Source organism: Virgibacillus oceani, assembly GCF_041521345.1.
GTDB lineage: Bacteria > Bacillota > Bacilli > Bacillales > Amphibacillaceae > Virgibacillus_N > Virgibacillus_N oceani_A.
In genome coordinates this window covers 1-57,671 of the sequence record NZ_JBGOHB010000016.1, presented here as the reverse complement: position 1 = coordinate 57,671, position 57,671 = coordinate 1, and the positions used below count along the sequence as shown (strand labels likewise).

Here is a 57,671-nt window from a genome sequence, read left to right as displayed (position 1 = left end):
CATCCACCCCATTTAATTTTTGTTTTTTTGAGTTTACCTTTTCCCCCTTACAAAAAGGTAAACTCAAAGGTATAAATTGCTTGGAAAAATGCGTTATAATTAGACATACAGAGTCTCCTTTTGTGTTATAAATTTTGTTTTATCCAAATAAGTTTTAACACATTTTGGGAGGATTATTTTCTTTTATTTACCATAAAAATAGCTAAAACAGGCATGGAAAAGTCATTTTTGGGCTCGAACTTTCCCATGCCTATTTTTTGTGGAAAGTCGATCTATCTTTTCGGGTAAACTTAAATTTTGTTTTATGTTGACTTTGAAACCAATCAGTGATATAATAATATTAGATATTTTTGTGCACTCATATACAATTGCGGTCACTTTAAAAGTATACCATTTTTTATGGTCTATAGCAATGTTCTGTATAAATACTATACTTCCCGTACTTTATAATAAAAATCCTTATTGTAAGCAGCCCAAAGACTGCATAACAATAAGGATTTTTTTGTTTATAAACCGCCAGGCCGCTTTCCGAACAATGGTTTGGAAACGGTGGCCTGCACCATTTCAATATCGATGCCTTCTTCTATTCTGCGGGCACTTTTCACCGCGAATAAATACGCAACACCAAAGGAAACGGCCAGCATTAAAATGAAACCTCCTACCATAACGAGGAACACACTTGCTTCTTTCCATTGCAGTACCGAATAAATAAAACCGCCCGCAGTTCCAATAAAACCATTCGTATTACTAACCTCCTGGACAAATGCCATTGCTTCCACAGGGATCAATAATATGGCAAATGGAATTAACGCCAGGAACAAATAAACAAATGAAGCCATCATCATTAATAAAGCCGGTGCAAACCGCAAACGGTTCTGCGGATTTTCCGGATTATACTTTGCCCCGATTGCCCCAAACCATATGCCGAGGCCACTCATGCCAACAGTGAGCACAGCTTTCATCACGATACCACCGATAAACTGAAGTGCTGTCCAGCCAAGGTAAAGACCAGCAACGACTTCAATCACCGTTAAAATGACAAAAGGAACAAGCCAGCTGATCCACAACTTCCCAAAAATAATCTCTTTTCCAGATAGCGGGAGAATCTCCAATATCCACGTTGACTTTGCCTCTCGCGCAATGGAAAAACTGGCAAATTGTGCATTCGTCATGCCATAAATAGATAATAATAGAATCTGCGCTAGTGGCCAGGTTAATTCAGGTATACCACGTAAATCATTTAAGTTTCCTTCTCCAGAGATAAAGCCTGAAAATAGGAATACGAACATAAAAATGAAAATTGGAATAAACGAAAGCCATTCTCTTACATCACGTTTTAAAGTAAACCATTCTTTTTTCCCGACAGCAATCACGGGACGATTAAGCTTTGACTCTTGTTTTTTCTTGGTGGCTTTTTTGCGTTTTTTTCCACTTCCTTCACTCAATTTTACCCATCCGGTTCGAAACCCCCTGTCAACAAGTGTAGATGTTACCAGGATAAAAATAATTGTCAGAACAAGCATCATAAGAAAAGGAATAAAAAAGTCAAATGAACCTGTACTTGCCTGTGTAATGGCGTTACTCGCCCATGTTACCGGAAACCATGCTGGAAATAAAGGCAATCCGGACAGAATAACTTCTGTGAGCGGTTCTTCGTTTGCTCTGCCGGGGAGGAAAAACAAAAGATAGACCAATAACCCTGCCAATACACTCATTACTGACATAAATTCATTAGCTCTCGATGCCGGTATGATCTGCACTAGAACTAGGTTAAACAAATAGGCAATCGATAAGCCAATCACAATGACAGAAAGCAATATAATGAGCACAACAGGGAAATACAGGAAATTGACCCCGGCATATAACCCATACACGTATAACGGCACAATTGCTAGAACAAAAAGAATTATTGGCGCCCCCACAAAACTCTGCATGTATTTAATCCAAAATATATACCTTGTCGGAATTGGCATCGTGAACAAGAGATTTAAATCAGTAGCAGAATACAAATGCTTAAATACCTGCGGGAGACTAAATAAAATAATAAATCCAATCACTATCAGAAACCCGTAGGACAGGAGGCCCGCCAAAATGGGCTCCGTAATTGCATCACCTATTACCCCTATCCCTAAGACTAACCAATATAACACGATAAAAAAAACGACAAATAATACAAGATAGCTTATGTAATTCACCTTGGGCTGCGTTCGAGCCATGTTCCAAAATATTTTCCATTGATTTTTCAAAAGAGCTTTCATCATTGGGAATCACCATTTTCGGCCATGCCCTTGATGACTTCTTGCTGGTCTTCTCCACCAGTAAGTTCCAGGAAAATATCCTCCAGACTTTTATCCGTATTCCCGCCTTGTGTTCTAAGGTCTTGCATCGTCCCAAGAGAAATAATGTCCCCATCAAAAATGATGCCAATCCGATCACACATCTGCTCAGCAATTTCTAAAATATGCGTGGACATAAAGACAGTCATCCCGTTATTACATTGCTCCCGAAGCAGATTCTTTAGACTGCGTGCACTTTTAGGGTCAAGCCCGACCGTCGGTTCATCCAAAAAAAACACGTCCGGCTCGGAAACGAGCGCCCCGCATATCGCAATTTTCTGCTTCATCCCGTGGGAATAGCTTTCAATTAAATCATGTGCATCATGTGTTAGACTGAACGTTTCAAGCAACTCCATTGCGTTGGTTTTAAACTGTTTCTTGGGAATCCGAAAAACAGAAGCGATAAACGCCAAATAATCCCAACCTGTCAGTTTGGGATATAGATTTGGCTGATCCGGCACGTAAGCAATCTTCTTTTTAGCTTCAAGCGGATCTTTCCAAATATCAATGCCGATAATTTCTGCAGTACCTTCCGTTGGCTCCAATAAACCAGTCATCATTTTAATCGTTGTTGTTTTTCCGGCCCCATTAGGACCAAGAAAACCAAACAATTCCCCTTTTTCCACTTCCAGTGTCACATCTTTTACAGCAGCATTTTTTCTGTATGATTTTGTTAGGTTTGATAATTTGATCGCCGTTTCTCCCATTGTCTCACCTTTCCGTTGCTTCTCTATTTATGAAGGGGTAATTCCTGTTGCATGTTTCAGCAAAACCTCTTCACACTTAAGCACAGCTTTTTCGAGGTCATCATTTACTACGATTTCATCGAATAAAGGTTTCTTGGACAGTTCATAGTCCACCCTTTTCAGCCTTCTGATAATATCATCCGAGTTATCCCCGCGGTTTAACAGGCGATGCTTTAATTCATCAATACTTGGAGGTTCGATATAGACCAGTACAGTATTATCTCCAAACTCCTGCTTCATGGCCACTGCGCCGTTCACGTCAATATCTTTCACCACTATTAGATTGTTTTCTATTGCTTCGTAGTACTTATCCTTTGGTGTGCCGTACCAGTTTTCATGTACTTCCTCATACTCAATAAAATAATTATTCGCAATCCTGCTTTTAAATTCATCTCTGTCTACAAAAAAATAAGGAGACCCTTCCGTTTCTCCTGCGCGCATTTCCCTGGTCGTCATGGACGGGATATATAAAACGTGAGGGTATTTACTTTTCAATTCATTAATAATCGTATTTTTTCCTACTCCGCTAAACCCGGAAAAAACAATTATTTTTCCATTCATACAATTCTCTCTCCTTCTAAAACAATCTACCAAAAGTATAGACACCATAGTGATTCAAGTCAATAAGTGGAGTTACCCATCGGAGAAGTTTCTTTAAGGGTTAAGGTTTATCAGGTATGAAGAAAGTTGGTTAATATGACCTTTCAGACATTTAAACTTAGTGACTTCGATAGATAAGCTTCCTCCCAGTTTCGACGGTCAAACCAATTACAGAAATATCCGCGCCACATTCCTTTCGTATAATTTGACACCTCCTCCTATATGTGATATTATAAAAAAATATAGTAACAACTAAGTAATTCTGGCATTCTACGCAATGTTTTTGCAGATGCTTATTCACACTGGCGCAACTAAAGGGTTGCAAGGACGCAAGAGCAGGTTTGGGCTTGCGTTGCTTAAGTTAGAGAACTTGAAGTGGAACATGTACCGCGGTAAAAAAGAAATAAAACAGATTTTATATAAACGATAATAAAAATCGAATAAATCTTATGTGTTACTTTAGAAATCAAAGGGGTACTCTTATACCAAGGGTATCCCTTTTCCATTCATAAAAGATAAAAGGAAGAAGGTAAGTAGAGCAGCCATCTAAGACGAAACCTTCCTCACAATTGCTCGAAAACGCTTTGAGATAACCACCATCCAAACGTTTTATAGCTACCCAAAAATAAAAAGAACCCACTTTGACAACCCGTTCAAAATGGATTCCTTACCTTTTTATTTAGATTAAGTCTTTTTCAAACATACTATTTAGCACCAGTTATTAGTATGTCAGGTTTGGCGATAAAGTGAAACTTCATTCAGTGGGTTTAGGCCTACAGGACGTAGGTCATGCAGACGTTGCCACAATTCTTTATGATGGGACGTCCCGTAGTCCCAGGACGTGGCGCTTTTGTCGGCCAACCAGTTACACTGCAATAAAACAGCAATCTTTTATTGAAAGTTCAAGAGAGTGTCCAATTAATTAACTACTCTCCTCTCTCAGCAAACCGCTTCACCCTCTCTTCAATCTCATCACGAACCCGCTGGAATACTTTCCACTTTTCTTCTTCTGTTCCTTCTGCTTTCGCCGGATCATCAAATCCCCAATGATCCCGTTTCACATGCGGTGGTGTCATTGGGCACTTATCAGCTGCATCTCCGCAAAGCGTTACTGCAAGCGTGGCATTATTTAATATATCCATATCAATGATTTCCGATTTTTGATCCGAAATATCGACACCGGCTTCATCCATTGCTTTAACGGCATTTGGATTTAATCCGTGTGCTTCGATGCCGGCACTTTTAACTACCCAGTCTTCGCCGAAGTACTTTTTTGCCCAGCCCTCCGCCATCTGGCTTCTGCAGGAATTTCCGGTACATAGGAAGTAGATGATTTTTTTCGACATATTCATTCTCCTTTAAAATAGAGTGAGCGTGAAATAGAGACCTAATAATGTGATAAACAGTATAGGGATGGTTAATACGATACCAGTTTTAAAGTAGGTTCCCCAGGATATTTTAACCCCTTTTTGGGATAACACATGTAGCCATAGCAGGGTAGCCAGTGACCCAATTGGTGTTATTTTCGGCCCTAAGTCAGAGCCGATCACATTGGCGTAAATTAACGCCTCTCTGATCACTCCAGTAGTGTCCGTTTCGGAGATGGCAATCGCATCAATCATCACTGTCGGCATATTATTCATAATAGAAGACAGGATGGCTGCAATGAATCCCATGGAAATGGTTGCGATAAATAATCCCTGCTCCGCACTTGCCTGGATCACGCTTGCCAATAAGTCCGTTAATCCTACATTTCTTAATCCGAATACAACGACATACATGCCGAGGGAAAAGAAAACAATATTCCACGGAGCGCCTTTTATCACAGCTTTCGTATCAACAACAGAACTATTTTTAGCCATAAAAATAAAGAAGATCGCTATCGTCCCTGCAACAATAGAGACAGGCAGATGAATAAACTCACTTATAAAATATCCAATAACTAGCAGTCCCAAAACATACCAGGAAAGGCGGAACATTTTTTTATCTTTAATGGCTTCTTCCGGTTTTTGTAGGTTCGAAATATCATACGTTCTTGGAATACTTTTTCGAAAGTAAATCAGTAAAACTGTAATGGTCGCTACAAGTGAAAAGAGATTCGGGATAAACATGCGAATCGCATACTCTAAAAAACCGATATTAAAGAAGTCTGCCGATACAATATTAACCAGATTACTGACCACAAACGGCAATGATGTTGTATCAGCAATGAATCCACTTGCCATAATAAAAGGAAATACCATCTTTTCCTTAAAATTAAGGGTTCGAACCATTGCAAGTACAATTGGCGTAAGGATCAATGCCGCTCCATCATTGGCAAAAAAGGCTGCAACAACTGCACCCAACAAACTGATGTAAACAAACATTTTTATCCCCTGGCCTTTTCCGACTCTGGCCATATGTAGTGCCGCCCATTCGAACAAACCTATTTCGTCAAGTATTAAAGAAATAAGAATGATAGCAACAAATGCCAGCGTCGCGTTCCATACAATATCCGCTACTTCGATGACATCCCCAAAGTCGACAACACCTACGAGGAGTGCTATTACCGCCCCTCCGCAGGCCGACCAGCCAATGGACAATCCTTTTGGCTGCCAAATAACGAAAATCAATGTTGCAATAAAAATTATGAGCGCTAATATAAGTGTTCCTGACAAAATAAAAACCTCCGGCGAATCAACAGCAAATAATACGTTTTCCCTGTTTTTCTAAATTTATAAGTTTATTTTCCTGGCTTGGCAGTTGATGAAGAATTTCACTAACAAAAGGGTAGTAAACATTGTTCTTATTGATGGAATAAAAAATCCACTGCCCTTTCTTCTTTTCCCGAACCAATCCCATATCTTTTAATTTTTTTAAGTGTTGACTTATTCCCGGCTGACTCATTTGAAAGATCTCGACAAATTCACATACACAGCATTCTCCCGTATCCAAAATTTTTATCATCGTAAGCCTTGTTTTATCACCCAATAGTTTAAGAATGACAGCAGCTTCTTCGATTTCAAGCGACGTTTTCAGCATTGTCTAACACCTCACTCCTAATATATAAGTAACAACTTATATATTAAATCACTTATATAAAGTTGGCAAGCAATAGTTTATAAAAAGAAAACCCCCTTCCAAAACGGAAGAGGCTGCGTCACTATGATCGTATATACAATTTCATTTCATAGTCTTCCACGTCAATCTTTTTCATACCTGGTCTACTTTCAAAAAAGATCTCATTCAATATTAAATTCCTATGAGTCAACGCTTTATATTTCTTCAAAACACATTGAAACCATGGTTCAGTCTGAATATATAGATCTACCCGTAAGTCAACAGGAAGCCCTAACTCTTTTCGATACGTTTGAACAGTACGGATAAACTCTCGAACCAAACCTTCTTCTTTTAGTTCCGTCGTTAAAGTCGTATCCAATAAAATCAGGTAATTACTTCCTTCCGATAACGCATACCCATCTTTCCCCTTTTTATCAATGAGAACTTCGTCAAGTGTGAGAATAACTGTTTCACCTGAACTTAATGATAATTGCATTTCTTTGTCTTCCATGAACTTTGTTTTTAATGCTTCGTCGAGTTTATCCACTTTGTTTTTCACTTCGCTTACAGATCTGCCAAATTTTGGCCCAGCAACAGAAAAGTTCAATTTAAAATCATATTTCAATAGATCTTGATCTTTTGTAAATGCCACTTCTTTTACATTCATTTCCTCCTTGATAATGGATGAATAAGTTTTCAGTCGAGGCATATGGATCCCTGCTGGCGTGATCACAACTAATTTTCCTAATGGCTGTTTTGTTTTAATAGCTGCTGCATTCCTGACAGATCTGGTTTGTTCTATGATTTCCAAAACTGCATTCATATCCTGTTCTAATTGTTCATTAATCAGGGAGTCATCCGATTTTGGGAAAGCTGATACGTGCACACTGTCATTCACTAAATTGGAGTAAATATCTTCTGTTACAAAAGGCGTATAAGGAGCCATAAGCTGTGTCAATTTCTTCAACACTTCATATAAGGTGCTGAAGGCCGCTCTTTTATCCTCTGTCATCCCACTGCTCCAAAATCGCTGTCTGGAACGTCTTACATACCAGTTACTGAGCTCTTCTATCAAAGCCGCAATGGTTCTTGCCCCTTTCGTTATCTCATACTCCTCTAAACTGTATGTTACATGCTTAATCACTGTATTTAATCTGGAAAGTATCCAATCATCGAGCACCGTTCGTGATCCGCCCAAGTCATTTTCCGGATTAAACTGATCGATCTCAGCATACATGCTATAAAATGAATAAACATTCATCAGCGTATCAATAACTTTGGACTTCGCTTGACTTACCGTTCTTTTAGAAAAACGTTTATTATTCCATGGAGAGCTATCAGCCAGTAATGCCCATCTGAGGGAATCCGCACCAAATTCCTCCATCAACTCTGCAGGATCCAGGGCATTCCCCTTGCTTTTTGACATCTTTTGGCCGTTTTCATCTAATATATGACCTAAAGAAAGAACTCTTTTATACGGTGACTGTCCTGTAAATAAAGTGGAAACTGCAAGCAGACTGTAAAACCATCCCCTTGTTTGATCAACACCTTCAATCACAACATCAGCTGGATATTGTTTGTTAAACAGATTCTTATTTTCAAATGGATAATGATATTGAGCAAATGGCATCGAACCGCTATCAAACCACACATCAATAACCTCGCTTGTTCTCCGCATCACCCCGCCGCAGGAGCATGATAACTGTATCTGATCTACATAGGGCTTATGCAAATCAAGTTCATCCGGCAGTTTCTCGGTCGAAAGCTCCCGTAATTCTTCAATAGAATGCGGCGCCTTTTCCTCCCCGCATTTTTCACATATCCAAACATTTAATGGCGTCCCCCAATACCTATTTCTCCCTATATTCCAGTCGACCATATTATCCAAAAAGTTTCCGAACCTGCCATCTTTCATATGGGAAGGGAACCATTCCACCGCTTGGTTATTGGCCAGCATTTTTTCTTTCACCGCCGTTGTCTTAATGAACCAGCCTTCCATGGCATAATAAAGAAGCGGACTGTCACATCGCCAGCAATGGGGATAGCTGTGATCATATTTTTCCTTATCAAATAAAAGGTCCCTATGCAACAGCATTTTTATAATTTCTACGTCACAATCTTTTACAAACCTCCCAGCAAGCGGTGTTACATAATCCTTATAGCGGCCTTTGACATCAACTGTGTTTACGTAATCAAAGCCATGAGCATGAATTGATTTATAATCATCTTCTCCATGGGCTGGGGCTATGTGCACAATCCCAGTACCGCTTGTATCCGTAACAAAATCTGCACCAAGTACTTCATGACCTTTGGTTACTGAAAAATAATCAAAAAGCGGTTCATAAGAGAGACCAATTAAGTCTTTTCCCTTTACGATTTCAAGCGTTTCATATTTCCCCTTGATCACAGATGGAACCAAAGATTCTGCAAGGATTAAAATATCCATCCCTTGCTTTAGTTTTACATAGTTCATTTCCGGATTCACCGCAACAGCAATATTGCCAGGCAGTGTCCAAGGTGTCGTCGTCCAGCCTAAAAGGTACTCGTTTTCCATTCCCTTTAAACGGAATTTCGCGGTAACGGATAAATCAGAAACATCCTTATAACCTTGCGCCACTTCATGGGAGCTGAGTGACGTTTCACAGTTCGGGCAATAAGGAACAACCCGGTGCCCTTTATTCAAATAGCCTTTTTTATGAATGTTGGATAAGATATTCCAGACTGACTCAATATATTCGTTTTTCAGGGTTACATAAGGGTCATCCATATCTACCCAATAACCAAGCGCTTCGGTAAACTGTTTCCATTCATTTTCATAGGCAAAGACACTTTCCTTGCACTTTTGAATGAATTTTTCAACCCCGAATTCTTCAATCTGATCCTTACCGCGAATATTCAGTTGTTTTTCCACTTCCAATTCCACAGGCAGTCCATGCGTATCCCAACCCGCTTTCCGTAATACCTGGTATCCTGACATTGTCTTGTACCTCGCCACAAAGTCCTTGATCGTTCTGCCAAGCGCGTGACCGGCATGCGGCAGCCCATTTGCCGTTGGCGGCCCTTCATAAAAAACATACGTCTCCTTTCCTTCGCGATTGTTGATAGAACGCTGGAACGTGGCATCTTTTTCCCACTGTTCCCGTATTCTTAATTCCCTTTCAGCGCTGGACTCCTTCAATATAATCACCTCTTATAAATTAAAAAACTCGACGCTGCAAACGCAGAGCCGAGTTTATGTATATAAATATATATAATCCTCTTTGTAACAAAATAAAAAAACCATAGTAGTGGTTTATTATCAGTTAATTACACTACGTACCATCATACGCGTCCTGGATATCGGTAGAATGCCGTCAAAGTTTAAAATTGCTCTCAACTTTGCTTCTCGGAGAGGATTTTCATTACGGTCTTAACGTTGACTCTCAGCATTCGTCAACTCTCTGGAGATAAGATAAACATAACTACTCTTTCTCGTCATAGAATTTTTTATTAAATTATGCTTAATCATAGCTGATTGTTCATTAGAAGTCAAATTCATTTTTATATCCAGTATTCATTGCCAAAATTACAAACTTCACAACCGCACAAGCTCCATTCCCATCATTTCAAAATGATAATCAAAAGCAAAAATCCTTTCAATTCCTTGTACTTTCATGATTGCCGCTCTTAATGCATCACAATGTCAACTACTCTACCTAAATCACAAGATTTAGATGGAACTTGTAACTACCCAATAGTGCTAACGCTCCAACGAGCTCCTATCTTTTATCACCTTAAAAGCAAGGCGTGGTGTTACATCGCCGGCAGAAAGGGGCAATGAAATATTATCGTTGCACTCCCATTAAAAATTCTGTTCAAATTGAAATTGAGTCCCATCTTCATAATCAATTTCCAGCTCAAACTCATCCAGTTCATCACGAGAAACATCTAGCATACTCAGAATGTCATCTATCATTTCATCATGGCTTCTGGAATCATCAATTACCATGTTCTGAAGTAGGACTTCTATTTCTTCAGCTGCTTCCTCCGTTCCTTCCCGACCACTGTCTTTTTCAATTTCCGCCTCAACAGCACCATTTACCTCATATTCATATTCCCATTTATCATTATTCTGGAAATCCAGTTCCAATTCGAAATTTTTTACTCCACGCTCATAGGCTGTTTCTCCATGCGATGTACCATTTTCTCCTTCACCATTCTGGGTTCCGTTTTCCTGATTATTTGCCTCGCTGTCATCAGATCCATCTTCACCCTGGTCCTGATCCTCTTCTGTTGTTACTTCATCCTGTTGGTCGATATCCGCCCCCTCATCCACTGTACCATTATCTTCCGTACCGCAGCCGGCTAATATGATTAATGCTGCAAGTAGTGCGATATACCATTTTTTCATTTCCAATCACTCCGTTTTGTCTATTTGAAAATCTATCAGACACAAGTATAGTACCCTTTTTTTCTACTATTTGTACTTTTATTGTCATCACAGAAGTCAAAATCTCAACGGCAAATTCATTCTCAAATGCGCCAGTTAATTGGTGCACGGCCGGCCTCTTCCAAAAATCTATTTGTCCGGGAAAATGGCTTGCTGCCAAAAAACCCTTTATTTGCGGAAAATGGACTTGGATGAGGTGATTTAATGACAAGGTGCTGCTTTGCTGTAATCAATTCCTCTTTTAATTGAGCATGTCTCCCCCAAAGTATGAAAACAACAGGATCTGATTTATCATTCACCTGTTTGATCACTTCATTGGTAAAAGGCTCCCACCCTTTTCCTTTATGGGAATTTGGCTGTTTCTCTCTTACCGTTAGGACGGTATTTAACAAAAGGACACCCTGCTTCGCCCAATTGATCAGAGAGCCATGATCGGGGATAGGCACCTCAAGGTCGTCCCGAAGCTCCTTATAAACATTTTTTAAGGAAGGCGGTATACTGACTTCAGGTTTCACAGAAAAGCTTAAGCCATGTGCCTGGTTTGGACCATGGTAAGGATCCTGTCCAAGAATCACCACCTTGGTATTTTCATAGCTTGTATAATGAAGTGCATTGAAAATATCATACATATCCGGATATATGGTATAAGCGCTGTATTCTGTTTTCAAAAAGTCACGCAGTTTTTTATAATAATCTTTTTGGAACTCTTCTTCCATAATTGGCGCCCAATCATTTTTTAAGGTAGCCATAATGTCAACTCCTAACTTACTAGAAATATTCTAGATTCATAAATAACTTTCCCGCAAAAGAGATGTACTAGTATTTTTATCTTATAATAAATCATTAGAAAAAGTCATCACTGGTGTTATTTTTTTCTATTTTTGTAGATTAAAAGAAATTCAGGAAAGAAACTGTTAGACATTCAAGGAGTAGGTCAGTGAGGTTCGATATGCAGATCAGGAAATTAAGGAAAAACTGATTGATTTGGGAGCTGATAGCGTTATGGCAAACTGGCAGGATTTCTGTTAGATGATTATAAAGTAATCATCAAGATTTTAATAAAACAGCATTCATTCAACTAAGCGGATTAAGAAACAGTAATGCAAACCCCATTTTCTGTCACTTGAGTTAAATTCATATTCCCAGACTCAGCCCGCCAGTATACGCTAAATAATTATTGATTTACAAACCGGATATTTAAGGTTTATTATACGTTACATATGTTCCAGCTATAAAATCATGAATCGTACGCTTGTCCTCTCGCAACGCTACCATAAATATAGATACAATCAATGCGATACCTAACGACAATCCATATATAAAACCTGTTATCGCATAACGAAGCAAGATCGTTCCTAGTGTAACATTGGACCCGTCCATTTTTACAATACGAATTCCCACCAGACGCTTACCTACAGTGTATCCGTACCAGAGTACAGGTACCAAAACAAAATACAACAAGCTGAATAAACTTTCTCCAGTTTGTACGGCTCGATCTGATGTATCTAAATCAAAAATAACAATAGCTATAGATATAGTAATGCCTATAAGTATTGCATCCATTAAGAGCGCTGCTAACCGTATCCAAAAGCCACCCACATTAGACAATTCTTTCACCTCTTCCTTCTTTATTTAATAGTATGTACCCTGATGAAAGTAATTCTCAAACTATTGGTCAAAACTTGAAATAATATAGACCTATTCAGGGTGACAAAATCCGTAAACCTTTTTATACACAAAATCAACCAAAATATCAGGTAACCCTTTGTGTAATCAAGCATATTCACAATCCATTGCTGGAGTTAACATTTTGCTTAGTCCAGTATTTTTGAGATTGTTATCACAGCTTTTGTTTCTAACCAGTCATGATAGGCTCTTTCTATCGATTTTTCCGGATTTCACAATCTATTCTTCCGTGATACATTCCCTCTCGGACGATTCTTACGGATTTCACATCCAAATCTTCCGTGATACATTCCCTCTCGGACAATTCTTCCGGATTTCACATCCAAATCTACCGTGATACATTCCCTCTCGGACAATTCTTCCGGATTTCACAGTCTATTCTTCCGTGATACATTCCCTCTCGGGCGATTTTTACGGATTCCCCAGTCAAATCTATCGTGATACATTCCCTCTCGGACAATTCTTCCGGATTTCACATCCAAATCTTCCGTGATACGTTCTCTCTCGAACGATTTTTACGGATTTCACAGTCTATTCTTCCGTGATACATTCTCTCTCGGACGATTTTTACGGATTCCTCAGTCTAATCTACCGTGATACAAGTCCTGTTGGTCAATTTTTCTTTTCCATAGCCTTTTCTACTTAGCGGTGTAATTTTGTCAAAGGATCGTAATCAATAGCACGTTTTACAGATCACTATTTTACAGGCGCGAAAGTCAGGTACCTTATTAAAACCCGCGGGAAACGGGAGTCGAATCTCATTCGTAATCCTTCTGTCGATCGGGGATTAGGATGAGATGGATACTCCGACTCAACATCAGCAACATAGTGTATGCGCTTGAGTCCATACGTACTTGTCGCGACTTCAATTAATCCTCCAGGTACCGGAAAAACTGCAGGCAACTACGAAGTGGCGTGATTTTTGCCATCATGATACTCCTCACTGAAATAATTGACGTTTACACCATATGTGTGAAAAGTACCATCATTTTCACGCAATCTTGCATAAAATAGTGATCGGGAAAATTATTACATCAACAAAACCTTCCTCTTTACCCTGCAACTACTAAATTATTTAAGCGCTTCCTGTATATATTGATAGATTCTGCTGTCCATGCCAAATTGTAATTCATTATTAGGATTTTCCGCATGGAATTTTTCAGCTTGTCTCCATATATCGGAATCATTTATGGTTATGGAACGCAGCATGCTGTTCCATTCTTCTGCCAACTGCCTTACTTTATCATTCGAAGACGGAGTACCCTTATCCATTTCAACACGGATTTCTTCTAATACCGTCTTAAACTTTCTCTCTGCATCTTTTAGTTCATCTTTATCAGCCTTATTATAAAAATCCTTTATGCTATCTAATTGTTCTTTTGTAAGATATTTATCCTGGTACAATTTCATTGCTCCCAACAGGTCTGTTATCTCCTTGATGGGCATCTTATTCTTACTTCGAATGATTTCTAAGGTGATCTCTAATTCATTTAATAAATTTTGTTGAATTTGTATATCCCTTTTTACACGCTCCATTTGCGTTTCAATGATGTTTGAAGCAGAATGTTCATCTTTACTTTTCATCATTTCCTTTATATCATCTAAAGACAATCCCATTTGCTTTAATGATAAAATTTGCTGCAGTGTCGTTAAATCGGATTTCGTATAAAGCCGGTGCCCTGACGCTGTAAACTCGGATGGAGAAAACAATTGAATTTGATCATAATATCTCAACGTTCTTATCGTCAAACCGGTCAATTCTGCAAGCTCCCCTACTTTCCAATACGCTTTCATCCTCACCAATCCCTTTTATAAAAATGAATTTTCCTTTATAGAAGTGCTTGAAGTTCACTTTGATTAAAGCTATATGTTCTTCCACAGATTTGACAACCTGTTTCAATTGATTCATTTTTATTAATTGCTTGTTTTATTTCGCTCTTATTTAATGCATGCAGCATTCCATAGAACATTTCTTTTGAGCATCCACAGAAAAACTGGACAGGACTAGATCCCATGAATTTTGCACCCTGAAATAACTCACTTAGCTTTTCTTCCATATTGTTCCCGTTATATTTCCCCAAATCGTTAAAAAAGTCTCTATTTCCACGAAAGTTAAGTTTTATTTCATCAATCATGTGAGGAGAAGCATCTGGAAGCAATTGGGCAAATATGGCATTACTAAATAATAGATCACCCTCATCATCTAACCCTAAATTGGTCCCTATAAAGGTTTGCGTTTGTTCGCTCTGTGTAAAATAATGTGAAATATCATCAACAATATTTTGGTAAGGCATGTCTGTTATACCAGTAAATTGATTCATGGCAGAACCTTTTATAACTCGAATACTTCCTTTGTCACCAATAAGCTGTCCGAGCGATCCACTAAAATCCGAAGAAGCATTTTGCAATCCTTTATTAAGATAGCCCCTTACATTTCCTCGAGCATCTGTATCAGCAAAAACCTTATATTTTGGGTCGCTCATCGTAATCTGAAGACTTACTCGCTGTTCTTCTTTTAAGGTTCCAGACATCAAGCTCACCGCAGACACTGTTTTACCTAATAAGAGCTTTAACGTTTTATTCGCTTCCTGATTCAGGTTATAAATAGTATTGATTAATTTGGTATTATCAACAAAAAACAAACGAACTTGATTGTCGTATATGAGTGTCTTAACAATAAAATTTTGCATGGGTATATTTCCTTTCAATCATTATTACTTGTTAAGTCCACTATAAAACATTACCTTACGTAAGGTTCAAGTATAAATTCAACAGCTCCATCGAACCGTGTGCACTAATTTCAGTAAGCATAGGTGTGGATTTGAAAAAAAGTTTGATAATTTATAATAAGATTGACCACAACTATAGCTGCGTTTCAGTCTGTCTTATCACCAGCCGAATTAAATGTATTGCTTTCCATCCTTTTCATGACTTCTGTCAAGTACTCTTCTACTTCTATTGGAATTGGTGATGAATGCAAGTATTGTACCTCATCAATTGTATCTTTCAGTTTTTCCAGTTCAGCAAGATTTTCCGGTTTGAATACATGTGAAAGTATAGTCATTAGCTCCACTACTTTGTTTTGTACAAGTTTATCTTCTACTGATCTGCCTTCATTGTAGAATTTTTTGATATCGGCAAATATGCCTATCATTTGCTTTTCCGATTCTATGCTTTCCCCTGCTGATTGTCCTTCCATAAACATACGGTTCATGAGAGGTTGTGATACATGCTCGGCCATCCACTCCTTCATTTCCTGTTCAGATTGCAAGGAATAAATTAGGGACAGAATCAAATCACGGTCCGTATGCTTTTCATGATCTTTTATGATAGTTTTGAGATGATCAATGGTCTGAAGTATTTGTTCAAGCTGAGCTTTCTTCTTTTGAAGCAGGTTTGATTGCATATCTAAAGATAATTTCAGATCTTCTCCTGACTTATTAAGAAATTCACCAATGTCCTCCAATGAGTAATCGACATACTTCAGTGCTAAAACTATTTGCCGAGAAAGAAACGATGACCATGCTTATTACGTACAGAAGGCTTCAATAGCTCCTTCTTATCATAATAACGTGCAGTACAAATTTTACTTTTAAAAAATTAAAAAACCTTGAGAGGAATGAAAAAAGAATGAAAAAAGACTGGACCATGATTTGACTCCAGCCTGAGTTTTATTTCATATGGTGGTATGTTGCTTAGAATTATACCCTCTGGGCTTAGCCTCTTAAAACAGGTGCTTTGCTTCTACTCTACGAAAAATACCGATACGGTTTAGAAGATAATGAAATAAGTAACTTTAATTTAAATCTGTAAGCAGCATTCCGTACACTATGCTATCTGTTCATTCACCTTTATTCCAAAAATCCTGAATAAAATGAGCTTCTTTTCTCATACCTATACGCTCACATAATTTTTGTGAAGCTTCATTAGAAAAATTATAACCAATTTCCACAGTATCGTTCATGTCTGTATACCTAAATAGTACGGTTTACTACCGCCAAACTTAATAATGTTTCTTTTGTAAGCGTATTATTTTCTAGTTTTTTATTAAACGCTTCCTGCATATTTTCATGTGTCCACTTATCATGCAAGTGATATTTACATATATCAACGTTATTGTAAATATTAAATGTATCATGTAAGTCATTACGCTTAAAAGGTTTAATTGATAATCTTTCCGTGCTAAATTTCAATTAGAAACCTCCTCTGAATGCCAAAATGATTTGTTGTCAAACTTCACTATGTACAAAAACACCCTTTTAGACATCATATCCAAAGGGTAAACTACACAACTTTAATTCAAAGCGCTATTCCATTAATGCTCTTTTAATTATTCGCCTTATTCCCCATAGAAATGGATAACCTGTTCCACATATTGATCTGATTGATTATCAAAATTAAATCTACCTATTTTTATCATCATAATGATCTCTAATTCGGTTATACAATTCATCACTAGCTACATTAATTACAAATCACCCTTTCCCCCTCGGCAACAAGCGTCCGACTTCTCAGCGTGATCATATTCATCGTGACGCCGGAGCCATGTCTGACCATTTCCGTCACTGCGTCCGGGTGGCTGTTCCCAGTCCTCCTGCCTGCCAAGAGCTGTTAAATCAAGGTAGTTGAAATTACCAAGCAGCAGGTCTGTTCCACGGGCGTAAGTCGTATACGTGTGAAAAATTCTTTCGCCATCGCGAAGAAAACTGCTTATACCAGGCACTTCCATTGACTGTCCGGAATCAACAGGTACTCCCTTCTGAACAAGTTCATCTTTGGTCAAATAGTTGTATTCAATCGGAGCGACGGATTCGTCCAGCGTAACATGAAAATCATAGTTGAAGTCACTATCGTAGGATGAGTACCAAGGAATATTCCACCCCATGCGCTCCTTGTAGCGTTGGAGCTTGGGAAACCGTGCTCGGGAGATCAGAGCCAGTGACGTGTTGCGTGCATGCAGATGCGCAAGATGACCCATATTATCCGCAGCCAATGAGCAAGCCGGGCAACCTGCTTCCCAATCGGGATCAAACATAAAGTGATGCACGATAAGCTGAGAACGTTCTTCAAACAGATCAAGCAACCTGGTCATACCATGCGGACCTTCTAAGATATAGTCCTTATTAATTTCTACCATTGGGAGTCGACGACGCTCGGCGTTCAGCGTATCCCGTTCCCTGGTGAATTCCTTCTCTTTGGCCAGCAGTTCCTTACGAGCGACTAGCCATGCTTCTCGTGACACGACGTTTGGTAGCTGCAAACGACTTTGCGACTTTTTCATACAATCTTCTCCCTGGTTTTGTTTTCTTAAGTTTATCACACACAATGAATATGGATTTCTTCTCGATTGCTAAAATTATTTCCTCAAACACTGAAACTAAACCCAAGATTTTGAAGGCGAATGCCCTATTTATTTTGTTCAACATAGCAATCAATAAGCATTTAAAGCAATGTTTACCTGCTAGCTAGAAAAGAATTTAAGACAAGCAATTCCCCTCAAATAATGATGGATAGGAATACAAATGATGTTCTGGATGCTATTTATTTAAAATATACCACACCATTTTTGCATTAATAATCTAACCCTGCTATATTTTTTCTGACGAATAATCATGCTGGAAAGAAGATCCGTTTTGTGAGGTTTTCTGGGACGGAATTACAATGACATAAGATGGGGGAGAATAAGCATGACAACAAATCAATCAGATTTTTTACATATAGAGCCAGTCGGCCGTATCTTTATGAAATATTTAATACCGTCTTTAATCGGGATGATGATTATGGCATTGAATATCGTGATAGACGGTGTCATGGTCGGCAATCGGCTCGGGGCAACAGCATTGGCGGGAGTGGGGATCGCTTCTCCGGTCTATACCATTTTAGTTGCTATGTCACTCTGGATCGGAATAGGAGGTGCTACTCTATTTTCTCAAGCAATGGGGGCAAGGGATGTAAAACGAGCACAGTTTATTTTTACGCATTCCATTATTTTAATTGCCGGATTTACCATTGTAATCGGATTGACGTCTTTGATTTTTAACGAGCCGCTTACCTATATGCTTGGGGCAAATGAAGAAACCTTTCCTTTTGCCAATGATTATTTAAGGGTGATGCTGTTTTTTGGTTTTATTCTGACCGCAGAAAACGCATTAAGTACCTTTATACGGAACGATCAAAACCCAAATTTAGCAATGATTGCTTTAATAATTACGGCTGTTTCCAATATCGTCATTAACTATTATATTTTATATGTATTAAATTTAGGGGTAGCTGCTGTAGCGGCTGGAACGATCCTTGCCGCTGTTCTTGGCGTGCTTGTAATGATTACGCACTTTTTTAAAAAAGCAAATCACTTGCGCTTTATTGCGTTTCGCTTTCACCTCCCATTGTTTAAAAATACGATGACGGTTGGCTTTCCAAGTTTTTTAAGCGAAGTAGGTATTTCCGTTTTTACCGTCGCTTATAATGTTACGTTGGCACGAATGGCAGGAACAGTTGGTGTGGCTGCATTTTCTGTACTGAATTATGTGCATAGTGTCATGCTCATGTTATTTCTTGGAATGGGTGCAGCTGTACAGCCTCTTGTGAGTTATTTTCATGGAGCAAAAATGCCAGATAGAATAAGGGAAACAATGAAGTTAGCCTTAGGGACAGCGATTATTGCAGGGGTTGCTGCTTTTCTAATTGGTCAGTTTGGCGCACAACAGATTGTTGCTATTTTCGGCGATTTCGAGCAAGAAGTTGTAGATCTGGCGACTACAGGTATACGGTTATTCTTTATTGCCTACCTCTTTATGGGGATCAACTTTGTGATGATGAGTTATTTCCAATCTATTGCCCAAATACGGATGGCTACCTGGATTACTGCTGCAAGGGAGATTATTTTTATGATGATTTTCATCCTTGTCTTGCCACTAGTTTTAGGTGTACATGGCGTATGGCTTTCCATACCGCTTGCCGAATTCGTTGTTATGGTAACCGTTTTTCTTTATGTTCGGAGACATCGGGAATTTGCCCGACTGAAAAATTGATGACATTGAACCACAAAATTTCATAAGATATATTAAAAAAATACTTTGAACCCAAGAAAGGAGTAGATTATAATTAATCCAGGTGGAGGGTGAATGTTTTGAATACTGGACAAACAATAGATCAAGTCTATCAAAAAAAGAAAAAAAGATGGAATATGCTTGGCTGGAGTTTGGGCATAATCACCGTTGCCTGGCTTTTAATCTACTTTTTTCCTGTCCAGGAAAATACGGATCTTCATAAATTTGATAGTGACAGACCCCTCGTCATTGCTCATGGAGGAGGAAATCATCTGGCCCCATCGAATACCTTGGCAGCTTTTATAAATGCATATGAATTAGGCGTGGATGTCCTTGAATTTGATATACATATGACAGCAAATGGTCATCTGGTCTCTATTCATGATCCGACAATCGACCGGACAACGGATGGTACCGGAAGAGTCAATGATATGACACTGGAAGAAATACAGGAGTTTGATGCAGCATACTCTTTTCTGGATTTAGATGAAGCGTATAGCTACCGTGGCACAGGGGTTATTGTTCCAACCGTAGAAGATGTTTTTGAAGCAATCAATGACCCTGAAATGCTTTACAATATTGAAATTAAAGATACCAATGATCCGGAACTATATGAGGAAATGAGCGAAAAACTTTGGAATCTTACTCAAAGCTATGATTTGGAAGAAAACGTCATTATAGCCAGCTTTGATCAAGCAATTATTGACATTGTAATGGAAATATCCGACGGGGAAGCGCTTGTCAGTGGCGGTCGAGGTGAAATAACGTATTTCGTCATTTTTCATAAATTATTTTTAAATGGATTGTACCAGCAAAATGTGCACGCCCTTCAAATTCCGACAGAAGACAGCAATATAAACCTGATGGACAGTAAAATCATTCACGGTGCAAATCGACGCGGGATGGATGTGCATTATTGGACGATTAACGACCCGAAGATTATGGAGGAACTGATTGAATTGGGAGCTGACGGAATTATGACAGACCGGCCTGATTTATTGATGGAATTATTGGATGAAAGGTAAAATTTGATGAAAAGTACAATTTTCAGAAGCTCACCTTCTTTGTTCGTGTTTTAAGTTTTTTATTGCGTTTTAATTAAACCTAAAATAGATTTTAAGTAATTAAGTTGAACAATAATAGATTTTATGTTAATATCGTTCGTGTATTCATAAAAACGCCTCGTATAATCCCGGTAATATGGATCGGGAGTCTCTACAGAGTAACCGTAAATTACTCTACTATGGACGGTGCTTCTTCCAAAAGCCGTTCAGTGGATGGCTTTTTTTGTTTTTAAAGCACTTTTCATTTTTCGGGGGAAAAAGGGAGCAGTCAGATGGACATCATAAAAGATTTACTTGCAGCAATAAGCGGTGTGCTTAACGGTTTGCCGCAAGGGTTATTAGCTATGACTTTCGGTTTTGCCTCTGTGCCAACAGCACTTGCCTTTATTATCGGAGCATTCGGTAACACCCTAACTAGCAATGTAGCCGTTATTTCATACCAGGCAGAAACCATTACGGTTGCCGGTACGATGGGAAAAAATCTTCGTGAACGGTTATCTATGATATTCTTCGGTGCACTCATTATGCTTATTATTGGCTTATTTGGTTTAATGGAAGGAATTATTGCATGGGTCGGACCGGTTATTACCAATGGCATGATGGCGGGCGTTGGAATTATGCTTTCAAAAGTAGCCTGGGACATGTCAAAAAACGACCGTGTTGTAGGAATATCATCTTTATTCAGTGCACTTATTGTATATATGGCAACAGGCGACCTCATCTACACCATAACCATATCGGTTATTTTATCCAGTGTTATTTATTTTTTTATAAAAAAAGACAATACCAGTGTTGCCGATCATGTAAAAGAAGATAAAATCAAGCTGCAAAAACTGACGTTAAACCCCATGGTTATTCGCGGAGCGCTAGCCTTGGCATGTTTAAATATTGGTGCCAATATAGCTTTTGGTAAAATTAATGCAGATATAGCTGAAGCGGATGTCAATGTGGACAGCATTACGATTATAAGCAGTTTGGCAGATATGGCATCAGCCTTATTCGGCGGGGGACCGGTTGAAGTGGTTATTTCAGCCACCGCCAGTGCTCCTCATGCTGTATTATCTGGTGTAATCATGATGCTAATCATGGCAGCCATCTTATTTTTTAAATTATTACCCAAAATTGGTAAATATGTGCCTAGCGCCTCCATTGTTGGCTTCCTGTTTGTATTGGGGGCTATTGTTACACTGCCAGGGAATGCAGAAGCAGCACTTACAGGTGACGCACCTGGTTCCAGTCTGATTGGTGGCATAACAATGGTGGTAACAGCAATAGCCGATCCATTTTTAGGAATGCTTGCAGGTGTAATCATGCAATTTTTACTGGGAATATTCGGCGTTTAAAATGGAGGTATAATAAATGAAAACCTATGAACTTAACGTTGCAGGGGTTACTCGGCATTTACCCGTAATACCTGTAAACGAAGATATAAAAATAGCCAGCTTTGTCATTTTGGGAGATACGGAATTGGTCTCAGCCGCAGCCCCGTTATTGGCAAATAAACTGCCGGAAACGGATATTCTTGTTACAGCTGAGGCAAAAGGGATTCCTTTCGTGCATGAGCTGTCCAAAGTGTTAAATATGAAAAACTATGTCGTAGCCAGGAAAAGTGTAAAACCTTATATGAAGAATCCATTAACATATGAAGTTCATTCCATTACTACACAGTCTTCGCAAATCCTGTGTCTAGATGAGGTGGATGTGGGAAGCATTCAGGATAAACGAATAGCATTAATTGATGATGTGATCAGTACTGGAGAATCTATAAAAGCGCTTGAGGAATTGGTCAAAAAGGCAGGAGGAAAAGTTGTTGCAAAAGCAGCAATACTTGCTGAAGGAGATGCTGCAGAACGGGATGATATCTTGTTCCTTGAAAAACTGCCGATTTTCAGTAGAGACTAAATCATTTCCTATGGTCATAAAAACCCTTTAAGAAAATAGTTTTCTTAAAGGGTTTTTCCTTTATATATACAGTTTACTCAATACTGTGTTATATATTGCTCGCGTTCCCATGCGTGCACTTGAGTACGGAACATATCCCATTCGATTTCTTTTGATTCTACAAAACGCTTAAACAAATGGTCTCCTAAAGCTTTTACAACAATATCATCTGACTGCAGTAATTCAAGAGCTTGTGCCAATGTAGCCGGCAGATCAATAACACCATTTTCCCTGCGTTGCTCTTTATCCATATCATAAATATTTTCATCTACTGGTTCTGGAGCGATTAAGTTATTCTCTATCCCATCCAATCCGGAAGCCAAAAGTACAGCCATTGCCATATAAGGGTTTGCAGAAGGGTCCACGCTCCGAACTTCTACACGGGTGCTCAATCCCCGTGAAGCTGGAACACGGAGAAGCGGGCTTCTATTTCTACCCGACCACGCTACATAACATGGCGCCTCATACCCTGGAACCAATCTTTTATAAGAATTCACAGTTGGATTTGTAATGGCTGTAAAATTCGGTGCATGTTGTAATATTCCTGCCAGAAAGTTTCTCGCTGTATCACTGATCTCCAACGTCCCATTAGGATCATAAAACGTGTTCTCTTTTCCCTTAAATAAGCTTAAATTACAGTGCATGCCTGATCCATTGACACCGAATAATGGCTTTGGCATAAAAGTTGCCAGCAGACCATGCTTACGGGCAATCGTTTTTACAACCAATTTAAAGGTTTGAATATCATCACAAGCTCTCAGGGCATCCTGATATTTAAAGTCTATTTCATGCTGACCTGGTGCAACTTCATGGTGTGAGGCCTCAATTTCAAAGCCCATTTCTTCTAATTCCAATACAATATCGCGCCTGCAATTTTCCCCCAAATCGGTTGGTGCAAGATCAAAATAACCACCATGATCATTTAATTCAAGGGTTGGTTCACCTCTTTCATCAAGTTTGAATAAGAAGAATTCAGGTTCAGGGCCAACGTTGAAACTGGTAAATCCCAGTTCCTCCATCTTTTTTAAAACCTCTTTCAAATTACTGCGGGGGTCTCCTTCAAATGGAGTGCCATCGGGATGATAAATATCACAGATCAATCTGCCTACTTTCCCTTTTTCTGCTGTCCATGGAAATATAACGAACGTATCGAGGTCAGGGTATAAATACATATCTGATTCTTCAATTCGAACAAATCCCTCAATGGATGAACCATCAAACATCATTTTGTTATCCAAGGCTTTCGGTAACTGACTGACTGGAATTTCAACATTTTTTACCGTTCCAAACAGATCTGTAAATTGCAAACGAATAAAACGGACATTTTCTTCCTCAACCCTTCTTATTATGCCTTCTCTGTTCATATTCTTCACTCTCCTCAAATTACTTTTTTAGGTTGAAACAGCTTGTTGAAAATCCCATTCACCGTCACATATATAGGCAGCTTCTCCTCTTTTCCATACATGCCCCTGCTCATCCCATGTTATAGTCAAATCTCCTCCAGGGAGATGAACGGTTATTGGCTCATATTCATCAAGCAATTGATTCATAGTACCAGCAACTACTGCAGCACAGGCACCCGTGCCGCATGCCATTGTGATGCCCGACCCTCTTTCCCATACACGGTAATCCATCTCCTGAGGTCCTTTAACTTGAACAATTCCTACGTTCACTCGATCAGGGAATAGACTCGCCTGTTCTATGACAGGCCCAATTTCCTCTAACGGAAATTCATTTACTTCATCAACAAAAATGATCGCATGCGGGTTGCCCATCGAGACGGAGGTCAGTTGATACTCCTTTTCACCAAATATATGGGATTCATTAATTGCGGTTTTGAGTGGATCACCTTCCATAGGAATCATGCCTTTTAATAATTGCGGCTTCCCCATATCCACGTTAACGTATTTCACCCATTGTTTTTTATCCGGTCCCACCTCTGCCTCGACACGGACAACCCCACCTAATGTTTCAATCGTAAAGCGAGGCTTCCTTGCATACTTACGATCAAGGAGGAACTTTGAGACACAGCGCAGGCCATTCCCACAATTTTTTGCCTCAGAACCATCTTCATTAAAAATCCTCATTTTAAAATCAGCTATATCCGACAGGCAGATAAGAATAATACCATCGGAACCAATTCCAAAATTAACGTCTGACACTTTTCTCGAAAGCGGTGGATATTGCTCTTCTTCCAGTATATTGTCCGGATTGTCCAGCTGATTAAAAATGATGTAATTATTGCCCAAACCATGCATTTTAGTAAATATCATCTCTCTGTTTCCCCCTTAAAAGATGAATTTGGAAGTGGATAGCCTTTTTCTTATATCATCAAAAATTTGCTGTTCCTTTTCCAATCCATCGGCTTGAAAAGTAACTGAAAATCGCACGTATGGACCGGCATCATCCCATGGAACAGTCGAAATTAAATACTCGTTAATTAAATATTGACTGAATGCTTCTGCCGAATGAAATGCTGGACCATTTTCTACTGCTTTTGGAATCTTTGTATATAAGAAAAAGGAGCCTTTTGGTTTATTGACAGTAAATCCGCATTCTTGCAATATGGTGGATAAATGGTCATGACGCCGTGCATATTTCACAACAGTTTGCTCCGTTATATCAGGGTGAGCTAAAGCATAGGATGCCGCTTTTTGAATTGGAATAAACTGACCGGAATCATAATTATCCTTTACCGCTGCAAAAGCAGAAACCAGTTTGGAATTACCCGCAATAAAACCGATACGCCACCCTGTCATGTTGAAGGATTTGGATAAAGAATGCAGTTCTATGCCAACCTCCTTCGCTCCTGGGACTGACAAGAAACTAAGCGGTTTTTCTCCATCAAAAACCAGTGCAGCATAAGCAGCATCATGCACAACAACAAGCTCATGTTTTTCAGCAAAATGCACTACCTCTTCAAAAAATTCTTTGTTTGCTACAGCGCCTGTTGGGTTATTCGGATAGTTTAAATAAAGTAATTTAGACTTCTTCAGTACACTTTCAGACAATGTATTCAGCTCTGGCAGAAAAGAATTTTGCTCCAAGAGCGGTACATGGATGACTTCTCCGTCCAGATATTTCGTATGGGTACCTAAAGCCGGATAGTTCGGCGAAGGCATGATGGTAATATCACCAGGATTAATAAATGCTGTTGGGATCATGGCCAATGCTGATTTTGAACCAATGGCATGATTGATCTCTGTTTCAGGGTCAAGACCTTCCACCCCAAACACTTCTTTCATATATGAGGCTGCAGCTTGCTTAAATTCCTGTACTCCGTTATCAGCATAAAAGCGGTTTTCTGTTTTGTTTGCTTCTTCAGCTAGCTTTCTAACGACCATATCATCTGCCATAGCATCTGGTTCACCGACCCCAAGATCAATTAATTGTTTATCAGGATTTTGCTGCAACGCTTCCCTCTTCGCCCTTTTTATTTTTTCAAATTTATAAATTTCATCCTTCATGCCAAATTGTGCCCCACCTATTCTGTCTGCAAATAGATGTTGTATATAATCCTTTTTCAACACCTTCACCCCTCCATATTTTAGTGTCTTCTTCTAGTTCTTCATCATAACGCTTAGAAAGCCAAATGTATTTAGAGTTTTTGGAAGAACATTTGTATTTTTTCACACTTCTAAAAAAAAACATGAATAAACATAAAAAAACGTTGGTAATTGATTTTATTTTCTTCCTAGCCTTTGTGGCTGGTTTATACTTTTTTGCCAAATGAGGAAAAACATGCAAAAATAAAAAAGGTTGCCCTGGGAATTTCTAAAGTCCATGACAACCAGTTTCTATTTTTTCATCTTATTTCAGAAGGGTTTTTACCAGTATACTGTTTAAATTGTCTACTGAAAAAGTGTAAATCATTATACCCAAGGGCATTTGCCGCTTCCGTTACCGTCATCCCGGTGAAATGCAGTAAATGTTCTGCACGTTTTATACGGGACAGAACAATATAGGATTTCACCGTGTGTCCTATGATTTCCTTAAACTTTTGAGAAAAATATCGCTGGGAAAGGTTGGCACGTGCGGATAAACTTTCAATCGTATGCGGCTTTCCCGGGTGCTGCTTAATATAATTGGCTATTTCCCGAATCGTTTCTGTTAAATTATTGCTTACAGCATTCAAATCCTCTTCTTTTTCTTGTTCTTCTCTTAACAAATGAATCATTAGTTGCTTTAATATTAACTTCCCTTCCGTTTCCGCACCATATGTCTCTACTAAAAACAAACGAACGTACTGGGTTAATAATGATTCAAAACTAATCGTGTTTTCAATAATGCGATTGGGGGATGGGATGGGTTGGGCTGCTTCAGCTATATCAAAATGAATATACGTTAACACGAGAGGATCCTGGGGGTTGTGGGTTGCTTCTGTCTCATCACCCGGCCGGAACAAAAAGCAATGGCCTTTTCCTACCTTATATGACTTTTGGTTTAGTTTTACAGTACCTTCCCCATTCCAAACATAAAATAAATCATAATTAGGCATAGGCTTATCTCTTTTTCTCCATTTCCAGTTCGGTTCACAATGAATGGTGCCTAAGGCTGGTTTCAATAAAAAATCATCTGGATTCAAATACAGCATCCAAGTCACCTCCTAAAATGAGAAATCTACTATATTATTTTAATTTTTCTTGACCAATGTGTAAATGTCAATAGAAAAGAATCATGATTTATGGAATGGATTGAGTTTCAACACACCAATAAATCAACTGATGTTTTTTCTATCTTTTACAGATGAAATAGGTGTCTGTGCCCCATATTTTTTTCGAACGGTCTTTCTTGCTTCAGCAGGTGTTCTGGCATTAACAGGTTTACCACCTTTTTTCACCTATTTCTACATGAAAGCATTTTGCTCCGCATCTCATGCGTTTTCACCTCTGCTTAATAACTGTATAATCACAATATAAAGAATTAACTTGGCAAGATAAAAATTCTAACATTTTTTAGGTACCATGTTTACACTCCAAAAAACAGAACTGGCTATACCATTTCTCTTTTCTGTATTTACTCTATTATAGCAAAGATATTTATTCCAGGATTAGCTTAATCAAAATAACAGGTGCCAGCATTTAGTGAAAATAATATATATGACAGTCACAAGTAAAAACGAATTTTTAAGTCATCTCCCTGCCAGAGAAAATTATACTTGAATACGACGCAACGTGATACTTTACAATGATTTAGTAAAAGCATTTAGGAGGCGGTTAGAATGTATACCATTGGAGAATTTGCACAGATGGGAAAAGTCACTGTCCGTACACTGCAGTATTATGATGAGATCAGCTTGTTAAAGCCAACAAAAAAAACGGATGGAGGAAATCGACTATATGGCAAAAATGAAGTTGCAAAATTACAGCAGATTACTGCGTTGAAATTTATGGGATATTCACTCGATACAATCAAACAAATGCTAGGCACGATGAACCACACAATGGAAGAATCCCTTGAGATCCAACTTCAGTTTATTAAAAGTGAAAAAGAGCGGATGAACAATATTGAAAAAGCAATTCGTGCTATTCTGCAATCAATGACGTTAGAAGAGGAATTGAATTGGAACTTGGTTACCAAGGTCATGAACTTGTATCAAGAAAATAACAATACTGCGCAACGCTATTTGGACGATCACTTTACACAAGAAGAGCAAAATGCGTTAGAAAATTTGCCACGTTTGGGTGAAGATGACGAGAAAGTTCAAGTATGGATGGAACTCATTAAAGAAGTCAAGATCAACTTGGATCAGGAGCCCTCATCAGAAATCGCACAATCAATAGCAAAAAGGTGGATGGATCAGGTAACCTCCATGTTTGCAGACAATGAAGAACTTCGGGATAAGTCCTGGGGAGAAATCAAAAATAATAATAACCCAATAGGTAGCTACCCTCTCGAGTCTGATGTTATTGAATTTATTGAAAAAGCTGTTGGCGAGCTATATAAAGAGCAAAATTCAAGCAAAAATACGGATAAATAACCCGTATAGATGAATCAACTTCTTTATAGATCATTCCATGTCAAAGAATAAATAAGCACAATAGCAACAGATAGGAGGAAAACAATGTGAGTCATTCTGAAAAAGAAATAACCCAATCAATAGCGATCGATATAAAAAATTTGACAAAATCATATGCTGGAAAAATCAACGCATTGAATGGAATAACATTTTCAGTAAAACAAGGTGCTATTTTCAGTTTACTTGGACCAAATGGTGCTGGTAAATCAACTGCTGTTAAAATGATGACAACCCTTACCAAACCTGATGATGGAACTATTCAGATTGCCGGAAAGGATGTTGTTCGCCATGCGGAGGAGGTACGGTTAACAATTGGCAGTGTTGCCCAAAAATCAGGTGTGGATTTACTAAGTACAGGACGAGAAAATCTTACACTACAGGGAAAATTGTATGGACTTCGCGGCCAAAAGCTTAAACAACGTGTATCCGAATTACTGGAACGTTTTGGATTAGCAGATGCAGCAAACCGGGTTGCCCGCACTTATTCCGGTGGCATGCAGCGTAAACTGGATATAGCTATGGGTATTATTCACCATCCCCAGATCCTGTTTCTTGATGAACCAACAACAGGATTAGATCCGGAAGCACGTTCTGCCTTATGGCATACCATCCAGCAATTAACAAAGGATGATGACCTGACTGTTTTATTAACAACTCATTATCTGGAAGAAGCTGATTTTCTTGCTGATCAATTGGTTATTATCGATGAAGGAAAAGTAGTTGTTGAAGGAAGTCCTGAGGAGTTAAAAGGTGATTTGCATGGAGATGTCCTGCAAATTGAATTGACAGAAACCGATTCTCATGTAAACATGAAGCAAATCCTTCATGGAATAGAAAATATTCATGAAATTATAGAAGAAAAAAAATCGCTTTATTTAAGGGTGAATGATGGCACTCAGCTCATGCCCGTAATTTTAGGAGTGCTGGAGAAATCAGGTATAAACGTCAATTCAACTGTAATCTCACGACCAACATTGGATGATGTCTATTTGCACTATACAGGAAAAACATTAAGCGATTTTAAAAAGGAGGAGCATGAATGAACATTCTTAGTCACTCCTGGTTTATCACACTTCGGCATCTGCAAAATATTTCACGTATGCCATTTGTTATTTTCATGAATTTAATTCAACCAATCGTTTGGCTACTGCTCTTCAGTTCCCTATTTAGCAATATTATTAACATTCCAGGTTTTAGCACTGACTCTTATCTTACATTTCTTGCACCGGGAATCGTTGTCATGAGTACATTAATGGCAGGGAGTTATGCAGGTATGGGCATGATCGGAGACCATAGCCAGGGTGTACTTAGCCGTTTTCTTGTTTCACCGGCAAAACGAAGTGCCTTAATCCTTGGTCCTTTAGCACAAAATGCTGTCACCATGGTCATTCAAGCCCTGATTATGATTCTGCTCTCTATGATTCTTGGCGCTGAATTTTCAGGCGGATTTATAGGTATCTTTATCCTGATTGCTTGCGGAGTAATGGTTGGACTCGGATTCGGAGCACTGTCCATTGCAGTAGCTTTACTGGTGAAAAATGAACAGGGGCTAATGGCCATATCAGGCTTTGCAACCATGCCGCTCATGTTCATATCCGGTTTATTTATGCCGATGGATCTCGTACCGGACTGGATTAACCATTTGGCACATTTCAACCCAGTTAACTGGGCGGGCCAAGCAGGACAGGAAGCAATCACCGCCAATATGGATTGGGGGTTAATACTGACACATTTAGGGTACCTGATGGCTTTCGTAATTATTTCCATTCTGCTGGCAACGCTGGCTTTTGGCAGGTATCAGAAATCAATATAATAACCAAACAGCAAGGGTAAAACTTTAACATTCGCATGGAAACTTGATGTATCCAGCTTTCCGAGTATTGTACTTTGAATCTCCAACATCCATATATGCAATAGTAATTTGAAGTTATAATTAAAACAAACGTTTATTTAATTATAAAATACAGGGACATCAATACGTCCCTGTATTTTTCTCCGACCGTATAAAGCTTACTATAATAATAGATTACACTACTGATAGGAACAATAACAATGAATAGGAAGCTACAAAGAACAAAAAGCTTACAAACCTTTAAAAAGCACATCTTTGACTTTTTAAAGTGACTGCCGAACCACTTACTTTACGCATTAATTCTTCCTTCTTTCCACCAAATTAACGCCAACTCCCATACAAACCACGCCAATGAGCAACATCAGCACCAAAGGTAACGTAATTTCATTCCATCCTGCTTCATAAAGAGATATATCCATCAGAGCTTCCATCGCATGCGTCAATGGAAATAAATCTGCAATGAACAAAAGGACAGGATTACTAATCAATCCAGGTGGCATGTAAACACCACTTATGATCGGTATAATCGGCATAACTGAAGGGTAGATCATATTAAACTGCTCCGGCGTTTTGATAAACCCTGTAAATATCATGCCTACACTAACCATACTAAGTGTAAATACAGCCGCAACTGTCAATATCATGCCAAAGTCGTGCCCCAGATCATAATCCAGCAAATAATTAAAAATTACCAAAACAATTAGAATCTGAAGGAACCCTATAAAGAAACTGTATACCAGATGACCTGCATACATCCCCGTTTTACTGACAGGAGAAAGAATCATCCGATTCCACACACCGCTTACTTTATCTGAGGTTACCGCATTTACCTTAAATCCGATAGTAAACATGGCCATAAATAAGGTGAACCCAAACAGTAATTGAATCGGCATATTAAAGTTAGGGACATCCCCGCCCTCGATGGATTCAATTTGCATTTGTAATGGCGCACCCTCCAAATAGGCATCAACCTCATTCCGGATAACAGTCACATCCTCTTCCCCGGTAGCCGCACTTAATTGCGCTTCTTGTGTAAGCACAGTATGAACATGGTCTTCAATTAATTGAACAACTCTCTTATTGGAAGCAGCAATGATCTGATAATCATTTTCAGACAGCTGAATCGCTGCTTCAATGTTCCCTTCTTCCACATCTGTCCGTGCCGCTTCTTCATCAGTAATTACAAATGCATAACCCTGATTGTCATTAAGCAGAGGCTCCCATTTTTCTTCCACTTCTCCACCATTTGGCTCACTGCTAAAGATTGGCACAGTTATTTCTGTTTGTTCATTCGTATTTGCAAATATGAACGTTAACAAAATGGCTCCTACAGTTAATAAAATAACTGTCATCGGACTTCTTATATCTTTTTTTAATTGCGCCTTAAATACCGCCAACATTACGATCTCCCCCTTTCAGGAAACAGGATAATTCCGATGAGGAGAAACCCGATGAAAAATCCGAATTGCTTCATCAATGGTATTGCAAAAGAAATAGCATCACCATTTTGCAGAAGTTCCGTAAATAAAGATATCGTTATTCCGGTTGGCATCCATTCGCTAAACCCTTGTAACCATTCCGGAGAACCTTCCAGTGGGAAGAAATTACCGCCTAAAGCAGCTATGAGCATAATGAACATCGTAGACAGCCCATGCGATGCATTTACATTTTTTAGCCTTAACATCAACGACGTAAAAATTGCAGATAATCCAGCAACGACTAAGGAGAAAAACGTAACAATCACAATCATCCCCAACCAAAACTCAGCTGATTTATCAGGAAAAATCCCCAACAAAAGATCCGTTGCAAAAAACACAAGCATGAGCTGTACCCAAGCCAAACAAAAAGTGGAAATAATCTTACCCATTAAATACGAAAATGGGCGACTGTTCGTTAATAGAATTCGGTTGAAAACCCGTTCCCTTTTTTCTGTTTCCGTTTTTGCAGCAACCGTAGAAGCAATAAATAATGCAAATAGTGAACTCATCGCGGCCGTGAAGTATTGTGCAAGGTCTATTTCAACCGCATTTTCGTTAATTACCTCTCTTCCTCCTTGTGGCAATGCCGCATCTTCCGCTTGCCCTTCTGTCACCGCACCAAGTGCAAATTGAAAATTGAGTGTCTCCATGTAGTTATCAATAATATCTGATAAGATATTCGTCTCAATGGAATGGTCTTCTATTTGTAAATGAATGGCATGGTCAGCAGACTGATCCTGATCCAGCATCACCTGATTGAGCACATCATACGTAAATCCTTCAGGAATTTTTACAATGGCATCCAAATCACCATTTTCGACCTGCTCCTTTGCTTCTCCTTCACTCAACTCTCGAGTATGAATCCAGTCACGTAATTCTGGTTCGTCAAACATGGATACCATTAACCCACTCGGTGACAAAGCATGAGCCTGCTCCATCATTGCTTCTATTTCCATATCTTGCAAATCCATACCCTGAAGCGTTTCTTCAAATTGCTCGATACCCGCAGCTTCATCATCTTCCAGTACCAACCCTGCGTTTATGTCCATTTCACCAGCATCATCAAACGTTATACCGGAGAAGGCAAAATTCAGTACAATAATGATCAAGATTGGCGCCAACAAAGATATAAGCACTTCTTTGCGGTCCCGCCAAAAAACCAATAAATCTTTTTTAAAAAATGACATCATATGGTGTCTTCCTCCCCCTCTTAATCTCTTAATGTCCTACCGGTTAAGTGTAGGAAAACATCCTCAAGACTTGGTGTTTCCATTTGAAAGTTCGTCAATTGAATGCCTTCACTCTCTACTGCATGTACCAATTCGCTTAGTATATTACTTCCTTTTTTGGAAATAATACGTATTCCTGCCTCTGTTTCATCAACACGGCGTATGTTGTTTATGGATTTTATTTTCTCCAACACCTCATCACTCGTCTCGCTCAGATGAATTTGAATCGTATCCTCACTTGATAAAATGCTTAACAGCTCCGACTTGCTGCCAGCGGCCACCACTTTCCCGTGATCCATAATGTAGACACGTTTGCATAACTGCTCTACTTCCTCCATGTAGTGACTCGTATAAAGAACCGTTGTTCCATTTTCTTCATTCAGTTTACGGACGGTTTCAAGAATATGGTTTCTCGATTGCGGGTCGATTCCGACAGTAGGCTCATCTAGAATAAGAACTTTTGGGCTATGCAACAAAGCAGCTGCAATATTGACCCGTCGCTTCATACCGCCGGAGAAGGTTTTCACCAGCTCTTTTTGGCGTTCTTTCAATCCGACCATGTCAAGCACTTCCTGAATACGCTCTTCTAAAACATTCCTTTTAACCTGATAAATTTCTCCGAAGAACTTCAAGTTTTCGTAAGCCGAAAGTTCTTCATATAACGCAATCTCCTGTGGTACAACTCCAAGGATTTTTCTGATTTCAGCCGGATTTTTTATGGTACTTTTTCCATTTAATTTCACATCGCCGGAAGTAGGCTTTAATAAAGAAGAAATCATGGAAATCGTTGTTGACTTGCCTGCTCCATTCGGGCCCAGCAAGCCGACGGATTCCCCTCCATCTAAATAAATATCAACATCATCAACCGCCTTATTATCTTTATATACCTTACTTAATTTTAAAGTCTCAATCATCATCCACACGCTCCTGTATTGGTTAGTAGTTGAAATATACAATAAAAAAAACAGTGTCACCACTGTCTTTAGTCATTTTGCAGGTTAAATGGTATTACTTTAGTCATTTTATTTTTACGTTAGGAAAAGAGAACATTTTTGTAAGTCATTATTTCTGCGTAGTGAAAATTTTAATTCCCAAGTATGTGTAAGAATGAGAGAATGGAAATTTATCTGCCCGTTCAGGTGTCTGCTTTTGTCCGGTAAATTAGACAAGGTTATGGCGAATAGCATAAATAGCCAGCTGTGTCCGATCTCTCAAGTCCAGTTTTTGTAAGATGTGACTTGTATTATTTTTCACTGTACCTACGGATAAACCTAGCCGTTCAGCAACTTCATGATTGTTAAGTCCTTCACCGATACATGTTAATATAGCACGTTCCCGTGGAGTTAATGTTGGATCAGCTCTTTTTTCTTCCTGCTGATTAAGTAAGAGCGGCATCACTTTGGCTGCTACTTGATCTCCCACAGTTAACCCTCCTCTTAAAGCATTGCGGATGGAGCGAATCAGCGAATCCGTATCCGCATCTTTTAAAATATAGCCGCTCACCCCTATTTTTAGTGAATCCATCACGTATTCACTATTATCAAATGTGGTTAACATAAGAATCTTGGATGTTTTCCAGCGGGATTGTATTATTTTTGCCGCTTCTATTCCATCCATAACAGGCATCCGAATGTCTAAAATAATTACGTCAAATGCATGCTTTTCACAAAGGGTAATGGCTTCCTTTCCGTTGCTTGCTTCCCCTGTAACCCTCATTTCCTCATCTGTTTCAATCATCATTTTTAACCCCTGCCGCACCATCACCTGGTCTTCAGCCAATAGTATTCGGATCATCATTTCCCCCCTTGATCTCTTAATTTTATAAAGCCTCTGACAATGAATTGCTCCTCTGTTTTCTGTACTTCCAGCTGTCCGCCGATTTTTTCAAGCCTTTCCCGCATGGAAGTTAGTCCAAACCCTTCCTGCATCCGATAATTATTATTTACGGGATTGCTGATTTCAAAACGAAAAATACTGCCCCCGGGCGCTTCAAATGTAATCTCAGCCTCTCTGGCATTGCTATGTTTCATAATATTCGTTAATGCTTCCTGAACAGAACGGAAAACGACAAAAGACTGCTCACCTGTAAGTGGAACGGTAAAAGCCCCATGCTTAACGGAAAAGTGAATACGGATAAAGCTTTCCGTTTCCAGCTTCCGAATCAACCTCAAGATTCCCTGAAGCCCTCCAGCATCATTATCCTTCAACATTTTCACAGCACTTCGCGTTTCCTCAAGACTTTCACTGGCAAGCGTCTTCAAAGATTGGACCTGCACTTTATCTTTTTCATCTGCCTTCAGCCTGAATACCTCCAATTGCATAAGGAGTGCAGTAAGTTTATGACCAACAGAATCATGAATTTCATGTCCAATTAGCACGCGTTCCTCCTGCCTCGCAGTTTCTTCCTCAGAGGCAAGGCGTCTTTTTAATCCCCGATATTCACTGAGCAATGCATCATATCTGGCAAAAAGCTCATCATTGTCGTTCTTGATTTGTTTAAAAAGGATAACCGCAGCAAGGAAAAGTATAAAGTATATTAAGATAAAACTAATGACGGATAAGGAAAGGTCCGTGTTCAAAATAATAGCCATTACCCCCACAGCAGAAACTCCGGCGACAATACTCGCCAAACCTTTTGGCAGCAGGTAGTATGCTTCTCCAATCACCAAAGATAAAATCAGCAGTAAAAATGAACTAAAGCCTTCTCCTTGAAATGGGAATAAGGTAATTACGGAAATAATGGCGTTAACACTAAGAATAATCACTGAAATAAAAGGATTTTGCTTAACAAGCGGCATGATAAAGAACAAAATAAAAAATACCGATAAACCTAGCAAACGCCACGTCATTTCAACCATCCCTGCAAAATACAGAATTGCAAACATCCAAGGCACAGTATTAAACAAGAGCCATATCCAATATAATTTCATAAACACTTTCCCTTTCCTATTACTAAATATATCGTATCAAATAGGTTTTTAGATAACAAACCCCAAAGACAGCGGAGCTTTATCCAAGAAAGGAAAACTCACATGATAGCTGATACGATCAATGGGCAAAAATGAATTGGCAAATATAATGGGTATATTCATTTATCGTGACTAGAGTGGTGAGCCTGTGTTTATCAAGGTGTTGGGAGAAGTTGCCAAAGGAAATGCCTTTGCAATAAGCGTCCTGAAGTTCACTCCTTGTACCCAACGAACTTAAATAAATGAATATTCCCACCACTTAATTTTCTATTCAAAAATTTGAAGTGGGGGGTTTCTAACGTATCGACACATTCCCGCTTAACGTCAGTGGAGCTTTCACATTGGTGAACTCTTTACACCCAGCCCCTGTACCATCGGTCTGGCCTTTGGTACTTCTTTTAAATAATCCTGGGTTACCAAACATTCACGGAGTCTGCGGTCGGCGCTTGTTTATTTGGTAACTTACTCACAAATTTCCTTAATATGTTCGCTGCTCCGTTTATATCGGCATTTAACAGTAAGCCTTTACAAGTACGATAAAGCCCACGTTTCACTCGTTTTCCAGTGAATACAGGATTATCCTTCTTTTCATCAAATATAGGAATATCATCCCCATCTATGATATAGGCTACCATGAAGGCATGCGAGAATAGAGGAGTCAACAGAAACTCCATTTATTTCCATAATATACTAATGAAGCATTTAACAGAGCCTTTTTTATAGCAGGATCATTCATGCATATACGTATAAGCAAGTTTACTTTTTAGTGAAGATGCGGATCAAAATCACCTGAACTTAACAAAAATAATATTAAAAACCATAATAAACGTGGGCCCTTCCATGAGGTTGGACACCACGCTTATTATTATAATTCACCTGGGGTTTTGCCCCATCTTTCTTCATTTATCCTGCTTGTTTCTCTAATTTTATACCTTCCTTTTTCTTCCGTTTAAATATCCGTCTGAAACCATTTCCAATGGCAGTAAAAATACGATACACAGATGGGATTAAAACGAGCGTAATCATCGTTGCGAACAATAAGCCCGAAATGATTGCCGTGGCCATTGGTGCCTGATAATTACCAGTAGTTCCTGTTGCTAAGGCAAGCGGCAGCATACCACCGATTGTTGTAAAGGTGGTCATAAAAATCGGACGGATCCGGTCTTTTCCAGCCATGCTAATCGCCTCATTCGGCGAGAATCCCTCTCTCCGCAATTGATTCGTCCGGTCAATAAGGAGAATCGCATTGTTTAATACAATACCAATCAACATGATAATTGCCATACCAGACATAACGCTAAGCTCTTGCTGAGTGATAAACAGCCCAAACACAACACCTACAAATGTCATGGGAATAACCGACATAACAACGAGGGGGTGTGCTAAATGATTAAATTGCACGGCCATGACCAGGTATACAAGGAAGATAGAAATAACGAAAATGAGAATCATATCGCTAATAAGCTCTTGTTGCGTTCCCAAATCTCCGCCAGCAGAAATCGTATATCCAGATGGAGTATCAAAATCATTAATCATCGCTTGAATCTCTCTGTTAATCGTTCCCAGGTCTGTATTTTCAATATCCGCAGAAATCGTGATATATCTTTCCCCATCAATATGAGAAATTTCATTTGGCGTATCCACACTGCGTAGTTCCACAAAGCTATCTAATCTTTCTTCTCCCTCTATAGTAGGAATAGCCAAATCAAGTAAGTCATCTTCATTTACTACTTCTTCATTCCACTTTACTACTATAGGAATTGCACCATCACTCGTTGTTACTTCCCCAATCGGCGTATGAAGGAAAGCCTCTTGAATAAATGGACGAAGCTGTGCTTCCGTTACTCCAGCATCCTCCATCGCTTTTTTATCCAATTCCATCACTTTTTCAATTGAAGTTCTTTCAATCGAGTTAGTAACTCCAACGATTCCTTCAACTCCTTCTAACTCTTCAGTGAAGCTATCGGCAATCGTTTGTAGCTGATCATAGCTCTCCCCTTTAATCTGTACTTGAATCGGCTGGCCAACATTGACAGACATTGCACTTTGCACACTATTAACCGGATAATCCGCTGTTAACGCACGCAGAGAACGTAGAATATCCTCGTTTACCTCTTTCTGTTCTCTTGTGATTTGTTCACCTTTTGTCATATTTATCATCGTATAGAACATCGTACCATTATCGATAATATAACTCGATTCTACATCTTCAATAGATGCTAACGTTTCACTAATTTCTAATGCAACTTCATTTTCTTCCTCAGTCGAGATACCGGTTTCCAAATCAACCATTAATTCCGTATACCGGTTTAGCACATCTGGCATAATCGTCATAGGAATCTTAAATAATAGAAAGATAGACCCTCCAAACATCAAGAAAAACATGGCAATCATAATCACGCTATGACGCTTTTTCTTCACTATCCAGGAAACTAAGTTTCCATATCCCCCAATAATTTTCCCTTCTTTACCTTTCGCCTTTTCACGAGTTTTAAGGAATTTCTCTGATAAGGATGGAATAATCGTAAATGCGACAATCACACTGCTAATTAACGTAATGGCAACGACGACGGATAACGTCAGCATAAACTGGCCTGCATCGCCACCCATTAATCCGATTGGCAAAAATACCACAATAGTAGTTATCATGGATGCAATTACGGCTGTCGCTACTTCCTTTGTCCCCTTTAAAACTGCATCCACCGTTCTATAGCCTTGTTCTTTTTTCTTATAAATAGCTTCTAAGATAACAATAGCGGAGTCTACCATCATTCCGATCCCTAAACCAAGTCCAATTAACGACAGCATATTAAAGCTGTAACCCAATACCCACATGGTAATAAAGGTTAATAGAATCGAAGTTGGAATCGAAATCCCAATTATTACTGTTGCTCGCAGGTTTCTTAAAAATATGAGTAACACAGCAATTGCTAAAATACCCCCGATAAGGATATTATTCGTAACCCCACTAATAGAATCCTCTACATAATCCGCTTGTGCCACAAGCTCATTTAATTCAAATCCGTCTACTAATCCTTCATCCCTTATATTTTGGACTTCTTCACGAATCGCATCCGCCATCTCGATTTGCGTTACATTTGAAGTTCTGCCTACTTGCACAAAGATAAAATCCTTTGTTCCATCCTTCCAGACATAGGAGGAACTTCCTAATGGTTCAATCGAAACATCAGCAATATCCTTTAATTGGATAAAGTCAGTTTGTGTTGGAATCCTGATGTTCTCCACTTCTTCTACAGAGGTAAGGTCTGTTTCCCAACGAAGCGCTGGCCGCTCTTTCTCTCCCGTTAATTCTCCAAGTGTAGCTTCTGAACTGGCTTGTTGAATAATCGAAGTGACCTGTGTACTATCCAGCGCATGCTTAGCCATCTCTTCTCGGTCAAACGCTACAATCATTTCGTATTCTTGAATGCCCATAAGCGCTACATCTTTTACCTCTGACAAGTCCTCTAAACGTGGTTCGATTACTTGCTCAGCAAAAGCAGTCATTTCATCCATATTTCCATTGGAAACATCCATGAAAAATTCATAGCTTGAGCTCATGCTCATTTGATCAGCGATAACCTCCGTTACCTCAGGTACATTCGCTGTGACTGAACTAGCGAGCGTTTGGATTTCCTTTGAAACTTCTTCACCACGTCCTTCTTCAATCATTACCTGAACAGTGCTTTGTCCAATCGTAGTAGTGGATAACACTTCTTCTACCCCATCTACGCCTAAAATACTTTGCTCTAAAGGAGTAGTTATATTTCGTTCGACCTCAATTGCCGCCATATCTCCAGCAGTAACACTCACATACGCACCGCCGAACTCCACTTCAGGCATCAATTCCTCATCCAGCTTTGTTAAAGCATAAACCCCTAGAATAAATACTAAAACAGTTAATAAACCTATCAATAATTTCCTTTTTAAAATTAACTTCAACAATCCATATCCTCCTGTCCCTATCCATTCCCTTTTTATTTTTTACACCAAGATCAGTATAGAGTAAAAAGATGGGCTATACTTTAATTTTACTGTTTCTTTACATAAAATTATCAATACAAAGACCCAGCATCTTCTTACTAATAGTAAATTTTAACTCCTTCACTTCTACGGCAATTTCTCCTTTCTAGATATTTGTTCTACTGAGAGTATAATCCATCTCAATTTTTCTAACATTGCGCTTTGGTCGGAATTCACCTAGGACCTAAGACATAGTTACCTTTTAACCAACTAAACAAATTGAATATTCAACTATATTCACCTATAGATTTTGATGTATCCCACGAAAAATTACTTGTTCTGTAGATCCGAACGAAATTTTAATCTTTACAGTGATTTTAACCTTCATCTACACTTTATTGGATAATTGAATTTTTGAATGAGGACCTTAAAACGTTACAAAGGGGGGCCATGTAAGAATCTGAAATACTAAATAATAAGGGAAGGAAGCTGTGAAGCCGTTATCGTGGATGTTATCAAGCTTTGAACTGGTTTGCTTCATATTGACACTTCTAATACCTTGTCTATCTTAAACTCTCCGTATAGTTAATCTGAAATAATCGAGATCCCCCTCGTACAAAAAATATTTTATTTAATAACCTTGCGTCGTTACTTGAATATATAAACATTTGCCTCAACTTGTTAGAAATACTTTCCCTATATTCTTTTTAGCAGATTCGGCTATACTTACAGCTTCATTTACTTCTAGCAAATCATATTGGGAGTTTTCCTCCATTAGAGTTAATTTTCCTTCATCCGTTAACTTAATCAAACAACGAAAAGTTTCTTGCCACGTATGTGTAGATACTTGTCTATTCCAATGTCGCAAATGAAACAGCCGAACATTTACATTTGTCTTTACAGAAATTGTGTGCCAATCAATAGGTAATCCCGATAAAAGACCAATTGTTAAAAAATCACCATAAGGCTGAACGCAAAATGCTAATTCCGTTCCAGCTACACCACCAACAGAATCAATAGCAGAAGTTACACCACAGCCATTTGTTATTTCCATAATGGAATGATGTAATGATGTTTTGGATGTATTAATCACATGAGAAGCACCTGATTGTGTCAGCTCGTTTGTATATTTGTTATTTCTCGTTACTGCAATCATTCGATAACCAATAACTTTAGACAATTGAGCAAATAACCGGCTGATAGAAGATCCGCCTGCATTGACAATTAAAGTATCACCAGGTTTCAGCTTTAAGATTTCTGTACAAACTACCCATGCAGTAATTGGATTTATATATAATTGTGAAGCCGAGCGATTATCCATTGAATTAGGGACCGGAACTGCAAAATAGATGTGTCATCCTTATCAGACTTTTTGAACAACCTCCAACAATGTATGCATGCAGACCTGAAGACCAAATCAACTCATTCATTGGGTTTGATAGATAGGTTTACGCGGGGCCACGGAACGGTACCAATGCAAGCAGATGACAAAAATGATGATGACATCAACAATATTCCCCCCCGTAATACATGAGCATACCGCCAGCTTCAGCCTCTGTACGTGCAACGCCAAAAGGAGGGTAAGCATAAATGTACTTGGAGAGAATCTGGTGGGCTGCCAACGTCAGGATAAAGATCACGGATCTGTACATGTAACTGTATCGATGGGAAACCGGATCGATATATATCATAGCAGCTGTAAAAAGATATCCGGCAAAAAAAACATGAAGATGGACAAAGAGATAGAGCCAAGTATATCCATGCATAAGCTGAAATAAGCTGGTCGTGTAAAGCAGCCACAAACCACCGATATTCAAAATGGAGGCTGTAACAGGATGTGTAATAAATTGAAGATACTGGCTTCTCATTATTTTAGTTACATGCCGTGCCCGGTTTACAGGCAGTGTTCTAAGCAAAAGCCGGATTGGTGAAGACAAAACAAGCAGCAAAGGTGACAGCATACCCAATAGCAAATGACCAAGCATATGTAAGGTGAAATTCATATGGACAGCTTCCGCGAGCGGACCGCTCATTACGACAAACGCTGTCAATATACTTGCAGTCCAGAGAACAATACGGTGCAATGGCCATTTACGGAGGTGATCTCTTTTGTTGGAGATAATAACTCCTGTAATATAAGCCCCAATGGCGATCACAGACAGGCTAATAAAAAAAACATCCCAAAAGGGCGACATATTTATGGCATGATGCATATGGTCCAAAAAGATCACCCCTTCATTCGGCGGCGTACCCGGCGTATTATAATCAATCCAGTAATCAAAAGCAGTGCACCAGCAGCATTCCAAACCAAATCATATAACCAAATATTTTCTACATATCTCACTTGATGCACCCGCAAGACTTTATGTTGAATTAATCCATCATATAACTGAAAAAGACCAGCTCCAACCAGCACCGAACCCCACCAATATAACCAGTTTAAAGCTTGACGCCTTCTTAAATCGGCAAGCATAAATAGACCGCCAATAGTTGCAAACCAGCTAAAGGCGTGAAATAAGCCATCCGATATTAACCCTATTTCAGTAGTAGATCGGTCGTAGAAATGGTGCCACTGCAGCAATTGATGAAAAACAGTTTCATCTATAAAGGCTATCATACCCAGTCCAAACAAAAACCCCGACCACCAATTGCGCTTTATGTAAGAAGATTGATTTCTCGCAGAGGTATGAATAACCCTACTATTATCAGCCATTTTCATCCCACCGTATCATAAATCTTATTTTAAAAACACCCATTATCTTTCCCATATAAACCGTAAGTATTAACAGGAATGGCTGTCGGGTGAAATTAATAAAGAAGCTGTCTATTAGAAAAACAGCTTCTTTATTATCTGTTATTAATGGGAAGTGCCATAGCGTCTATGACCTACGGGGCCATTTCGCATAATATAATGGTGGAAGAAATACTCTCCTACTGCAAGAATTACAGCGGAAGTGAGTGCTGCTCCTGCCATGGTTCCCATATCTATACCTGTCAGCATAATTCCCACTAACCAAACGACGACCAATGTTAAACCAAGGTCAGAAATAGTTGCTACCAAATTACCATTTTTAGGAAGCACCCCGAGATCTCCGACTAGATAGGAAATAGCTCCGAGTGCCACTGTCGTGATTAGTACGTTCACAAAAGACATTCCAAATCCGAAACCCAGGACTAAATAAAGTACGACAAGGGTGAGCAGACCTTTAATCAACAATGCTTTTCCGTGTTGCATGATGTCTCCCTCCAGTTGTTTTGTCAGAACCAACTGACTGACTATTAGTCCATATAGACTTTTCTTCTCTTGGACTTGTTAAAAACTATTCCCTTAGATCCCTCGGGACTAAACCCGATTCGTATTCTTATACAGGAAAATGAAGTATCCAAAGTGCAGTTATGTAGAAACAAAAATATTTGCTGGATATCCAGCAAAAACAAAAAATCCCAGGTTATTTAAACCCTACAGGATTTTTCAATATAACAATAACCATTTGTAACTTTTAGCAAAAGTTAAAATGAAGAAATGCTGTGAAATACCTCTTCAGATAAAACTGGAATATCATGTTCAATCGTGTACATACTCTTGTCGACAAATCGTTCAATCCATCCGCTCAAATTATCCTTATCGAAACTGCGACGAATGGCAATAAACAATTCAATCTCCCGCAGTTTCAAAAATAGAGGAATTTGCTTTAGCCAAAATCGATCCAACGCATTTTCCTGTGTGTATCCCTTCATGAGAAGATCCAAAAATTGTACCGCCCTTGCTTCAGACTGATCTTCTTCCTTCAGATGAAGCTTATAATAAAACAAGGCGATGGCGATATCCTGCACAAACCAATGATAGACACAATCGTCAAAATCAAATACTGTGATCTTACCATTGTTCACGAAGAAATTCCCTCTGTGAATATCTGCATGAATAAGACCGTATGTGTGTTGGTTCTTCGGAAGCTTATACAGCTGTTCCATTTGGTTCAGCATCTTTTCATGGATGAATCGTTCTTCATGAGGAAGGTAATCCTTTGCCTGAGTAAGCAATGCTCCGTCATGCCATGCATGCCTTTTGTTCTCTCCCTTTTGAGGTTCATAATTTATTGATAAAGCATGAAAATGGCCGATTACCCTCCCCCATTCTGTGATGATCTCAGGATTTAAATCCTCATTCTTCACATGCCCGCCTTTTGCTTTTTCAAAGGATGATACCAGGAAATAAGAATCTCCCACATCAACACACTCAATCCATTTGCCCTCCACCGATGGAACAGGCCTGCAGACATGCGCTCCATGCGCTGCCAAATAATTCACAAAATGGACTTCCGCATCCATCATTGACATCGTCCTATGTGACTGATGGGTAATCCTCAGAATATAATTTTGATATTTTCTCGAATACTCATAGATAAAACTCTCAAACCCACCGATTTTGGTTACATCATCTTCTTTTAATCCGAATGTCTCAACACATTTAGCAAATATATCATTCGTCAGTAATTTTTTAATATGTGCTTCCATGCCTTCACCTGCTTTTCTATTAGATTCCAGAATCAAAAAGGCTACATGCTAATTACATGATCTCCCTAAGGTAAGGTGGTAAGAATAAAAAACCGCTTTACTAATTGCCTGCTGTAAGGTTGAATACAGATTGGGTTTGTAAATGGCATACCGCAACAGCTTGGATGCCATTTACAAACTCCTATTCTTCTGTATTAATAATTAATTTACCTTCTGCCAACTCACGAGTTACGTTTCCAAAGCTATCCCGTACAGTAACTTCAATCTGTGCCCCTTCAGCATAGGCATTAATTGGAACTGTCCAATAGCCGACATATTGACCGTCATCCAATTCCATCATTGGCAGTTCTGTCGCATTGGAAATTTTTGCACCTAAACCAGTTAATGGCATATGAATCACAAATGTTGCTCTTAATCCTGGCTCACTATCAAATTCAATCTTTACACTTTTGCCAGTTTCAAGGTATTTATTCTCTGTTGGTCTAAGGTTTTCTATTATTGGTCCATCGAATTTCACTTGTATTGTAACGGACTTTGTTGTAACATTTCCGGCCTTGTCCACTGCAACAGCTTCAATTTCGTTTTGGCCATTATCAAGCAAGATACGCTGTGAATATTCGCCATTGTTTACATTTGCTTTTTGTCCGTTCACCTCAACATAATCAAGGTTATCATCATCTATTTTTCCTTCTACAGTTATTGTTTCCCGATTTGTCTTATCCCCGTCCTCCGGGTTTTCAATGGTCAAATCTGGTGCAACCGTATCTAATGTTACAGTAACAGGATCAGATTCTCCAATAGGATTATCATTAATCATGGAAATAGCAGTCAATTCGTTTTCTCCTTCTGTTAATTCGATTGAAATAGCGAATTCACCTTCATCATTACTGTTAGCAGATCCGGCATTTTCTCCATTGTTCATCAATTGCACAGTTGTATTCGGTAGTGCAGTACCCTGAACTGTAATATTTTCTTCATTCGTAATATGGTCATTAGCTGGTGATGTAATCACTGGTTTTTCCATTTCATAGCTCACTCGTGAGCGAATCATATAATTCCCCTCACTTGCATTTGCTTGCGCCCATACACCGTCAATTTGTTGATAGCTTCTTGAAGCATAAGGACCATCTTCATCTGTTGCTAATCCAGGAGCATATGGGTTATCGTCTGCTTGAATATAAACCATGTAGAAATCCCCATTTACCATGATATCGTGCTCCCGCAAATCAACAACCGTCCATTCATTCAAATCTCTTATTGCCTCAGCTTCAAATGGACCTGCCAGTTTATCACCAGGTGTGCCATTTTGTCCAGTTGCATCCCAAACTTCGATGAAAAATTCTGTGCCTCCTGGAACTGGCCAATCATCATCATGGAATTGAAATATACCTTCTGTCACAGTGGCAGTTTCCCTAAACTCAGGCAAGGACATTTTTACTGCCCAACCGTAACCTGCATCAGAAAATGCACGTGCATTTTCAGCAGTTCCGTCATCGTATCCAATCGTTTCATCCAGTGCTGGTATCAACTCGACATGTTGCTCCAGGTCATCATTTCCACTAATGGATATTTCTATTTCTTTACTTTCAAATCCAGGTGCTATAATTTGCATCGTATATTCACCTTCGAAGGCTTCAATAGAGTAATAGCCATTATCATCTGTCTTAACTGGTGAAACTGCTGCGTCCTCTATTAAAAACAGTGTTGCTTCATTAACAGGTTCTTCAGTGTGGTTACTTGTAACTATACCTGATAATGTTCCCTTTGGAATAGGCTGTAGAGTGAGGTTCGCTTCCACTGCGCCTTCTTCAGGTACTACAACGGATTCTGTTTCTGAATAATAACCATAAGCATCTGCTTTAAGGGTGTATGTGCCAGCTGGATGGATTAATGAATAACTACCATCAGTTGGATTTGTATTTACAGAACGCTCGGTTTCAAGTATATTAACATTTGCATCAATTGGTAATGCAGGATTGTTTTCTTCACTTTTCTTTTCCGTATCATCAGGTTTATGCATAGAACTATTGATATAGTTTTGGTCCATTACCCCGTTAATTTCTTCATGTGCTTCAATATTGAGTTTACTATCGATTGAAATTTTTTCCATATTATCATCTAATTGTAATGGTGTATCCGTTAATGCCACGTCGTCCAGATACCACCCGGCATCTGTATCTTCATCATCTGTAGAAAGATGAAAAGCAATGTATATGAATTGTTCTGTATAGTCAGAGAGATCAACCTGCCCATCCACCCAACCAGAGCTAGAGGCGGTATATTCCAAAAGGCTTTCCCAGCTTTTTCTATTATCGGTAGAAACGTAAATAGAAGCATAATCACCACTATCAAATGCATACCATTGTTTAAATTGCAGGTAGGCTTCCCCATCAGGCAAGTAAATCGGTGGCGCCATTAACATATCATCTCTATTATTTCCATAGTCACCTTCAAGTTTTGTTGCATAAACATTTTCTCCTGAATAGGCCTCCCCAGGGCCAGAGGCAGGAGCACCATGTTCCCAATCCCCATTCCATGACCAACCAACAGTGTCGGTTTCAAAATCCGTGAAGTAGCCGAGGGTAATCCCATCAAAATAAATATCAACTGTATAGGGATCACTTTCCACTGTATTATTGCCATAGTCCGTTATTTTCCATTTGTATGTCATGGATTCTGCTAGTGGAGGGACATGGAAAGTTCCACGGTATATTCCATCTTTGTGATCGCCGGAAAGCCTGAATGCTGTTACCGTCTCCCAATTTTCATTCTCTGACCTGCGAAATTGGAGTTCGACTTTTTTAACACTGACATTATCCTGAACAGATATAGTCAACCTCTGATCCGTACCACCAATTAAAGGTCCTAGAGGTGGTTCATGCTGGTAGGTAGGTGGTTCTAGGTCTTCACCTTCTTCCATTATTTCACCCTGAATTCTGCTCACGCCATCTGTTACACGCTGAACTGCCTCGTAGGCATTAAGTAAACCATAACCATAACCGTTATTAGGTGAATGAGGATAGTTTTCATCCGTAAGCGGTGTTGTAGTATCCAAAAAGATCTGTTTCAAATCAGATGGTGAAAGAGTAGAATCTACTTGAAGCAACATAGCTGCTGCTCCTGCCATATGTGCACTGGATGCTGCAGTACTATTCCATTCCTCTTCATATTCACCATCGATTGCAGATGTACGGATATGAACTCCAGGTGCACTAATGTCTGGTTTAGTTTCTCCATAAGGTGATGGACCTCTTAATGAAAAAGGTGCGAGCTCGTCATTTTCATCTGTTGCCCCGACGGTTAGTACCTCCGGATAGTTTCCTGGAGGGGAAATGTTTAGGTCATCTGTCGGATCTCCATCGCCACTTTGAAATACTGGAAGAATACCTGCTGCTATCCAATTACGAACCATAGGTCTAAAAAATTCATTTTCACCAACGCCAAAATCCCATGCATTATTGATTATATCTGGTGCCATTTCGGGATGTGGTATTCCATAGGAATCTTTTGGAGCAAGCAACCATTCTCCTGCTAACAATAAGTCAAAGTCGCTTGTATCCCCATAAGGAGTATAGGCGTTAACTGAAATCCATTTTGCGCCGGGAGCAATGCCAATCAGATCTGCTTCTCCCTCATCTTCTCCAAGGATTGCTCCCATAACCTTAGTCCCATGACCAATGGGATCAATAGGTTCTTGGTCATTTGAAATCCTATTGTACCAGTTGAATTCATGGTTGGGCTCATCAGGGTTGGAAGGGTCGTAACCGCGATATTTTTCCTTTAAAGCAGGATGTTCCCAATCTACACCAGTTCCAATTGTGGCAATAACTATTCCTGAACCATCTATACCCATATCCCAAACTTCAGGAGCACCAATACGCTCAATGTTCCACCCGATGGCGTCGTCAATCAAACGCTTATCTGTTTCTTTGGTTGATGTATTTATCTGAGCAGTCGAGTCAAGCTGGTATGTCTCATTTAGTAAGATTTTGTCAATTTCCGAAAAGGTTGATAGTTCTTCAGCTACTTCTCTCGTTCCAGTAACTGCTATAGCATTGACGATATAAAGTGACTCAAAATCATCCACGTTGCCATCTATTTTTTGTTTTTCTAAGTATTCTTTTACATTATGTTGTGTCTCTAAAGCCTTTCCTCGTAGTGCTGATACAATAGACGATCGCTTAGTTAAATCTGTTTTCGCTGCTGTATGATTAAGCTGTTTTGATTTATTCACAGACTCGGCAGCCACTTTCTCTGTATCTACTTGTTCTTTGAACTTAAGTAGAAAGGTTACTTGCTCATTCTTTTCAAACTCCTTTAGTAAGCTTTCCCCCAGTTTTTCATTGATGTTGTTGTTATTGATAGAATGTAATGATTGGTGCAAATCATTACTATTTCCTGCCACTAAAAATGCAGGTGGAAATAAGGAAAATAATAAGAGTAACGACAGGATAATACTTAATGTACCTATTTTACGCTGTTTTTTCTTCAATTTTTTTCTCCTTCCTGACTCGTAATTTATGTACTTGGATTTTGTAAGCGATGACAAAGTTGATTTTCATTGTATTTTAGTATGAATATCAGCACTTTTGATAATTTGTTTGGATATTATGTAAAATTATAAACAGAGTAGACATTACAATTTTGAAATAAGTAGAAATATGTAGTTTCTTAAGAGGACGAATGTACTTTCAAGGTGATGTTTGCAACAAGCGATGTTGTTCATGATGTTATATTTATTCCCATTTACTTATTGTGAAAGTTTTCTCTAATACAGCAAGTGTGCTGTAAGTTTAACAGGTTACCATTTGACTAAAAGCCGTGAGCAGTTCATCTCAGCCTTATTAGTTCGAATTCAATGTGGTGCTGAAATAGTCATCTATTTTTATTTCTAGAATGAATATTTATCCTATAATTATGTCGAATATAGAATTACATCGTCATTATATAAGAGATCATCAAAATAGGGAATGAGTAATTAGTACAAATTCTATTCATTGCAGCTCTACAAAGGTTTGGAAAAATAGGGAATATAGACCATGCTTTCCCGGCCTTAAAAATGAAAATGCTTTATTTTACCTTATGTAAACTTGGAATTCCTATTTCAACCGTATTGTTGATAGCAGCATGGTAATATCATAAAATAGTACATATGGTATATGATAGAATGAGAGTAGTTTATTCAACATTTAACATCCGGAAATTTCAGCACCTTTTTCTTCCACAGACTTTATTCTATTTCATTTATCTCGAAAGTATCAGTTACAATTTTTGTTTTACAACTTTTGCATCATTTGGGAATCATTTTTGCTACTGACAACCCTTTAATACCCTAAAATTACAATTCTTCTACAACCAAAGAAAGCTACCCGTCACTCTGTTTAGTTAGATAAGTTATTTATTGAAAAGATCGTCAATAGCTTGAACTTTTCTAGGCCAATTATATACAGGTTTAGTCTGTCCGGCCGAAATAAATCTTCTTGAACGAATTAGGTTTATATTCGATTGTATGTGCCAGCCGTACCAATCCCCCAAACAGAACCTTTTACAAGAAATAAGTGACCAGCCCATTAGAGCGGGAGGCTATGGTGTAATTGGAACTTCCGTTGAATTAAAAAAATTCATTAAAAATAACCACTGCAAAAATTTCACTGCCCTCCGTAATATGAGCAATCGATAAGAAACCGTTCCTTTTTTATAATGTATAATTTATTGAGTGAACAACATTTAAAAGGAAGGCTGATGTAGATGGAAAGTATTGAACATTTACTAGAAGTAAAAGTTCCGGCGGAAAAAGTGTATGAGGCATTAACGACAGAAAAAGGACTTTCGGAAGTATGGACAAATGATTTAAAGGTCCATAACCAAATCAATGCCCTCAATGAATTCCGGTTCGGTGACAATGATGAGTCCAAAATGCGTGTGATGGAACTTGTGCCTGGTAAAAGAGTCTCATGGAAATGTATTGAATCAGATGAACCGGAGTGGGTGAATACAATCATCTCATTTGATATTGAGGAAATCCAAGGGGAAACGGAAATCACGTTTCGCCATATGAATTGGCAGAAAATCACCGGATGTTACCGTTCCTGTAATTATAACTGGGCTATTTTTTTAAATAGTCTTAAACAGTATTGTGAAGAAGGAAAAGGACAACCTTATCAAAAGCGAAGATTTTAAATTAAAGCAACAGACCCACCCAAATGTATTCTATCCGAGTATGTGTACGACCGTTATGACCGATTGATTAGGTTACTAGATTTGAATTTGAAGTACTTCCACATCGATTAACATACGTCTTAGTCTATTCAGACAAATTTTAACCATTCGTTATTTATATTCCTTGTAACAGAATTTATTACACTTGATGGTGTTATGGAAGGTCCAGGCGGTGGTGATAAATCAGAACACGGCGGATGGAGTGCTCAGTTCTGGAGTGATGAAGCGGAAAAGTTTAAGCACAATGAACTATTTGAAAGTGATGCTATCTTGCTGGGGCGAGGCTTTACAGCTGAATGGCCCACGATGACAGACGAAAAAGGATTTGCTAAAAGAATGAGCAGCCTTCCAAAGTATGTTGCTTCAACAACACTAGAGGAAGTAGAATGGAATAATTCGATCTGCATGACCTTATCGATGAATACAGACTAATGGTTCATCCAGTTGTTGCGGTGGTGGCAAGCGTCTATTTAAAGAAAACTTCGATACAAAGATTTTGAATCTTGTAGAGACACAAACGTTTAAATCTGGCATTGTAGGTTTAATTCAGGTGACCATTAGCAGTGAAAGAAAGCATTCACATTTCCTGCTGCTCTGATTGCTGGCTAAACCATGCCCTAGAATTAAACACACTGATAGGGATTGTGGCAAAAACTGTACGATGTTACTACTTCTACTAGTATCTAACACATCACTTTTGGGTATTCGGATCATCATATGGAATGTTTATTCCTTTTTGCCCGAATACCCTGACTTTTTGGTAACCTATCTGGAATTAAGCCTTATACACTTAATGCAAAAATAAAAGATGTCATAGCTGTAAGACTTGTGATGGTTCGAATATGATTCCAAGCAGTCCATTTGAAAATGTAATCTTTCCATACAGCTATACTTTCCGAATCTGTAGCATCTACACGGGCTAGTACATTGTTCAAAGGAACATTGCATACAACCGTGACTATAAAACTGCCAAAAAGATATAATAAACTGCCTACAAGTAAATAAACAGAGCCTGGATTCCCCCAATGAAATAGGGAAATTACTGTAAGTAGCACAGAGACTAACGCATTTCCCATAAATACAATCAGAAACAATCGGTTTAGTACCGATATGTTTATGGATTGCATAGCAGCAATCCCTTGCTCCGTGGGAAGCCTAACAAGTGCACGCATAATAAATGACGAAAACGCAAAGAACAATCCGGCAATTAACCCTGAGCCAAGAGCTGCACAAAAAATTAAATAGGAAGTAAGTTGCTCAATCATTTTTCATCATCCACACACCCGTTGCGGCGGCATCTCTTGCATACAAGCTAAAATCTTTCGGCTCTCGTCCTAAGGCGCGCTGTACGCCGTTTGTGATATGGGAATTACGACCATCCAGAACTTTAGTAAATAACTCCACCATTAATGATACAATATCTTCAGGCAAGCCTTGCTGCTGTAGCTCAGATATAAACTGTTCTGTGGATATATTTTTATAACGTATTTCCCGACCACTTGCTTTGGAAATTTCTTCAATCGCTTCTTTAAAAGTAAGTGCTCTTGGCCCAGAAAGTTCATAAATCTGACCGATGTGTTTATTGTCTGTTAGTGCCGCCACTGCAACATCTGCAATGTCTTCAACATCTACAAACCAGCTTGAACGTAAAATCGTCCAGTCTGAACCAGAATCTTGAAGCGCTTTCTCACTCCGCACTGCCTCTTCTTCACCACGCCCGGATAACAATACTAATCTTTTTACGTCTTTTTCAACTGCTAGTTTTGCAAATGAATCAATTGCTTCTGCAGCTCCTGGTGAAGCCAAGTCTGGATAATAAGTTATATAGACAGCATTCACCCCCTCCAACAAAGATTTCCAAGTACTTTGATTGTTCCAATCGAAAGCAGGTTTTCCTGAGCGGGAACCAATTCTTATCGGTAACCCTCTCCGTGTAAGTCGTTGTGCAACTCTTCTTCCGGTTTTTCCAGTCCCCCCAAGAATTAAAATAGGTCCTTGTTCACTTCTCTTATAATTCATAAAAAAAGCCTCCTTGTACTCATATTTACTTAAAAGCTAATGCTTTGATTTGATTGTATGTACAAACAAATATCAGACAGAAAATAAAGAATATATTACTCTTTATTTTCTAAATGATTGCTTACTTGATCTAAATGAAGTGTTAATTTATCTCCTTCACTTTCTCCCAATATGTCTGTATATCGCCGACGAAGACTCATCCAGCAATCATGTATTGTTTGTTCTAATTGTTTTCCTTTGTCTGTCGTATAAATATGTGCCGTTCGTCCTTCTAAATCTTTATAGACCAAGCCTTTGCTAATAACTTTATCAATAAGACGTGTCACTGTAGATGGTTGTAAATGAAGAGTTTCACCTAATTCTTTTTGGGAAATTCCTTCTCTATCATAAACAACCATTAGTAAGTAGGCATATGTTGGCGATAAACCGCTTTTTGTAAATTCATCCTCTGCCATTCTGGTTATAATTCTGCTTAATCGGCTTGCGGTGAAGTATAAGCATTCTTTTAGATAGTTTTCCAGCAAAATGCCACCTCATTTCTAAACATTATAATAAAAATTTGTTTGCACATACAAATATATAGCAATTTAATTACAATGTCAACCCTAAAGTTACTCTTCAACTAATATGTAAATTAAGCACAAGTAATAGCTACTAATAAGCTAAGCGCACAAAACTGATATATTCGGAATCCGCCCAATCGTCGTATACTTCCCATGAACTGGAGGCAAATCAGAACCGTTGTTCTCAACTGCCCTAATGCCGGTTTTCATCATATGAAAGCATGACATCAATTGTTCCTGCACCACTATGTTGTATTTTGTGATAAAAAGAAAGGTGACACTGTTCTTACTTTGAAAAAGAAACTAATTCCAGATTAATTCTCACGCTATGCAAGTGCTAATCCGGAGTTATAAGAATGGATGTTATTTAGTCTTAGGACTTCAAATTCATTATTTAATAAAATGCAATGCACATCGCAAATGGTAGTCGATAAGGTTTTCAGCAAATTGTTGATCTGGAAATCCTCAGTGAAGCAATTTCAATCCCCCCAGCAGTTAAAGCTATATGATGATGAAATCGATAAAATCACATCCTGTCTGGGTCAAGATTTTCATTCTTTAAATAACGATAATAATTCTCAAAGTGTAACTGTAAACACCTGTGCTCATGTTCAATATCAAAAAATCGGCTCCTTCGATATCAATCAAATAGGGTCTAAATTTTCACTGATTAATATATGACCAGATCCTAGTTCTCCACGTATGAACCCATAGCGACTTCTAGATTCTTTTTTTAGTTCAAGCATATACAGTGTATTGAGTTGTTTTCACTGCAAGTTAGAAATAATTTCAACTCTTTTATTCCTTACTTTTAATTGCCAAAATCAGAACCGACTTATAGAACAAAGAAGGGCATCCTCAAACTAATTTATTCTGTTTTTCATGTTTGCTGATATGGAAAAACAGAAAGACATTAATTGTTTTTGGCTTACTTGGCATGCTTGCAGTTAAATATACATATATAGTGTCCATTGATCAAGGCAATGCCGCTAAGCGACGTTATTACAATGTTTGGCTCCAGCCATTCTATCGCCTACGCTTATATTGAGAATAACGATATGCAGCCTCATAAAATGCCTTTTTAGGCAACCAACCTCTTTTATCCGTTGTCTGAGCAGTTTTATTTGGACAAGCTTTTACAATTCCCAGACTTGCCATATCCAGATCGTACAACGCCTCTTCTGAATAAGGGTGATCTTCTTCAATGAATTGATTGATAAAAGCACCGTAAATATTTTCCCTTTCAAATACTTCAACCAGCTGACCAATATAGTCTGCCTGAACTTGTTCATTTCTAGTATACCTACCGTCTAATATCCGCTCATTAAGGTTACTCCAATCTTGAATCCACCCTCCTTCTCCACCTTTTAATTCAGCTCCTTCATAAGCACAGCAGCCGAATTCAGTAATGACAATTGGCTTATTAAAGCGTTTATAACGTCGTAATCCTTCAACATAATTTGCTGCTGTTGACGTATCAAAGAAATAATTTACCCCTATAAAATCAAACATTTCCCAATTAACGTCTTCCCAGGAACCTGAACCATATGTGATATCACCTCTAAAATACTTCCGTGCTACTTCCACTGTTTGCTTTAGCAACTCATTAAGCCGGCTACTAAACCACGGTAGCAAAAGTCCGAACCATTTTAAGTTTTGGGCTCTACGCTCAAAATCTTTACCGGGTATACTTCCAGCAGTAAATACGCTGATCTCTAAACCAACTTTTAACCCAATTTTATCCTCATGCTTTTCCCTAAGCTTCTCTGCTAAAATTGCCCCGTTCTTAAGTTGAGAAAGCATTTCGTGAGGTTCTGAATCAAAAGATGCAGGGTGCATCCATACAAATAAATCATGCTCAAAAGCATAATGCGCAGCTTCCTCCAAACGGTCAAGATTATCCCCCATCAAAGTTACTGCATTACAGTGAAGGGATTTCCGAATGACTTCAAGGTCATATTTGACGGCTTCTTTATCCCATTTTTCTCTCGATGATTGCCCAGGAGCATAGCTCGAACCAACATCATAAATAATACCCCTTTGTTTCAGGTTTTTGCTGTTTTCTATGTTTGTATTCTCATCTGCATTTTCCATTTTCAATATTTCCAATACTCCGTCTGGTTTTTGCCGTTTGACTTTTAAAATAATGAAATAAGCTGCCAGTATGGTCAGAATTCCCAGTGAAAAATTGAGTACACCTTCCATGTAAACGATCTCATAATTTATTTCATTAAGCAGCAAGGGCACAGTGGCAGATGCTAATCTAAGCCCAACACCAATCCAGATGGTACCTGTCATATGACACAAGAACCCGAGAAACAGGCCAAATCCGAAAAACGCAATAACATCATCCAATTGACCATTCGCCAGTATTCCCCATACGGTAAATAATATCGCCTGTATAAAAATACTTCCCCACATGGACCTGCTTTTTACAAGTTTTCTATATACATAACCTCGAAAAGCCCATTCCTCCGGTAAAATATAAGCCACAAGCATAAGCGGGAGTATGATGAGCGTTAATAATAATAATTCTGATATAGTCATATTCAACTCTATTGTTGCCCAACCTAATACTATGGAGCTAATAATGACAAAAATTGCAGGTAATAACCATGCGGAAAAACCAAGAAACGATGAAGCAATAACCGTAGTTAATCGCTCTTTATAGAATAAACTATGTTCATCAATTTTGATTGATTTCAATTTTGAAAAAAGTAAAATCAATAAAAGGGCGATTCCCATTAACAGGGCTCGCATTTCCAATGTTCCAAACCATGCACCTATAGACTCCATTTGGGCAATGATATATCCTAACACTGTTATAATGATTAAAAATAAGATTAACGAGATGTCAAATTTACTTTGATTCATGTAATCACTCACACCTTTTCACCTCACTTCTTTAATTTAATTTATTCAGGATCGACTTCTTTCCAGTTGGGCTCCTTTTTGACGAAAATCTTCACCGTCACTAATGCAAATGAAAACGGAATGATTCCCAAAATAACGACTTCCATAAGAAAAGGTGTTTCAGATGTCAATTCTTGATTATAAGGATTTCCAAACATCTGCTGCATCGTTTGAAAAGCTACATGAAAACCGACTGCACTCCAGACATTTTCCGTGATTACACGAATCATACCTATGATAATACCAACTGCAAGAAAAAATACAACTCGTTCAAAACTTGGTGCAGCTCCAATGACTAAAGCAAACAATACAAATAATCCACTCTGAATGAAGACCGCATTCAACTTAGAAAATGAACTGTTTAAATTACGATAAAAATAACCACGAAAAATAAGCTCTTCCGGTAACGCCTCATACAGAAATACCAGTATCATCAGCACGATAACAGTAATTAAGAGTTCCCCAAAAGAAGCCTGAACATGTATATTTGTCCACCCGAACATCACAAAAATAATGATAGCCAACATTGCTGGTATAAGGTAGGTAAGACCCCCGATAACAAAAGGTTTCCACCCATCTTTGAATGAAGTAAGCCTCAATCCTCTCCACAGCCGTTTATCAAGGTACTTGCGCGCAAAAATAACCATCGGAATAACTAAAGCAAATATGACTAATGCCGAAATTACATGAGCCGTACGATCATACTCTGCTCCAGCTCTTATCAAGGTATTGACATATCCAGACAGCCACCAAATAATAGATGCTCCCATGAAAACAATGAGGATTCTCCAAATAAGTGCTAATCGTTTCTGATCCATGCCTTCACTTCCCTTTTTATAATCATTCGTTAAATCTCAAACAAAATGAATTCTATTCTGAATCACTAGCGTTGCATAAATATTGATTTAATTTTCTGTTTTTATCACTTTCTGGATTAGAGCCAAAAAAGTAAATACCCAATCAAAGGTGGCTCCATCCATTTGGGATTTATTTACAATTAGACTAAAGGGACAGCGACGATTTGTTTGTTAAGAAGCACCTT

Annotated in this window: 44 protein-coding genes, 3 pseudogenes and 1 riboswitch; of the genes and pseudogenes, 9 read left to right on the top strand and 38 right to left on the bottom strand. The window is 38.7% G+C overall.

The features are described from left to right. Positions 1-506: 506 nt before the first annotated feature. The 16 genes and pseudogenes from ACDX78_RS12885 to ACDX78_RS12810 form a co-directional block, all read right to left on the bottom strand. Complete coding sequence (locus tag ACDX78_RS12885) at positions 507-2,261, bottom strand: putative ABC transporter permease subunit (protein ID WP_486028473.1); 1,755 nt, start codon at positions 2,259-2,261, stop codon at positions 507-509. After that, on the bottom strand, positions 2,258-3,043 hold the full coding sequence (locus ACDX78_RS12880; protein ID WP_486028471.1) for an ABC transporter ATP-binding protein: 786 nt from the start codon (positions 3,041-3,043) through the stop codon (positions 2,258-2,260). Before ACDX78_RS12880 ends, ACDX78_RS12885 begins: the two co-directional genes overlap by 4 nt. Positions 3,044-3,070: 27 nt before the next feature. Beyond that, positions 3,071-3,643: a guanylate kinase gene (gene gmk / locus ACDX78_RS12875; RefSeq protein WP_486028469.1), complete on the bottom strand. Its 573-nt coding sequence runs from the start codon at positions 3,641-3,643 to the stop codon at positions 3,071-3,073. A 965-nt stretch (positions 3,644-4,608) separates the two neighbouring features. Continuing rightward, complete coding sequence (arsC, locus tag ACDX78_RS12870; protein ID WP_486028468.1) at positions 4,609-5,028, bottom strand: arsenate reductase (thioredoxin); 420 nt, start codon at positions 5,026-5,028, stop codon at positions 4,609-4,611. A gap of 12 nt (positions 5,029-5,040) precedes the next feature. Further along, positions 5,041-6,339 (bottom strand): arsenic transporter, encoded by a 1,299-nt coding sequence (locus ACDX78_RS12865; RefSeq protein WP_486028466.1) that lies wholly within the window; start codon positions 6,337-6,339, stop codon positions 5,041-5,043. A gap of 19 nt (positions 6,340-6,358) precedes the next feature. Beyond that, a complete protein-coding gene (locus ACDX78_RS12860) occupies positions 6,359-6,703 on the bottom strand; it encodes an ArsR/SmtB family transcription factor (RefSeq protein WP_486028464.1) in 345 nt (114 codons plus the stop codon). A gap of 121 nt (positions 6,704-6,824) precedes the next feature. Continuing rightward, positions 6,825-9,899 carry an isoleucine--tRNA ligase gene (ileS, locus tag ACDX78_RS12855; RefSeq protein ID WP_486028462.1) on the bottom strand — a complete coding sequence of 1,025 codons (3,075 nt, stop codon included), beginning with the start codon at positions 9,897-9,899 and terminating at the stop codon, positions 6,825-6,827. Between the two features lie 663 nt (positions 9,900-10,562). Further along, on the bottom strand, positions 10,563-11,111 hold the full coding sequence (locus tag ACDX78_RS12850; protein WP_486028460.1) for a YusW family protein: 549 nt from the start codon (positions 11,109-11,111) through the stop codon (positions 10,563-10,565). A 122-nt stretch (positions 11,112-11,233) separates the two neighbouring features. Beyond that, positions 11,234-11,899, bottom strand: coding sequence for a uracil-DNA glycosylase (locus ACDX78_RS12845; protein WP_486028459.1), 666 nt, complete (start codon positions 11,897-11,899; stop codon positions 11,234-11,236). A 448-nt stretch (positions 11,900-12,347) separates the two neighbouring features. Next, positions 12,348-12,758 carry an RDD family protein gene (locus ACDX78_RS12840; RefSeq protein WP_486028457.1) on the bottom strand — a complete coding sequence of 137 codons (411 nt, stop codon included), beginning with the start codon at positions 12,756-12,758 and terminating at the stop codon, positions 12,348-12,350. 1,149 nt (positions 12,759-13,907) lie between these two features. Next, positions 13,908-14,630, bottom strand: a complete 723-nt coding sequence (locus ACDX78_RS12835; RefSeq protein WP_486028455.1) for a MerR family transcriptional regulator — start codon at positions 14,628-14,630, stop codon at positions 13,908-13,910. 35 nt (positions 14,631-14,665) lie between these two features. After that, on the bottom strand, positions 14,666-15,526 hold the full coding sequence (locus ACDX78_RS12830) for an Hsp33 family molecular chaperone HslO (protein WP_486028453.1): 861 nt from the start codon (positions 15,524-15,526) through the stop codon (positions 14,666-14,668). Positions 15,527-15,711: 185 nt separating this feature from the next. Further along, a complete protein-coding gene (locus ACDX78_RS12825; protein ID WP_486028451.1) occupies positions 15,712-16,302 on the bottom strand; it encodes a MerR family transcriptional regulator in 591 nt (196 codons plus the stop codon). 375 nt (positions 16,303-16,677) lie between these two features. After that, positions 16,678-17,029: pseudogene (locus ACDX78_RS12820) on the bottom strand (GNAT family N-acetyltransferase). A 133-nt stretch (positions 17,030-17,162) separates the two neighbouring features. Then, positions 17,163-17,290: pseudogene (locus tag ACDX78_RS12815) on the bottom strand (carboxymuconolactone decarboxylase family protein); the annotation flags it as partial. 14 nt (positions 17,291-17,304) lie between these two features. Then, complete coding sequence (locus ACDX78_RS12810) at positions 17,305-18,117, bottom strand: DUF899 domain-containing protein (RefSeq protein ID WP_486028450.1); 813 nt, start codon at positions 18,115-18,117, stop codon at positions 17,305-17,307. Between the two features lie 406 nt (positions 18,118-18,523). On the opposite strand from ACDX78_RS12810, the gene ACDX78_RS12805 reads away from it, so the two are divergent. The 4 genes from ACDX78_RS12805 (at position 18,524) to ACDX78_RS12790 (ending at position 22,851) form a co-directional block, all read left to right on the top strand. Beyond that, complete coding sequence (locus tag ACDX78_RS12805; protein WP_486028448.1) at positions 18,524-19,867, top strand: MATE family efflux transporter; 1,344 nt, start codon at positions 18,524-18,526, stop codon at positions 19,865-19,867. A 98-nt stretch (positions 19,868-19,965) separates the two neighbouring features. After that, positions 19,966-20,910, top strand: coding sequence for a glycerophosphodiester phosphodiesterase family protein (locus ACDX78_RS12800; protein ID WP_486028446.1), 945 nt, complete (start codon positions 19,966-19,968; stop codon positions 20,908-20,910). A gap of 136 nt (positions 20,911-21,046) precedes the next feature. Continuing rightward, positions 21,047-21,149, top strand: a riboswitch (purine riboswitch). 72 nt (positions 21,150-21,221) lie between these two features. Continuing rightward, the gene (locus tag ACDX78_RS12795) at positions 21,222-22,292 is read left to right on the top strand and encodes an NCS2 family permease (RefSeq protein ID WP_486028445.1); all 1,071 of its coding nucleotides are present in this window, start codon (positions 21,222-21,224) and stop codon (positions 22,290-22,292) included. A gap of 16 nt (positions 22,293-22,308) precedes the next feature. Beyond that, complete coding sequence (locus tag ACDX78_RS12790; RefSeq protein ID WP_486028443.1) at positions 22,309-22,851, top strand: phosphoribosyltransferase family protein; 543 nt, start codon at positions 22,309-22,311, stop codon at positions 22,849-22,851. Between the two features lie 77 nt (positions 22,852-22,928). On the opposite strand, the gene glnA is transcribed toward ACDX78_RS12790, so the two are convergent. The 4 genes from glnA to ACDX78_RS12770 all read right to left on the bottom strand — a co-directional run bounded on the left by glnA (position 22,929) and on the right by ACDX78_RS12770 (position 27,484). Further along, the gene (glnA, locus tag ACDX78_RS12785) at positions 22,929-24,254 is read right to left on the bottom strand and encodes a type I glutamate--ammonia ligase (protein WP_486028441.1); all 1,326 of its coding nucleotides are present in this window, start codon (positions 24,252-24,254) and stop codon (positions 22,929-22,931) included. Between the two features lie 27 nt (positions 24,255-24,281). Then, positions 24,282-25,163 (bottom strand): diaminopimelate epimerase, encoded by an 882-nt coding sequence (gene dapF / locus ACDX78_RS12780; RefSeq protein ID WP_486028440.1) that lies wholly within the window; start codon positions 25,161-25,163, stop codon positions 24,282-24,284. Between the two features lie 15 nt (positions 25,164-25,178). Next, positions 25,179-26,420 (bottom strand): LL-diaminopimelate aminotransferase, encoded by a 1,242-nt coding sequence (locus tag ACDX78_RS12775; RefSeq protein ID WP_486028438.1) that lies wholly within the window; start codon positions 26,418-26,420, stop codon positions 25,179-25,181. A gap of 275 nt (positions 26,421-26,695) precedes the next feature. Next, positions 26,696-27,484 (bottom strand): helix-turn-helix domain-containing protein, encoded by a 789-nt coding sequence (locus tag ACDX78_RS12770; RefSeq protein ID WP_486028436.1) that lies wholly within the window; start codon positions 27,482-27,484, stop codon positions 26,696-26,698. A 627-nt stretch (positions 27,485-28,111) separates the two neighbouring features. On the opposite strand from ACDX78_RS12770, the gene ACDX78_RS12765 reads away from it, so the two are divergent. The 3 genes from ACDX78_RS12765 (at position 28,112) to ACDX78_RS12755 (ending at position 30,722) form a co-directional block, all read left to right on the top strand. Then, positions 28,112-28,870, top strand: a complete 759-nt coding sequence (locus tag ACDX78_RS12765) for a MerR family transcriptional regulator (protein ID WP_486028434.1) — start codon at positions 28,112-28,114, stop codon at positions 28,868-28,870. A gap of 86 nt (positions 28,871-28,956) precedes the next feature. Continuing rightward, positions 28,957-29,952, top strand: coding sequence for an ATP-binding cassette domain-containing protein (locus ACDX78_RS12760; RefSeq protein WP_486028432.1), 996 nt, complete (start codon positions 28,957-28,959; stop codon positions 29,950-29,952). Continuing rightward, positions 29,949-30,722, top strand: a complete 774-nt coding sequence (locus ACDX78_RS12755) for an ABC transporter permease (protein WP_486028430.1) — start codon at positions 29,949-29,951, stop codon at positions 30,720-30,722. The genes ACDX78_RS12760 and ACDX78_RS12755 overlap by 4 nt, the downstream gene beginning before the upstream one ends. Positions 30,723-31,057: 335 nt before the next feature. Here the strand turns inward: ACDX78_RS12755 and ACDX78_RS12750 are convergent, their stop codons facing one another. The 13 genes and pseudogenes from ACDX78_RS12750 to ACDX78_RS12690 all read right to left on the bottom strand — a co-directional run bounded on the left by ACDX78_RS12750 (position 31,058) and on the right by ACDX78_RS12690 (position 49,407). Continuing rightward, positions 31,058-32,161, bottom strand: a complete 1,104-nt coding sequence (locus ACDX78_RS12750) for an ABC transporter permease (RefSeq protein WP_486028429.1) — start codon at positions 32,159-32,161, stop codon at positions 31,058-31,060. Continuing rightward, positions 32,161-33,429 (bottom strand): ABC transporter permease, encoded by a 1,269-nt coding sequence (locus ACDX78_RS12745; protein WP_486028427.1) that lies wholly within the window; start codon positions 33,427-33,429, stop codon positions 32,161-32,163. The genes ACDX78_RS12750 and ACDX78_RS12745 overlap by 1 nt, the downstream gene beginning before the upstream one ends. A 20-nt stretch (positions 33,430-33,449) precedes the next feature. Next, entirely contained in the window at positions 33,450-34,382 is a 933-nt protein-coding gene (locus tag ACDX78_RS12740; protein WP_486028426.1) for an ABC transporter ATP-binding protein, read from the bottom strand. Between the two features lie 247 nt (positions 34,383-34,629). Further along, positions 34,630-35,262, bottom strand: coding sequence for a response regulator (locus ACDX78_RS12735; protein WP_486028424.1), 633 nt, complete (start codon positions 35,260-35,262; stop codon positions 34,630-34,632). Next, positions 35,262-36,398, bottom strand: coding sequence for a sensor histidine kinase (locus ACDX78_RS12730; protein ID WP_486028423.1), 1,137 nt, complete (start codon positions 36,396-36,398; stop codon positions 35,262-35,264). The genes ACDX78_RS12735 and ACDX78_RS12730 overlap by 1 nt, the downstream gene beginning before the upstream one ends. A 452-nt stretch (positions 36,399-36,850) precedes the next feature. Continuing rightward, positions 36,851-37,099 carry a hypothetical protein gene (locus tag ACDX78_RS12725; RefSeq protein WP_486028421.1) on the bottom strand — a complete coding sequence of 83 codons (249 nt, stop codon included), beginning with the start codon at positions 37,097-37,099 and terminating at the stop codon, positions 36,851-36,853. A gap of 241 nt (positions 37,100-37,340) precedes the next feature. Next, on the bottom strand, positions 37,341-40,382 hold the full coding sequence (locus tag ACDX78_RS12720; RefSeq protein WP_486028419.1) for an efflux RND transporter permease subunit: 3,042 nt from the start codon (positions 40,380-40,382) through the stop codon (positions 37,341-37,343). 691 nt (positions 40,383-41,073) lie between these two features. Then, a complete protein-coding gene (locus tag ACDX78_RS12715; protein WP_486028417.1) occupies positions 41,074-41,721 on the bottom strand; it encodes a zinc-binding dehydrogenase in 648 nt (215 codons plus the stop codon). A gap of 105 nt (positions 41,722-41,826) precedes the next feature. After that, a pseudogene (locus ACDX78_RS12710) lies at positions 41,827-42,613 on the bottom strand (cytochrome c oxidase assembly protein). A 14-nt stretch (positions 42,614-42,627) separates the two neighbouring features. Beyond that, positions 42,628-43,113 (bottom strand): DUF2243 domain-containing protein, encoded by a 486-nt coding sequence (locus ACDX78_RS12705; protein WP_486028416.1) that lies wholly within the window; start codon positions 43,111-43,113, stop codon positions 42,628-42,630. A 144-nt stretch (positions 43,114-43,257) separates the two neighbouring features. Continuing rightward, a complete protein-coding gene (locus ACDX78_RS12700) occupies positions 43,258-43,635 on the bottom strand; it encodes a DUF2512 family protein (RefSeq protein ID WP_486028414.1) in 378 nt (125 codons plus the stop codon). A gap of 275 nt (positions 43,636-43,910) precedes the next feature. Next, positions 43,911-44,915, bottom strand: coding sequence for a phosphotransferase enzyme family protein (locus tag ACDX78_RS12695; protein ID WP_486028412.1), 1,005 nt, complete (start codon positions 44,913-44,915; stop codon positions 43,911-43,913). A gap of 181 nt (positions 44,916-45,096) precedes the next feature. Continuing rightward, the gene (locus ACDX78_RS12690; RefSeq protein ID WP_486028410.1) at positions 45,097-49,407 is read right to left on the bottom strand and encodes a S8 family serine peptidase; all 4,311 of its coding nucleotides are present in this window, start codon (positions 49,405-49,407) and stop codon (positions 45,097-45,099) included. A 1,256-nt stretch (positions 49,408-50,663) separates the two neighbouring features. Between ACDX78_RS12690 and ACDX78_RS12685 the strand changes: the two genes are divergently transcribed. After that, a complete protein-coding gene (locus ACDX78_RS12685) occupies positions 50,664-51,095 on the top strand; it encodes an SRPBCC family protein (RefSeq protein WP_486028408.1) in 432 nt (143 codons plus the stop codon). A gap of 195 nt (positions 51,096-51,290) precedes the next feature. Beyond that, positions 51,291-51,566 (top strand): dihydrofolate reductase family protein, encoded by a 276-nt coding sequence (locus ACDX78_RS12680; protein ID WP_486028406.1) that lies wholly within the window; start codon positions 51,291-51,293, stop codon positions 51,564-51,566. A 350-nt stretch (positions 51,567-51,916) separates the two neighbouring features. On the opposite strand, the gene ACDX78_RS12675 is transcribed toward ACDX78_RS12680, so the two are convergent. From ACDX78_RS12675 to ACDX78_RS12655, 5 genes are all read right to left on the bottom strand, one after another. Further along, a complete protein-coding gene (locus ACDX78_RS12675; protein ID WP_486028404.1) occupies positions 51,917-52,399 on the bottom strand; it encodes an anthrone oxygenase family protein in 483 nt (160 codons plus the stop codon). Further along, positions 52,392-53,153, bottom strand: a complete 762-nt coding sequence (locus tag ACDX78_RS12670; RefSeq protein WP_486028402.1) for an NAD(P)H-binding protein — start codon at positions 53,151-53,153, stop codon at positions 52,392-52,394. Before ACDX78_RS12670 ends, ACDX78_RS12675 begins: the two co-directional genes overlap by 8 nt. Before the next feature lie 95 nt (positions 53,154-53,248). Beyond that, complete coding sequence (locus tag ACDX78_RS12665; protein ID WP_486028400.1) at positions 53,249-53,608, bottom strand: MarR family winged helix-turn-helix transcriptional regulator; 360 nt, start codon at positions 53,606-53,608, stop codon at positions 53,249-53,251. Positions 53,609-54,742: 1,134 nt separating this feature from the next. Beyond that, complete coding sequence (locus tag ACDX78_RS12660) at positions 54,743-56,590, bottom strand: CPBP family glutamic-type intramembrane protease (protein ID WP_486028398.1); 1,848 nt, start codon at positions 56,588-56,590, stop codon at positions 54,743-54,745. A 41-nt stretch (positions 56,591-56,631) separates the two neighbouring features. Next, the gene (locus ACDX78_RS12655) at positions 56,632-57,447 is read right to left on the bottom strand and encodes a CPBP family intramembrane glutamic endopeptidase (protein ID WP_486028396.1); all 816 of its coding nucleotides are present in this window, start codon (positions 57,445-57,447) and stop codon (positions 56,632-56,634) included. Positions 57,448-57,671 lie beyond the last annotated feature (224 nt).

What these genes read in the sequence shown, in the direction of transcription:
- ACDX78_RS12885 (WP_486028473.1), bottom strand. Translation starts at nt 2,261, where the DNA reads ATGATGAAAGCTCTTTTGAAAAATCAATGGAAAATATTTTGGAACATG.
- ACDX78_RS12880 (WP_486028471.1), bottom strand. Translation starts at nt 3,043, where the DNA reads ATGGGAGAAACGGCGATCAAATTATCAAACCTAACAAAATCATACAGA.
- gmk (WP_486028469.1), bottom strand. Translation starts at nt 3,643, where the DNA reads ATGAATGGAAAAATAATTGTTTTTTCCGGGTTTAGCGGAGTAGGAAAA.
- arsC (WP_486028468.1), bottom strand. Translation starts at nt 5,028, where the DNA reads ATGTCGAAAAAAATCATCTACTTCCTATGTACCGGAAATTCCTGCAGA.
- ACDX78_RS12860 (WP_486028464.1), bottom strand. Translation starts at nt 6,703, where the DNA reads ATGCTGAAAACGTCGCTTGAAATCGAAGAAGCTGCTGTCATTCTTAAA.
- ACDX78_RS12850 (WP_486028460.1), bottom strand. Translation starts at nt 11,111, where the DNA reads ATGAAAAAATGGTATATCGCACTACTTGCAGCATTAATCATATTAGCC.
- ACDX78_RS12845 (WP_486028459.1), bottom strand. Translation starts at nt 11,899, where the DNA reads ATGGCTACCTTAAAAAATGATTGGGCGCCAATTATGGAAGAAGAGTTC.
- ACDX78_RS12835 (WP_486028455.1), bottom strand. Translation starts at nt 14,630, where the DNA reads ATGAAAGCGTATTGGAAAGTAGGGGAGCTTGCAGAATTGACCGGTTTG.
- ACDX78_RS12830 (WP_486028453.1), bottom strand. Translation starts at nt 15,526, where the DNA reads ATGCAAAATTTTATTGTTAAGACACTCATATACGACAATCAAGTTCGT.
- ACDX78_RS12810 (WP_486028450.1), bottom strand. Translation starts at nt 18,117, where the DNA reads ATGAAAAAGTCGCAAAGTCGTTTGCAGCTACCAAACGTCGTGTCACGA.
- ACDX78_RS12805 (WP_486028448.1), top strand. Translation starts at nt 18,524, where the DNA reads ATGACAACAAATCAATCAGATTTTTTACATATAGAGCCAGTCGGCCGT.
- ACDX78_RS12795 (WP_486028445.1), top strand. Translation starts at nt 21,222, where the DNA reads ATGGACATCATAAAAGATTTACTTGCAGCAATAAGCGGTGTGCTTAAC.
- ACDX78_RS12790 (WP_486028443.1), top strand. Translation starts at nt 22,309, where the DNA reads ATGAAAACCTATGAACTTAACGTTGCAGGGGTTACTCGGCATTTACCC.
- glnA (WP_486028441.1), bottom strand. Translation starts at nt 24,254, where the DNA reads ATGAACAGAGAAGGCATAATAAGAAGGGTTGAGGAAGAAAATGTCCGT.
- dapF (WP_486028440.1), bottom strand. Translation starts at nt 25,163, where the DNA reads ATGATATTTACTAAAATGCATGGTTTGGGCAATAATTACATCATTTTT.
- ACDX78_RS12770 (WP_486028436.1), bottom strand. Translation starts at nt 27,484, where the DNA reads ATGCTGTATTTGAATCCAGATGATTTTTTATTGAAACCAGCCTTAGGC.
- ACDX78_RS12765 (WP_486028434.1), top strand. Translation starts at nt 28,112, where the DNA reads ATGTATACCATTGGAGAATTTGCACAGATGGGAAAAGTCACTGTCCGT.
- ACDX78_RS12755 (WP_486028430.1), top strand. Translation starts at nt 29,949, where the DNA reads ATGAACATTCTTAGTCACTCCTGGTTTATCACACTTCGGCATCTGCAA.
- ACDX78_RS12750 (WP_486028429.1), bottom strand. Translation starts at nt 32,161, where the DNA reads ATGTTGGCGGTATTTAAGGCGCAATTAAAAAAAGATATAAGAAGTCCG.
- ACDX78_RS12745 (WP_486028427.1), bottom strand. Translation starts at nt 33,429, where the DNA reads ATGATGTCATTTTTTAAAAAAGATTTATTGGTTTTTTGGCGGGACCGC.
- ACDX78_RS12740 (WP_486028426.1), bottom strand. Translation starts at nt 34,382, where the DNA reads ATGATTGAGACTTTAAAATTAAGTAAGGTATATAAAGATAATAAGGCG.
- ACDX78_RS12735 (WP_486028424.1), bottom strand. Translation starts at nt 35,262, where the DNA reads ATGATCCGAATACTATTGGCTGAAGACCAGGTGATGGTGCGGCAGGGG.
- ACDX78_RS12730 (WP_486028423.1), bottom strand. Translation starts at nt 36,398, where the DNA reads ATGAAATTATATTGGATATGGCTCTTGTTTAATACTGTGCCTTGGATG.
- ACDX78_RS12715 (WP_486028417.1), bottom strand. Translation starts at nt 41,721, where the DNA reads ATGGATAATCGCTCGGCTTCACAATTATATATAAATCCAATTACTGCA.
- ACDX78_RS12705 (WP_486028416.1), bottom strand. Translation starts at nt 43,113, where the DNA reads ATGGCTGATAATAGTAGGGTTATTCATACCTCTGCGAGAAATCAATCT.
- ACDX78_RS12700 (WP_486028414.1), bottom strand. Translation starts at nt 43,635, where the DNA reads ATGCAACACGGAAAAGCATTGTTGATTAAAGGTCTGCTCACCCTTGTC.
- ACDX78_RS12695 (WP_486028412.1), bottom strand. Translation starts at nt 44,915, where the DNA reads ATGGAAGCACATATTAAAAAATTACTGACGAATGATATATTTGCTAAA.
- ACDX78_RS12685 (WP_486028408.1), top strand. Translation starts at nt 50,664, where the DNA reads ATGGAAAGTATTGAACATTTACTAGAAGTAAAAGTTCCGGCGGAAAAA.
- ACDX78_RS12680 (WP_486028406.1), top strand. Translation starts at nt 51,291, where the DNA reads ATGGAAGGTCCAGGCGGTGGTGATAAATCAGAACACGGCGGATGGAGT.
- ACDX78_RS12675 (WP_486028404.1), bottom strand. Translation starts at nt 52,399, where the DNA reads ATGATTGAGCAACTTACTTCCTATTTAATTTTTTGTGCAGCTCTTGGC.
- ACDX78_RS12670 (WP_486028402.1), bottom strand. Translation starts at nt 53,153, where the DNA reads ATGAATTATAAGAGAAGTGAACAAGGACCTATTTTAATTCTTGGGGGG.
- ACDX78_RS12665 (WP_486028400.1), bottom strand. Translation starts at nt 53,608, where the DNA reads ATGGCAGAGGATGAATTTACAAAAAGCGGTTTATCGCCAACATATGCC.
- ACDX78_RS12660 (WP_486028398.1), bottom strand. Translation starts at nt 56,590, where the DNA reads ATGAATCAAAGTAAATTTGACATCTCGTTAATCTTATTTTTAATCATT.
- ACDX78_RS12655 (WP_486028396.1), bottom strand. Translation starts at nt 57,447, where the DNA reads ATGGATCAGAAACGATTAGCACTTATTTGGAGAATCCTCATTGTTTTC.